Here is a 42918-nt window from a genome sequence, read left to right as displayed (position 1 = left end):
GGCGGCGCCGCGGGGCGCGCACCCGGCCGCGGACCCGGTGGGGCACCCGGTTGCGCACCCGGCTGCGCCGCGCCGACCGGACCCTCGCCCCCTATCTCTACATCGCCCCGTTCTTCCTGCTCTTCCTGGGCTTCGGCCTCTTCCCCCTCGGCTACACCCTCTTCGTCTCCCTGCACGACTGGAGCCTGCTGGCCGGCGAGGGCAACCGCTGGGTCGGCCTCGCCAACTACTGCGAACTGCTAGGCGACTCCTACTTCTGGAACGCCCTGCTCAACACGGTGTCCATCTGGCTGCTCTCCACCGTGCCGCAACTGCTCCTCGCCCTCGCCCTCGCGCACACCCTGAACATCCGGATGCGGGCCCGCACCACCTTCCGCATGGGCGTACTGCTGCCCAACGTCGCCTCGGTGGCCGCCGTGGCGATCATCTTCACCCAGCTTTTCGGCCGTGACTTCGGCATGGTCAACTGGGCCCTCGACCTGATCGGCATCGGCCCCGTCGACTGGCAGGGCGGCCGGGTCAGCTCCCATGTCGCCGTCTCCGCCATGGTCATCTGGCGCTGGACCGGCTACAACGCGCTGATCTACCTCGCCGCCATGCAGACCGTCCCCCGCGAACGCTACGAGGCCGCCCGCACCGACGGCGCGAACGGCTTCCAGCTCTTCCGGCACATCACCGTCCCCGCGCTCCGCCCGGTGATCATCTTCACGGTGATCATCTCCACCATCCAGGGCCTCCAGCTCTTCGCCGAACCCCTGCTGTTCGACCCCACCCCCGGCGGGGTCACCGGCGGCTCCGACCGCCAGTTCCAGACCCTCACCGTCTACCTCTACGAACAGGGCTTCCGCCAGTTCGACTTCGGCTACGCGTCCACCATCGCCTGGGTGATGTTCCTGGTGATCGTCCTCGCCTCCGCCGTCAACTATCTGATCACCCGGCGGATCCGGTCGAGCCGGTGAACCGGCCCGCGCACCGGGCGCCGCCCCCGCTCACCACCCCCGCGATCCGCCGCCGACCCGACGGGAGGGCCGGGATGACCACGACCACCAGCACCCCGGGCACCGCGAAACCGCCCCCGGCCCCCCGGCGCCGCCGCAGTGGTGGCGGACTGCGCCGCCTCAACCGCGCCGGACCCCTCACCTACGCGATCCTGGGCGCCGTCGTCCTGGGCTCCGCGTTCCCGCTGTACTGGACCCTCGTCGTCGCCTCCCACGACAACGAGGCCGTCGCGCAGACCCCGCCCCCGTTGGTCCCCGGCGGCCATCTCCTGGACAACATCGCCCGGGTCTTCGACACCGTCGAGTTCCAGAAGGCGCTGCTCAACTCGCTGATCGTGGCCGGGGCGATCACGCTGTCGGTGCTGCTGTTCAGCTCGCTCGCCGGGTTCGCCTTCGCCAAGCTCCGCTTCCGGGGGCGGCGGGGTCTGCTGCTGGTGGTGATCGGCACGATGATGGTGCCGACCCAGCTCGGCATCATCCCGCTCTACATCCTCATGGGCGAGCTGGGCTGGGCCGGGCGCCTGGAGGCCGTCGTGGTGCCGGGCATGGTCACCGCGTTCGGGGTGTTCTGGATGCGCCAGTTCATCCTGGACGCCGTCCCCGACGAACTCATCGACGCCGCCCTCCTGGACGGCTGCCACACCACCCGGGTCTACTGGCATGTCATCGTCCCCGCGACCCGCCCGGCCGCCGCCGTCCTCGGCGTCTTCACCTTCATGCAGGCGTGGAACGACTTCTTCTGGCCGCTGGTGGTCCTCGACCCCGACGACCCCACCGTCCAGGTCGCCCTGTCCACCCTGTCCGCGGGTTACTTCCAGGACTACTCACTGATCCTCGCCGGAACCGCCCTCGCCACCCTGCCCGTCCTGATCGTCTTCGCCCTGCTGGGCCGCCAGATCGTCGGCGGCATCATGGCCGGAGCGATCCGCGGCTGACGCGCACCCCGACCCCCGGCCGATCCGCGGCGCCGAGAAAGAAGCCGACATGACCCCCCAGTCCCCACCTCCCGAGGTGTTCACCCATGTCGTCGTCGGCGCCGGCAGCGCGGGCAGTGTGCTCGCCGCCCGGCTGAGCGAGGACCCCGCCGCCCGGGTGCTGCTGCTGGAGGCGGGCCCGCCCGACACCGCCCACGACCTGCATGTCCCGGCCGCGATGCCCCGGCTGCTGAAGGGCCCCTACGACTGGGACTACACCACCGAGCCCCAGCCGGGCGCCGCCGGCCGCAGCGTCACCTGGCCCAGCGGCCGGGTCCTCGGCGGCACCTCCTCCACCAACGCCATGATCTACGTCCGCGGCAGCCACGCCGACTTCGACGCCTGGCGCGACACCTTCGGCTGCCCCGGCTGGGGCTACGCCGACCTGCTCCCGTACTTCCGCCGCGCCGAGGGCTACCGCGGCCGACGCCCGCCCGGCGACCTCGGCACCCGGGGACCGCTCGCCGTGGAGGACCCGCGCCAGCGCCATCGCACCACCCGCGCCTGGGTCGCCGCGGCTCGCGCCCACGGCCTCGCCCCCGGCGCCGGTTTCAACGGCGGACGGCCCGACGGCGCCGGCTTCTACCAGCTCACCCAGCGCCGGGGCCGCCGCTGGTCCACCGCCGACGCCTATCTCCGCCCCGCCCTGACCCGCCCCAACCTCACCGTCCGCACCGGCGCCCTGGTCACCCGCGTCCTCCTCGACGCCGGAAGGGCGGTGGGCGTCGCCTACCGCTCCGGCGGCATCGAACGGCAGGCCGGGGCCACCGGCGAGGTCGTGCTGTGCGCCGGGGCGATCCGCTCCCCGCAGCTCCTCATGCTCTCCGGCATCGGCGACCCCGCCGCGCTGCGCGCCCTCGGCATCCCGGTGCTGGCCGAGTCCCCGGCGGTCGGCGCCGGGCTCCAGGACCATCCGCGCTGCACGATGGTCTGGCGGGCCCGCCCGGAGCGGGGCGACCCGCTGGCACCGGCCCGCGCCGAACTGCTCTGGCGGCTGCTCGGCCGGGGCAGACTGGCCTCCAACGGCGGCGAGAGCGGCGCCTTCCTGCACACCCGCGCGGGTCTGCCGGGCCCCGACCTCCAGTACCACGTCGTCCCGCCCGCGCTGCCCGGTCCCGGCGTCGAGCCGCTGGTCTCCGTCCTGGTCACCGCCGTCGAGGTGCGCAGCCGGGGCCGGGTGACGCTGCGCTCCGCCGACCCCGCCGACCCGCCCGCCCTGGACCCCGGCTATCTCAGCCACGAGGGCGATCTGGAGGTACTGGCCGCCGGGGTGCGGATCGCCCGGGAGATCGCCGCGCACCGCCCCTTCGCCGACCTCACCGAGGGTGAGCTGACCCCCGGTCCCGGCACGGCCGACGAGGGCGCGATCCGGGACTGGATCCGGCGTGACCTGGTCACCATGCACCACCCCACCAGCAGCTGCGCCATGGGCGGCGGCCCGGAGTCGGTGTGTGACCCGCAACTGCAGGTACGCGGGGTGACCGGGCTGCGGGTGGCCGACGCCTCCGTGTTCCCGGCCGTGCCGCGCGGCAACACCAACGCCCCGGTGATCGCGCTGGCCGAACGCGCCGCCGACCTCATCCGCGCCCCCGACCGCACGACCCGGGCCCCCGGGGACCCCGACCGCACCGCCCGGATCCCCGGGACCCCGGCCCCGACGACCTCAGCCAGGAGACCCCAGCGATGACGACCCCAGAGGCGACGGCCCCAGAGGCGACGACAGCGGAGACGAGGACCGCTGAGACGGTGACCCCGGAGACGACGACCCCAGAGATGACGACCCCAGAGGTGACGACAGCGGAGACGGCGACCGCTGAGACGGTGACCCCGGAGACGGCGACAGCGGAGACGACGACCGCAGCAACGACCATGGAGGCGGCCACCGGCGGCAGGAGCGTCCTGTTCGTGCTCACCAGCCATGGTGAGCTGGGCGGTACCGGCCGCCCCACCGGGTTCTGGCTGGCCGAGGCCGCCCACCCCTGGGAGGTGTTCACCGGCGCCGGGTACCGCGTCGATCTCGCCTCCCCGCTCGGCGGGCGCTCGCCCATCGACGGCGCCGACCCCACCGACCCGGTGCAGCGGGCGTTCCTCGACGAGGTCGACCTCGCCGCCGCCGTCCCGCTGGCCGGCGTCGACCCGGCGGGGTACGACGCCGTGCTGTACGTGGGCGGGCACGGCACCATGTGGGACTTCCCCGGGAATCCGGACATCGTGCGGATCGGGGACGCCGTGCACACGGCGGGCGGGGTGATCGCCGCCGTCTGCCACGGCCCCGTCGGACTGCTCGGGCTCAGCGCCCCGGACGGGACACCGCTGCTCGCGGGCCGCGCGGTCACCTGCTTCACCAATGACGAGGAGCGCGCCTCACAGCTGGCCGAGGTGATCCCGTTCTTCCTCCAGACCACCCTGACCGACCGGGGCGCCCGGCACAGCCACGCCGGTGTCTACGCCCCGCACGTGGTCGAGGACGGGCGGGTGGTCACCGGCCAGAACCCGTCCTCCGCGAAGGGCGTCGCCGAGGCGGTCGTGAGGCTCCTCAAGGGCTGAACGGGCACGGTCAGTAGCTGCGCCGGTGCAGCGCGTACGCCTCCATCAGGCGTCCCCGGGTCAGCTCCAGCCGGTGGGCGAGGATCTCGGCGACGTTCCGGATCAGGTTCATACCGAGTTCCGGGTCCTCCTCGCACAGCACCAGCACCGCCCCGGCCTCGAACTCGTACGCCCGGACCGGGCTGAACGCCTCCGCGCCGAAGTCCCACCGGTACGGCGGGAAGAGCCAGGACCAGCCGAGCAGATCGCCGGCGCCCAGACCGGCGACGGTCACCCGCTGCTGGGAGGTCACCTGCTGGGTGAGGGAGACGGCGCCCGAGCGCAGCACCCAGAAGCGGTCGGCGTTGCCGCCCGCCTCGAAGATCCTGGTGTCCTCGGCGAAGGACACCTCGTGCGCGAGGTCCATCAGCCGGCTGCGCTGGGGCGGGGGGAGGGCGGTCAGCAGCTTCGTCGCTTGGGTCATGGCGCGGGGCTCCTCGCCGGGGCGATCGGGTCGGGTGCTTTCCCTATGCCCATTTCAGCCGCTCCCGGCGCACGGGGCACCTCGACGGCCGCGAGCGCGCAGCAGAAAGCCCTGGCTGGACGGGGGAAGCCAGCCAGGGCAGTCCTTCGCGGCACAGGGGGGACGGTTCCGGTCGACCCCGAGACCACGTATGCGTGAACGATAAACCATCCCCCTGAGCAGCACGCAACGCGGACGCCCCCGAGGTGACCGGACTCACCCCGGCGCCCCGCCGTCCCGGGTGTCCCGGGTGGCTCCGGCGGCTCCGGTGTCCTTGCCGTCCCGGGCGGCCCCGGTGGCCCCGGTATCCCCTCCGCCCCCTCCGTCCCCTCCGCCCCCGGTGTCCACGGCCTCCTCCACCCGCTCCCGCACCTGCTCCGGAGTGAGATAGGCGTGCACATACTCGAAGTCGCTGAGCTTGGCCGGTTTGCGGCTCTGGAAGCCGGTCCGCACGAAATCGTCGCCCGCGACCGCGTTCAGCATCCAGTTGGTCAGCACCCGCGTCTTGGCCACATTGGTGCGCAGCGCCGACCAGTGATAGCCCCGGGCCACCGCCTGGGCCGCCGTGCCGTGCAGCTCGACCCCGAGCGGCTTGGACACCGCGTCCCGGCCCCCGAGATCCACCACCAACCCCAGATCCCGGTGCCGGTAGGGCCGTAGCGGCTCACCGCGCAGGGTGGCGATCACATTGTCGGCCGCCGTACGGCCCTGCCGCATGGCGTGCTGCGCGGTCGGCGGGCACACCGCCTCCCCGCCCTTGACCAGATCCGGCACCGCCGCCGCGTCCCCGAGCGCGAACACCCCGTCGTACCCCGGCAGATCCAGCCCCGCGTTCACCGCGAGCCGTCCGCGCACGGTCTCCGCGTCCAGCGTCGCGATCAGCGGGCTGGCCACCACCCCGGCCGTCCAGATCAGGGTGCGGGTGGACACCACCCGGCCGTCGGTGAAGGTGACCTCCTGGGGACCGGCCTTGGCGATGGAGACCCCGAGCGAGATCTCCACCCCGCGCCGCCGCAGCATCTCCTGCGCGCTGCGGCCCAGCTTCTCGCCCAGCTCCGGCATCAGCCGCGGCGCGATGTCGATCAGATGCCACTTGATCAGCTTGGGGTCGAGCCGGGGGTAGCGCTTGACGGCGTTGCTGGTCAGCAACTGGAGACAGGCCGCCGTCTCGGTGCCCGCGTAACCGCCGCCCACCACCACGAACTGGAGCCGCGAGGCCCGCTCGTCCGGGTCCTGGCTGGCGTCGGCCAGATCGAGCTGGGCGATCACATGGTCCCGGATGTAGGCGGCCTCGGCGAGCGTCTTCATCCCGAAGGCATGGTCCACCAGGCCCGGGATGTCGAAGGTGCGGGTGACACTGCCGGGGGCCAGCACGATGTAGTCGTACGGCTCGTCCGCGATCCGGTCGGTGATCGTGCGGATCACACACACCTTGGACCGCAGGTCCACACCGATCGCGCCGCCCGGGATGATGCGGGTGCGGTACTTGCTGCTGCGCCGCAGCGACACCGCGATCGACTGCGGGGTGAGCACCCCGGAGGCGACCTGGGGCAGCAGCGGCAGATAGAGCTGGTAGGAGAACGGGGTCACCAGGGTGAGGTCGGCCTCGTCGGGCCGGAGCCTGCGCTCCAGCCGGCGCACACAGCCGACACCGGCGAAGCCCGCGCCGACGACCAGGATCCTGGGTCGTGTCACGGTGTCCTTCCCTTCCGCGGGTACAGGGGGACTCCTTCTGCTTCTTTCCTCGTGTTCTTCTTTTTCTTCTTTCCTGTGCTTGGTGTTCACCGACCAGCATGCACGTACAAGGGGCGTTGTGCGCCGGGCGTGGCGCAACCGAGGGGGGCGCGCGGGCCGCCCGCCGCCCAAGACGGGGGCGTGCGCACTGTCTTGACGGGGACTTGGTCCGGTCCTATGGTCCGATCACATGTTCACCCTTGGGGCTGTCGTTCACTGACATGAACAGCCGCTGTCGGCGGTGCCGGTGGGCGACGGCCACCCCCCACGCCTCAAGGAGACAGGATGCCCACACGTACCCGGATGCTCGCGGTGGCCGCCGCGATCGGCGCGATCGGCGGCTCGTCCCTGCTGGTGGCGCCCCCGGCGGCGGCCGAGGTCGAACCCGGCGGCTGGACGTCGGTGTCACCCACCTTCACCGAACAGGAACGCGGCTGCGGCCAGATCGACGGCCTCACCTTCCGGCTCACCTGCTCCACCGCGAGCGGCGACCAGCGGGCTGAACGCCGCTATGCCACCTACACCGGCGGCACCCGCCAGTTCGAGGGCTACTTCCGTATCACCGGCCTCAGCGGCACCCGCATCAGCCTCAAGCAGACCTTCCACGAGTCCGCCGCCGGCCCCTTCTTCATGCTCGCCGCCGAACGCGGCGGACGGCTCTACGCCGTGCACGGCGGCGCCACCCTCTCGAACGCGGGCACGGTCGGCGCCCAGGTCCGCGTCAACACCGTCCATGTCGTCGGCAGCCAGCACCGCACCTACATCAACGGCTCCCTCCAGCACACCTACGCCAGCCCCGGCGGCAGCTTCTACGACAAGTTCGGCGCCTACCGCACCAACAGCGGCAACGGCCCCGCCACCGTGGAGTGGAGCGGCATCCGCTTCTGGCGGAAGTAACCCCGCCCCATGCGCCGTACGACGATCGCCGCGGTGCCGGTGGCGCTGCTCCTCGCGCTGCCGGCCTGCACCGCGTCCCCTGCGCCCACGACCGACGCCCGGGGGCCGTTGCGGGCCACCCTCACCACGCCCACCGACATCGACCTGAGCTGGCGCGACGACCGGCCCGGCGTCGCGGGCCATGTCCTGGAGTTCGCCACCGAGCCCGACGGCCCCTACACCGCCCTCGCCTATCTCTCCCCCCGGACCACCGGCTACCGCCACCCCGACCTGATGCCCCGCACCACCTTCCACTACCGGCTGGTCAGCTACCGGGGCCCCGCCTCCCGCCCGGTCACCGTCGACCTCCCCGACCGGGACACGGCGAGGGACGTCTCCGGGCAGGAGTGGCTCACCCCCCGCGACCGCCCCGACGCCGGCCCGGGCCGGCCGCGCTCCCTGCGGGCGGACGAGAACGGCACCGCCCCCACCGGCCTCACCGGCACCCCCCGGGACGCCGGCGGCATCGCCTTCACCTGGACCGACAACTCCCGCGACGAGGACGGTTTCCTGCTGGAGATCCGCCGCATCCCCGACGCCGCCTTCGAGCCCGTCGCCGTGCTGGACCCGGACACCGACGCCACCGGACTCATCACCCTGCCCGGCGAGAAACACGCCGACTACCGCGTCCGCGCCTTCGTCCTGGGCGAACGGTCGGACACCGTACGGCTGACGACGGGGGAGTGACAGAACCCCGCGGAGGGAGCGTCAGCGGAACACATTGTCGGTGTCGTCCCAGGCGAGCGGGTCCTCCCGGGACACCGTCCGCGGCGGGCGCGAGCGTGCCTGGTACATCGCCTCGATCTCCGCGGCGTAGTGCCGCACGATCGCGTCCCGGCGCAGCTTCATCGACGGCGTCAGCAGCCCGTCCTCCACCGCGAACGGCCGCGGCAGCACCCGGAACACCCGGATCGACTCCGCCCGCGACACCGCGCTGTTGGCCGCGGCCACCGCCCGGCCGACCTCCTCGCGCAGCGCGTTCTCCTCCCGCTCCTCCTGCGCCGGTCCCGTGCGCGGCCACAGCAGCGCGGTGCGCCAGTGCGCCAGGAAATCCGGGTCCAGCGTGATCAGCGCGCCCACGCAGGGCCGTCCGTCGCCGACCACCACCGCCTGATGGATCAGTGGATGCACCCGCATCCGGTGCTCCAGCGCCGACGGCGACACACTCGTCCCGCCGCTGGTGATGATGACGTCCTTCTTGCGGCCGGTGATGGTCAGATATCCGTCGGAGTCCACCTGCCCCAGATCGCCGGTCGCCAGCCAGCCGCCGCGCAGCACCGCCCGGGTCGTCGCCTCGTCGTTGACATACCCGTGGAACACCGACGGGCCGCGCACCAGGATCTCCCCGTCCGTCGCCACCGCCAGCTGCACCTCCGGCAGCGCCCGGCCGACCGTGCCCGACTTCTCCCGGCCCAGCGGCTGCATGGTGACCGCGCCACTGGTCTCGCTCAGCCCATAGGCATCGGCCAGATAGATGCCGATCCCCTCGTAGAACAGGGCGAGATCACGGTTGAGCGGGCTGCCGCCCGAGCCGCCCCGCAGTACCCGCCCGCCGAGCGCCGCCCGCAGCCGCCGGTACACCGTCCGCTCGTACAGGGCGTGCTGGAGCCGCAGATCCAGACCGGGACCCGACCCCCGGCCCAGCCGCTGCCGCTCGGCCGCCGCCGCGAACGCACGGGCCGTCTCCGCCGCCCGCTCGAACAGCGCGCCCCGCCCGGCCTCCTGGGCCACCCGCAGAAAACCCTTGTAGATCTTCTCCAGCACCGACGGCACCAGATACAGATAGGTCGGCCGGAACGACCGCAGCGCCGCGGACAGCGCCGCCTGGGTCAGCTCGGGCTCATGCCCCATCAGCACCCCGCCCCGGATGCACAGACACTGCACCATCAGCCCGTACACATGGGAGAACGGCAGGAACGCCAGCACCCGGCCCTGCTCACCGGGCAGCGCCCCCGTACCGCCCCAGCCGTCGAGCAGCGTGTCGCAGGGGTGGGCCAGACCCCGGTGGCTGACCGCGCACCCCAGCGGACGCCCGCTGGTGCCCGAGGTGTAGGTGATGACGGCGGTGGAGTCCGGGTGCACGATCCGGCGCAGCGAGTCCACCGTGGTGGCCGGAATCAGCGCGCCCCGCTGCACGATCTGCTCCAGCGCGCCCGTGTCCAGCTGCCACACATGCCGCAGCCCCGGCAGCCCCGCGCACACCGAGCCGACCGTCATCACCCCGTGCTCGTCCTCCACCAGCACCGCCGAGCAGAGCGCGTCCCGCAGGATCCACTCGATCTGGTCGCGCGAGGACGCCGGATGGACCGGCACGAGCTCGGCGCCCACCGCCCACAGGGCGTAGCAGAACACCGTCCACTCATAGCGGTTGCGGGACATCACCGCGACCCGCTGGCCCGGGGTGATCCCGCAGGCCACCAGCCCCTTCGCCAGCTCCAGCACCTGGTCGCGCAGCTCCACCGCCGTCACCTCCTCCCAGAGCTGCGCCGCCGGGTCGGGGCGGCGGGCGAGGACCGGGAGGGTGGGGTGGTCCTCGGCGGCGAGGAAGACGCTGTCGGCGAGGCCGGCGGTGAGGGGCGGTCCGGCCGACGGAGCGAGGGCCCTGTCGCGCATGCGCTGCTCCAGAGGTGTACGGGGGGTGACGGCGCCGACGGGATCGGTGATCACCGGTGGTCGGAATCTAGCCGGTTCCCCGCCCGGAGCGTGCGCGGATGCCGCAACTGAGAGTCGGTTGTGATCTGCCCGTACCCGGGTGCCGTCGAGGACCCCTCAGACCGGCCGCAGCCACACCGTCGCCAGCGGCGGAAGGGTCAGGCTGAGGCCACCCCCTTCAGCGGTCAGCGGCCCCGCGTTGGCCACCGCGCCACCGCCGTAACCGGCCGCGTCGGTGTTGAGGACCTCCGTCCACGCGGGTACGCCGTCGCGCACCGGCAGCCGGTAGCCGTGCCGCACCACCGGGGAGAAGTTGCTGACCGAGATCAGCGGAGTGCCGTCGCCCGCCCGGCGGACGAACGCGAAGACATTGTCCTCGGCGGCGTCCCCGAGCAGCCACTCGAACCCGGCCGGATCGGTGTCCCGCTCCCACAGCGAGGGCGCCGCACGGTACACGGAGTTGAGATCGCGCACCAGCTCCCGCACCCCCCGGTGATCGGCCTCGGCCCCGTACCCCCGCTCCAGCAGCCACCAGTCCGGGCCGGTGGCCTCCGCCCACTCGGCGCCCTGCGCGAACTCCTGCCCCATGAAAAGGAGTTGCTTGCCGGGATGGGCCCACATAAAGGCCAGATAGGCCCGATGGTCGGCCCGCTGCTGCCACCAGTCGCCCGGCATCTTCGACACCAAAGACCGCTTGCCGTGCACCACCTCGTCATGGGAGATCGGCAGCACATAGTTCTCGCTGTACGCGTACACCATCGAGAACGTCATCTCATGGTGGTGGTACGTGCGGTGCACCGGATCGTGGGCCATGTACTGGAGCGAGTCGTGCATCCAGCCCATGTTCCACTTCAGCCCGAAGCCAAGCCCGCCGCCGTCTGTGGGCCGGGTCACCCCGTCCCAGGCCGTGGACTCCTCGGCGATGGTGACCACACCGGGCACCCGCCGGTACACCGTCGCGTTCATCTCCTGGAGGAACGCCACCGCGTCCAGATCCTCCCGGCCGCCGAACACATTCGGCGTCCACTGACCCGAGTCCCGCGAATAGTCCAGGTAGAGCATCGAGGCGACGGCGTCCACCCGCAGCCCGTCCAGATGGAACTCCTCGCACCAGTACACGGCGTTGGCCACCAGGAAGTTGCGCACCTCGACCCGGCTGTAGTCGAACTCCAGCGTCCCCCAGTCGGGATGCTCCGCCCGCCGGGCGTCCCCCGGCTCGTACAGCGGCTCCCCGTCGAAGCGGGCCAGCGCCCAGTCGTCCTTGGGGAAGTGCGCCGGAACCCAGTCCAGGATCACCCCGATCCCGGCCCGGTGCAGCGCGTCGACAAGGAACTTGAAGTCGTCCGGCGTGCCCAGCCGCGAGGTCGGCGCGTAGAAACCGGTGACCTGGTAGCCCCAGGAGCCTCCGAAGGGATGCTCGGCGATCGGCATCAGCTCCACATGGGTGAACCCCAAGTCCCGTACATAGGCGGGGAGTTGCTCGGCCAGCTTGCGGTAGGTCAGCCCCGGACGCCAGGACGGCAGATGCACCTCGTACACCGAGAACGGCGCCTCGTGCACCGGCAGATCGTCCCGGTGGGCGAGCCAGTGCTCGTCGCCCCACTCGTAGTGCGAGGTGTGCACGATCGACGCCGTGTCCGGCGGCACCTCGCAGCGGCGGGCCATCGGGTCGGCCTTGAGGAACCGGTCCCCGGACCGCGCGGTGATCTCGAACTTGTAGCGCGCGCCCTCCCCGATGCCGGGCAGGAACAGCTCCCACACCCCGGACGCGCCCAGCGAGCGCATCGGATGGGCCGTGCCGTCCCAGAAGCTGAAGTCCCCGGCCACCCGGACACCCTGGGCGTTGGGCGCCCAGACGGTGAAGCGGGTGCCGGTGACGCCCTGGTGGGTCATCGGTTCGGCGCCGAGCGCCTTCCACAGCTGCTCGTGCCGCCCCTCGCGGATCAGATGCAGATCCAGCTCCCCGAGCGCGGGCAGGAACCGGTACGGGTCCTGGATCTCCCGCTCCTCCCCGTCGTACGCCACCACCAGCGAGTACGCCGGGGTCTCCGGCAGCGGCACCACCCCCGAGAACAGCCCCCCGCCCTCGGACGCCAGCGCGTACCGCCGCTCACCGATCCGCACACCCACCGCACGGGCGAACGGGCGCAGCGCCCGGAACATCACCCCGCCCGGCACCGGATGCGCGCCCAGCAGCGCATGCGGATCGTGATGGGCGCCGGACAGCAGCCGCTCCCGGTCCCCGGGGGAGAGGACGGGGGCGGCAGGGGCCGGGACGGGGGCGGCTTCGGTCTCTCCGGAGGCCCTCAGGGTCATCGCCCCCTTGGCTGCCTGGCCCGCCTTGGTCGCCTTAGGCGTCCCGGTCCCGTCGGCCGGTCCGGACGGCTCCGGCAGGGACGTGTCACGCAATGCCACGCTCTCAGTCTCCTCTCACGGCGAGCCGCTCGATGGCCGCCATCGGTACGGCCAGCCAGTCCGGGCGGTGCCGGGCCTCGTACAGCACTTCGTACACGGCACGGTCGGTCTCATAGGCACGCAGCAGCGCGTGCTGATGACGAGGGTCCCAGCCGGACCCGTCGGCGTACCCCGCGCAGAACGCCTCCCGGCAGCGGCGGGCCCACTCCGGCCGCCAGGGACGGCGCTGACGGGCCGCGTAGTCGAACGAACGCAGCATGCCCGCGATGTCCCGGACGGGGGAGTGCGGGCTGCGCCGCTCGGCCAGCGGACGGGACGGCTCGCCCTCGAAGTCGATGACGAACCACTCCCGGCCCGCCCGCAGCACCTGCCCCAGATGCAGATCACCGTGGATCCGCTGCGCGGGCGGCCCGGCCGCACAGCCCGCGAGGGCCCCGAACGCGGACCGCAGTCCCGGCACATGGGGCCGCAGCGCGGGCACACTGCGCGCGGCGGCGTCCAGCCGCTCGGCCATCGCCGCCGCCGTACGGCCGCTGTCACCCACCGTCGCGTCGGCCTCGCCCACCGGGAAGGCCGCCGCCAGCGCCAGATGCACCTCCGCCATCGCCCGACCCAGCTCCCCGGCCCGGTCGGCGAAGTCCTGCCCGGTGGCGAGCGCGTCCAGGGCGAGCGTCCAGCCGTCGGAGGCGTCCCGCAGATATGGCTGCACCACCCCGAGGGTGGCACCGAACGGCTGGACGGTACGGAACCACGCCGCCGGGGCCGGTACCCGGCGACAGCCCTGCCGGGCCAGCGCCCCGGACACCTCCAGATCGGGGTTGACCCCCGGCTGGATCCGCCGGAAGACCTTGAGGATGAACGCGTCCCCGTACACCAGCGAGGTGTTGGACTGCTCGGCGTCCAGCAGCCGGGGCGGCAGCGCGGGCGGGATCCGCACCGCCGGGTCCGCCTCGAACCGCAGCGGTCCGGCGGTGCCCGGCTGCCGCAGCCGCTCCAGCAGCAACTGCGCCGAACGCGGGTCCTGGAGGGCGTCGTACACCACCAGTCCGGCCAGCGGGCCGGTCCGGGCCCTGCCGATCAGGGCCCGGACCAACCGGGGTGACAGCTGCTCCTGGACGCCCAGCAGCAGCTGATAGCAGTCGCCGGGCGGCGGGGTGCCGCAGGGCGAGGGCACCCCGGCGTGCCCGGTGCCGTGGCCGCCGCCCGCGTGACCGGCGTGCACCAGCAGATGCAGACAGCCCGGGAACAGCTCGGTCATCGACAGCAGGCGCAGCTCGGTGACGGGCCGGTCCTTGCCCGCGAACCAGCGCTGGCGCGGCAGCCAGTCGCGCAGCAGCCCGTCGAGCGAGGCCATGGGCCCGGCGAGCCCGCTCGTCGTGGTGTGCGGAAAAGCGGTCTTCGCCATGGTGACGCGTCCTTTCGCCGGCGCACGCTCACACTCGACGGCCGATGCTCGGTGCCACCCGGGTGAGCCGGAACCAGTAGAAGCCGTGACCCCCCAGGGTGAGCAGATACGGCAGCTCACCGATGGCCGGGAAGCGCACCCCGCCGAAGAGTTCCACCGGATGGCGCCCCTCGAACGCCCGCAGATCCAGCTCGGTCGGCTGGGCGAACCGGGAGAAGTTGCCGACACACAGCACCAGATCGTCCTCGTACTCCCGCAGAAAGGCGAGCACGGCGGGGTTCGACGACGGGAGTTCGGTGTAGGTGCCGAGTCCGAAGGCGGGGTTCTGTTTGCGGATCTCGATCATCCGGCGGGTCCAGTGCAGCAGCGAGGAGGGCGACGACATGGACGCCTCGACATTGGTGACCTGGTAGCCGTAGACCGGGTCCATGATGGCCGGCAGGAACAGCCGCCCCGGGTCGGAGGGCGAGAATCCGGCGTTGCGGTCGGGGGTCCACTGCATGGGGGTGCGGACGGCGTCGCGGTCGCCGAGCCAGATGTTGTCACCCATGCCGATCTCGTCGCCGTAGTAGAGGATCGGGGAGCCGGGGAGGGAGAGGAGGAGGGCGGTGAAGAGTTCGATCTGATTGCGGTCGTTGTCGAGGAGGGGGGCGAGTCGGCGGCGGATGCCGATGTTCGCGCGCATACGCGGGTCCTTCGCGTATTCGGCGTACATGTAGTCGCGTTCCTCGTCGGTGACCATTTCGAGGGTCAGCTCGTCGTGGTTGCGCAGGAAGATGCCCCACTGGCAGTTCGAGGGGATCGCGGGGGTCTTGGCGAGGACTTCCGACACCGGGTAGCGGGATTCACGGCGGACGGCCATGAAGATGCGGGGCATGACGGGGAAGTGGAACGCCATATGGCATTCGTCGCCGCCCGCGCTGTAGTCGCCGAAGTAGTCGACCACGTCCTCCGGCCACTGATTGGCCTCGGCCAGCAGCACCGTGTCCGGGTACATCGCGTCGATCTCCCGGCGGACCCGCTTGAGGAAGGCGTGCGAGGCGGGGAGGTTCTCGCAGTTGGTGCCCTCCTCGGCGTAGAGATAGGGCACGGCGTCCAGCCGGAACCCGTCGATCCCGAGGTCGAGCCAGAACTTGAGGGCGGCGAGGATCTCCTTCTGCACGGCCGGGTTCTCGTAGTTGAGGTCGGGCTGGTGGGAGAAGAAGCGGTGGAAGAAGTACTGCTTGCGGACCGGGTCATAGGTCCAGTTCGAGGTCTCGGTGTCGACGAAGATGATCCGGGCGTCGGCGTACTGCTTGTCGTCGTCGGCCCACATGTAGTAATCGCCGTAGGGACCACTGGGGTCCTTGCGGGATTCCTGGAACCACGGGTGCTGGTCGCTGGTGTGGTTCATGACGAAGTCGATGATGACGCGCATCCCGCGCTGATGGGCGGCGTCGACGAATTCCACGAAGTCGGCGAGGTCACCGAATTCCGGGAGGACGGCGGTGTAGTCCGAGACGTCGTAGCCGCCGTCGCGGAGGGGGGATGTGAAGAAGGGGGGCAGCCAGAGGCAGTCGACGCCGAGCCATTGCAGATAGTCGAGTTTGGCGGTGAGGCCCTTGAGGTCGCCGATGCCGTCGCCGTTGCTGTCCTGGAAGGAGCGGACGAGAACCTCGTAGAAGACCGCGCGTTTGAACCACTCCGGGTCCCGGTCTTTCGCGGGGGTGTCCTCGAAGGTGTCCGGGACGGGCTCATTGACAGTCATGGAGCTGCTCAGCCTCCGTTTCGCGCTGCTGCGGACACTGCGTCGGCCGGGTGCACGCGCAGTACATGGGCCGGGGTCCGGCCGGGCTCCAGGCGCACATAGTTGGCGGTGCCCCACACATAGGTCTCGCCCGACAGTTCGTCGTGCACGGTCAGCGCCGTGGCGGCGGGCAGACCCAGGTGCTCCGGGTCCAGGAGGACGGTGGCCTCCTGGGTGTGGTGCGGGTCGAGATTGACCACGACGAGGATCCGGTCGTCGCCCGCGTGCTTGCTGTAGGCGAGGACGGACTCGTTGTCGGTCGGGTGGAAGCGCAGATCGCGCAGTTGCCTGAGGGCCGGGTGGTCGCGCCGGATCTGGTTGAGCCGGCTGATGAGGGGGGCGATGGTGCGGCCCTCGCGTTCGGCGGCGGCCCAGTCGCGGGGGCGGAGCTGGTATTTCTCCGAGTCGAGGTATTCCTCGCTGCCGTCGCGTACGGGGGTGTTCTCGCAGAGTTCGTAGCCGGAGTAGATGCCCCAGGTGGGGGAGAGGGTGGCGGCGAGGACGGCGCGGGTCTCGAAGGCGGGGCGGTGGCCGTGCTGGAGGTAGGCGTGGAGGATGTCGGGGGTGTTGGCGAAGAAGTTGGGCCGCATGTAGGCGGCGGCGTCCCCGGACAGTTCGGTCAGGTACTCGGTGAGTTCCTGTTTGCCGGTGCGCCAGGTGAAGTAGGTGTAGGACTGCTGGAAGCCGATCTGGCCGAGGGTGTGCATCATCGCGGGGCGGGTGAACGCCTCGGCGAGGAAGAGGACGTCGGGGTCGGTGGCGTTGATCTCCCCGATGACCCGTTCCCAGAACACCACGGGTTTGGTGTGGGGGTTGTCGACGCGGAAGATCCGGACGCCGGTGTTCATCCAGTGGCGCAGGACGCGGACGGTCTCGGTGACGAGTCCGTCGAGGTCGGTGTCGAAGGCGACGGGGTAGATGTCCTGGTACTTCTTGGGCGGGTTCTCGGCGTACGCGATGGTGCCGTCGGGCCGGTGGTGGAACCACTCGGGGTGCTTCTCCACCCAGGGATGGTCGGGCGAGCACTGCAACGCGAAGTCCAGCGCCACCTCCATGCCCAGCTCACGGGCGGTGTCCACGAACCGGGTGAAGTCCTCCAGGGTGCCGAGCTTGGGGTGGACGGCGTCGTGGCCGCCCTCGGGTGAGCCGATCGCCCAGGGCACCCCGACGTCCTCGGGTCCGGCGGAGAGGGTGTTGTTGGGGCCCTTGCGGTGGGTGGTGCCGATGGGGTGGATCGGCGGGAGGTAGACGACGTCGAAGCCCATCGCGGCGATGGCGGGGAGCCTGCGGGCGGCGGTCTCGAAGGTCCCGTGCGGCTCGTCCGCCGTCCCCTCCGAGCGGGGGAAGAACTCGTACCAGGACCCGAACAGCGCCCGCTCGCGCTCCACCAGCAGCGGCAGGGGAGCGGAGGCCGTCACCAGGTCCCGCAGCGGATACCGGGCGAGCACCGCCTCCACCTCCGGGGTCAACGCCCCGGCCAGCCGCTCCGATACGGGCCGGTCGTCGTCGCGCAGGGAGTGGGCGGCGCGCAGGACCGTCGCCCGGCGGGCCCGGCCGGGGATGCCGGCCGCCGCGCGCTCATGGAGTTCGGCGCCCTCCTCCAGGACGAGTCCGGCGTCGATACCGGCCGGCACCTTGATCCGCGCGGTCCTGCGCCAGGTCGAGATCGGGTCGCGCCATGCCTCGACGGCGTAGGTCCAGCGGCCCTCGGTGTCCGGGGTGATGTCGGCGCCCCAGCGGTCGGTGCCGGGGGCGAGTTCGCGCATCGGCGTCCAGGGACCGGGGCGGCCCTCGGGATCGACCAGGACGACATTCGCGGCGACCGCGTCATGGCCCTCGCCGAATACGGTGGCGGTGACCTGGAACGTCTCGTTCACCACTGCCTTCGCCGGGCGGCTGCCGCCCGCGACCGCCGGTCGGACGTCCCGAACCGGGATGCGCCCGATGGTCGGACTCACGCTCATGGTCCTCACCTCCGTCGTGCTCGAAGCCGGGCCATGGACGGCCCGGCTGCGGGGGGAACTGCGCTGCGGGAGGTGTCACCTGCCCGCGCTGGTGGGCAGGGCCGTGGGTGGGCCCCGCCGGGCGGCCCGGCCGATGTGCCGCCGCCCGTTCTGCTCCAGCAGATACGCGGTCAGGGTGGTGCGCAGATAGCGCTCGGCGGCGTCCGCGGCCTCGCGCGCGCACCGCTTGCCCATGAGCACGCACAACGTGTAGCCCGAGTCCTCGAAAACGGCCCGTACCGCGCGGTCGGCGGGTGCGGCCAGCATCATCCGTTCCCAGGCCCGGTACCGCCGCAACTGCCGGGTGACCTCGGCCTTGGCGGGTAGCAGCATGGCGCGGTTCACCTTCCGGGCGACGAAGGCACGCTCCCGACCCTCGGGCGCCGCTCGAAGCCTTCACTCATGGTGCACGCACGGCGACGCAGCGTCTTGTTGGAGCTTCAACAATCTCAGATGTGTAGCTATTTGTCTCAAATGTGCGCTCAGATGCGCGGGAGGCGCGCTCGTGTTGCACGAATGGCCTAGTGGCTCCACTGTGGGAGATGACTCAGGAGCGAACGGTGCTCACGCTTCGTGTTCGGGGCCGGGTCCGCGGGACCCGGAGACGCGCGGCCACCGCCGGTGAGGAGCCGACAACGATGAAGACCGCAGTTCCCTGCTACTACCACCTCGACGTGGAGGTCACCCCGGAGCGCGTCCGGCAGGTCCAGCGCATCCTGGCGGCCCATCTGCGCCACTGGGACCTCGACCCGCTCGTCGCCCCCGTGTGCGCCAACACCGGACTGCTGCTGGAGGCCATCGACGCCCACGCCACCGACAAGAACACCACCGTCGAACTGTGGTGGAACGGCCAGCATCTGATCACCGCCGTCGGTGAGCACGACGACGAGCTGCGCCCGGACCGGGAGTTGCGCGGCTGTCTGGAGCGGATCGCCGCGATGAGCGACGGCTGGGGCTGCTGCACCACCGGCACCGGCAGCAGGGTCATCTGGTTCTCCCAGCGCGCCCGCGACGGAGAGCGCCTGCCCCTGGTACCGACCGCCCCCGGCCCCCGGCTCAGCGCGGGCTGCCGGGTGCCCCGCGCCCTCCCCCTCACCGCGGTCGCCGCGTCCCGGGCGGGGGGCGTGCTGGCGAGCGTTCCGACGGGCGCCGCGACGGGCGTGCCGACGGGCGTCGCGATGGGCGTGCCGACGGGCGTCGCGACGGGCGCGCGGTGACCTGCCACCGAGGATCTGAGCCGGAGACCTGTGACCCCGAGAATCTGGGCCGGAGACCTGACCCCGAGGATTTGCCTCGAACACCCGCCCTGAACACCCGCCCCGAAGACCTGACCCCCCCGCTCAGGGACGCCGCTCGGACGTCACCGTGAACTGGGCCCCGTCGGGATCGCGCAGCACCGCGTCCTGGGGGCCCTCGGTGAGCACACTGCCGCCGTTCAGTCCGGCCGCGCGGACACAGGCCGCCACATCGGTGACGGCGAAGTGCACCTGCCAGTGCGGGCGGATGGTGGGATCGGGGGCGGCGCCCAGCGCGCCCGACCGGATCCGGGCCACCACCTCGCCGCCCCGCCGCAGCACCACCTCGTCGCCCTCGTAGTGCACCTCGCAGGAACCGGGCCGGTCCGAGGCCCACTCCAGGACCTCGCCGTAGAAGATCGCCGCGTCGAAGGCGTCCCGGGTGTGCAGCCGGATGAACGCCGGTGCCGAGCGGTGCCACACCTCCCAGTGCCCCACGAGTTCGCCCTCCCACACCCCGAAGGTCGCCCCGTCCCGGTCGGCGAGCAGCGCCGCGCGCCCCGGCGGCAGCGAGATCGGCCCCACGGCCGTCGTCCCGCCCCGCTCCTTGGCCCGCGCCACCGCCTGGTCCGCGCTGATCACCGCGAAGTACGGGGTCCACGCCACCGCCATCTGCCACATCGAGGCCACCGCCGCGACCCCCGCCACCGGCACCCCTTCCACCAGGGCGATCCGGAAGTGATCGCCGAGGGTGGCCGGCCGCCACCGCCAGCCCAGGACCGCGCTGTAGAACGCGGCCGTGGCGTCCAGGTCCCGGCTGGTCAGGCTCACCCAGCAGGGGGTGCCGAACACGGCCCGCGTCGTGACGACGTCCGGTGCGGGCCGGGCGGGTGTCGTGTGCTGGTTCATGGGCACGTCCGTCTCCTCGTGGCCGCCGGCCCTCGGCCGTCCGGTCCCCACCAGTCTCCAGCCGGAACGCCCCCGGGGCCTGCCGAGCGCCTCCGGCAACCCGCACCCACCCCTCTCATCGGCCCCGCCCTCTCACCCCCCGCCGTGTCGTCCGCCTGCCTCCCCGAATCGACTCCGGCCCGCCCGCACCCAGCCGCCCCGGCACTCCGCCCTCAATCCGGCTGCCGGGCACCTTGCCCCGGACCACCCTGCCCCGCGCTGTCCTCGGACCCAGCCGCGAGGCACCCCGCCCCCGAATCCCGTCGCCCGCACCCCGCCCCCGAATCCGCCGCCCTCACCCCCCACCCCTCACCCCCCACCCCCTCACCCCGTCTCCGCCAGCACCTCCGCCCGCAGGCGTGCGCAGCACCCGTTCAGCAGCCGGGACACATGCATCTGCGAGATGCCCAGTTGCTGGGCGATCCGCCGCTGGGTCATGCCCCGGTAGAACCGCAGATAGAGGATGGTCCGCTCCCGCTCGGGCAGCGCCCGCAGGCACGGGCGTACGGCGGCCAGGTCCACCACCGTGTCGTAGCGGGGGTCGGTCCCGCCCAGGGTGTCGGCGAGGCTGTGCCCGTCGCCGCCGGGCGGCTCGGCGTCCAGGGACAGCGCGGTGAAGCAGTCCAGCGCCTCCAGACCGGCGCGCACCTCGCCCTCGCCCAGCCCGGTGTGCGCGGCGATCTCGGCGACGGTGGGGAAGCGGCCCGGCGTGGACTGCGCCAGCTCGGCCGCCGCCCGCCGCACCCGGTTGCGCAGCTCCTGCACCCGGCGCGGTACGTGCAGGGTCCAAAGATGGTCCCGGAAGTGCCGCTTCACCTCGCCGGTGACCGTCGGCACCGCATACGCCTCGAAGGCGTGGCCGCGCCCCGGGTCGTAGTGGTCGACGGCCTTGACCAGGCCCAGCGCGGCGACCTGGCAGAGATCCTCCAGGGTCTCGCCGCGGCCCCGGAACCGGACGGCGATCCGCTCGGCCATCGGCAGCCACGCCCGGACCAGTTCGTCCCGCAGCTCCCGGCGCTCGGGCCCGTCCGGCATCCGGGTGAGCCGCTCGAACGCGTCGGCGGTGTCGGGGGCGTCATGGTGGGGGTGCTGGTTCCTGCCGGTGTCGCGCATGCGGCGCACCTCTCTTCGCCGGAGTCCCGGGCAGGCGTGGGACGGGCCCGGAGCCAGGGCGGCACTGAGAAGCCGATGCCCCGGCAAAATGCCACCGAAACGGGCAAAGCGCCCTTCATCTCCCTCGGGGGGCGACCGGAACTCTCCCAGGGGGAAACCGGAACCCCTCTTGACCTCCTCTTGAGGCACTATCTCCTTAGCAGAGCTAACGTTGAATCCATGGCAGACACCGTGGCAGACCCCGTAGCAGACCCCTTGGCCGAAAGCGTGGCTGAAAGCGCGGCAGACCCCGTGGCCGAGAGCGTGGCCGCCCCCGTGGCCGCCGACCCCGACACCTTCCCCGAGGAACTCGCTGACGCCCTGGTCGGCGTCCAGCGCCTGATCCGGCGCCGGGTCCGCGCCGAGCTGCCGGACGCCCGGCTGCGCGGCGCCGAGGTGGAACTGCTCCGCCTGGCGACCTCCCACCCCGGCGTCGGCATCTCGGAGGCCGCCAGAAAGCTGGGCCTCGCCGGGAACTCGGTGTCGACGCTGGTCAACCGGCTCGTACGGGACGGCTGGCTGGTCCGTGAGACCGATCCGGCCGATCGCCGCGCGGCCCGGCTGCTGCCGACCCCGGCCGCCGAGACCCGGCTCGCGGACTGGCGCCGACGCCGCGCCGATGTCGTACGCCGTCAGGTCGCCCGGCTGGAGGAACCCGACCGGGAAGCCCTGCGCGCCGCCCTTCCGGCGATGCGCCGGCTGACCGACACCCTGCGCGAGGAGGACGCGTGACCACCGACAGCGCTGTTTCCTGCACCGGTCTGACCTACGCCTTCGGTCACACCAAGGCCGTCGACGGGCTGGACCTGACCGTGCGCGAGGGCGAGGTCTTCGGTCTGCTCGGCCCCAACGGCGCCGGGAAGACCACGGCGATCCGCTGCATCACCACCCTGCTGCCGGTCCCGGCCGGGATGGTGCATGTCTTCGGCCGGGACGCCGCTCACGACAAGATGGGCGTCCGCCGACTGCTCGGCTATGTCCCGCAGCAGCTCTCCGCCGACGCCGGACTCACCGGTCGGGAGAACGTCACCCTGTTCGCCCGGGTCTACGACGTCCCCCGCCGCGAACGCGCCGAGCGGGTCCGTCAGGCCCTCACCGCCGTCGGCCTCGCCGATGCCGCCGACCGTCTCGCGAGCACCTACTCCGGCGGTATGGTCCGCCGGCTCGAACTCGCCCAGGCCCTGGTCAGCGCCCCCCGGCTGCTGATCCTGGACGAGCCCACCATCGGCCTCGACCCGATCGCCCGCACCGGCGTCTGGGAGCACATCGACGCCGTCCGCCGGGCCACCGGGATGACGGTCCTGGTCACCACCCACTACATGGACGAGGCCGACCAGTACTGCGACCGCGTCGGCCTGATGCACCACGGCAAGGTCCGCGCCCTCGGCACCCCCACCGAACTCCGCCGGGGCCTCGCCGAACGCCGGTCCACCACCGCCACCGGTCCGCTGCCGACGCTGGAGGATGTCTTCCGGGACGTCGCCGGCGGCGGGCTGGACGACGAGCCAGGAGGTTTCCGCGATGTCCGAAGCACCCGCCGCACCGCCGGCCGTGTCGGCTGACGCCCAGCAGACCACCGGTGGCACCGCAGACACCGGAGACATCGGTCTGCTCCTGAAGCCGCCCTCGCCGCGCGCGGGCTGGCGGCTGCTGCCCGCCCGGGTCGTCGCGATGTGCGCGGTCGAGCTGCAAAAACTCAGCCACGACCGTACCGAGCTGTACACCCGGGCCGTCCAGCCCGCCCTCTGGCTGCTGATCTTCGGCCAGACCTTCACCCGGATCCACGCCATCCCGACCGGCGGCGTCCCCTACACGGACTTCCTGGCCCCGGGGATCATCGCCCAGTCCGCGATGTTCATCGCCATCTTCTACGGCATCCAGATCATCTGGGAGCGCGACGCCGGGATCCTCAACAAGCTGCTGGTCACGCCGACCCCCCGGGCGGCGCTGATCACCGGCAAGGCGTTCGCCTCCGGCGTCAAGGCGCTGATCCAGGCCGTGGTCGTCATCATCATCGCCGCGCTGCTGGGTGTCGCCCTGACCTGGAACCCGCTCAAGCTCCTCGGGGTCGCCCTGATCGTCATCCTCGGCTCGGCGTTCTTCGCCTGTCTGTCGATGACCATCGCCGGGATCGTCCTCAACCGCGACCGGCTGATGGGCTTCGGGCAGGCGATCACCATGCCCCTGTTCTTCGCCTCCAACGCCCTCTACCCGGTCGACATCATGCCGGGCTGGCTCCAGGCCATCAGCAAGGTCAACCCGCTGAGCTACGAGGTCGACGCCCTGCGCGGGCTGCTGATCGGCACCCCCTCGCATCTCGCGCTCGACTTCGGAGTGCTGGCCGTGGCCGCCGCCGTGGGCATCGCCGCCGCCTCCTCGCTGCTCGGCCGGCTCGCCCGCTGAGCGGACCGCCGACGTGATGTGCAGCACGCGCGGACCGGAGCCGCCCCGGCCCGCGCGGAAGTTCTCCCTGGGCACGGCTTGATCACCGAACGCCCCGGAATTTTCCCTGATCACAGCGCATTCCACCCATTTGACAGCCCACCGGACCCACGGATAGGAAGCAGCTCTCGGAGCGAGGGGGGCAGAAGGTGTACGAGCCGAACGTGGTCGGGGACTGGCAGGAGTACGACGGGCATGCCGGCCTGCGTGTCCGCGTCCACCGGCTGCGCGCCCAGGAACCCCCGCGCGGACGCGACGACGCCGCCGAGGGACTCATCTACTTCAGTCTCCGGGTGACCGTCGAGAACCGTGGCCCCGGGCGCCTCGGCGTCCATCTGGAGGACGGCCAGCTCGACATCCGGATCGGCCCCGACGGCGAGAGCGCCTTCGTCGACTGGCGCAACTCCCAGTTCATCGAGGGCTACGACGTCTACCCGCTGCGCCGCGCCACCGCCGTGCTGTTCGCCGCCGGACCCGAGGCGGCGCTCGCCCATGTGGACGTCCAGGTGCAGCTGCGGATCGACGAGGAGTGGACCGACCGCCGGATGTGGTCCGGCGGCCTCGGTCTCCAGGAGGACGCCCCCAGCGCGCACCCCGCCCGCGAGGGCCTTGCCTGCCAGGTGAGCAACTTCCTGCGCGGCCAGGCCGAGGAGGGCACCGCCTGAGCGGGACGCCCCCGGGTCAGTGCGGGATCGCGTCGATGATCTCGCGGGCGCCCTGCCGCAGCAGCGCCACCGCCACCGACGTACCGAGCGTCGCCGGGTCCAGCCGCCCCGCCCATTCATGGGCGTTCAGCCGGGTCTTGCCGTCCGGGGTGAAGACACAGGCGCGCAGGGAGAGTTCCCCGCCGCGGTCGACCCGGGCGTAGCCGGCGATCGGGCTGTTGCAGTGCCCCTGGAGCACATGCAGGAACATCCGCTCCGCCGTGGCCTCCCGGTGGGTGTCCGGATCGCCGAGCGCGCTCACCGCGTCTATCACCTCGGTGTCGCCCTCACGGCACTGGAGCGCCAGCACCCCCGCGCCGATCGGCGGCATCATCGTCTCCGCCGAGAGCACCTCGCTGATCACCTCCGTCCGCCCGATCCGCTCCAGCCCGGCCACCGCGAGCAGCAGCGCGTCCGCCTCCCCGGCGGCGAGCTTCTCCAGCCGGCGGTTGGCGTTGCCGCGGAACGGCACGCAGTCCAGCCGCGGATGGGTGGCGGCGAGCTGGGCGACCCGGCGCACCGACGAGGTGCCGATCCGGGTCCCGGCGGGCAACTCGTCCAGCGTCAGCCCGCCCGGGTGGACCAGGGCGTCGCGGATGTCGTCGCGCTTGAGGAACGCGGCGAACACCGTGCCCGCGGGCAGCGGCCGGTCGGCGGGGACGTCCTTGACGCAGTGCACGGCGAGATCGGCCTGCCCGGCCACCAGCGCCGCGTCGACCTCCTTGGTGAAGGCGCCCTTGCCCTCCACCTTGGACAGCTCGCCCAGCCACTTGTCACCGGTGGTCTTCACCGGCACGACCTCGGTACGGATACCGGGATGGAGGGCGCGCAGTTCGGCGCGGACCCGTTCCACCTGGGCGAGTGCCATGGGCGAGTCGCGGGAGACGATGCGGATCAGTTCGGGGACCGGCATGGGGCCACGATAGTGCGTCGAGGGGCCGCACACGGCCAGGCGGCGGCGCGCGGCCCCCGGCCGCGGAGGGGGTCAGGCGTTCGGGTCGAACGCGATGCCCGCCGGTTTCGCCGAGGACAGATGCGAGGCGAAGCTGCTGTCCTTCAGCCCGAAGTTGGCGCTGCCGAAGGTGTACGAGGCGAGCGTGTCGCGGATGCCGGAGGGGTACCCGTTCCAGCCGACCAGCGCCGGGTACTGCCAGGCGCCCTTGTGGTTCTCCGGCGGCTCGTCGTTGGCGGTGGCGGCGCGGAAGCAGTGGGTGCTGATGCCGTCCTTGTGGTAGACGATCTTGGGGTGGGTGGCGTCGAAGCGGATCGCCGACGCGTTGTGCACGGTGAACGTGCCGTGGTTGGACGTCGAGACGTACTTCACCTGGTCGTCCTGCACCCACACCACGACATGCTCCCAGTCGTGGCGGTGACCGCCCAGGCTGACGCCGGGCAGGGCCTGGTCCTTCTCGAAGTACAGCGCGTAGACGATGCCGCACCAGCCGTTGTTGCACTTGTAGCGGGAGTAGCCGTTGGTGTTGTCCAGGTCCCAGGAGTCCCGGCACTGGCCGCCCAGCGCACCGGTCGGGTTGAGGCCCGGGTTGACCGTGCCGTCGGCGCCGATGGCGGGCGTGGGGTAGCAGCCGTCGGTGTCGTAGTCGTAGGCGGGCTGGAACGTCTGCTCGAACCCGTCGGCGCTGCCCGGCAGTCCGGCCGGGGGAGCGGCCTGCGCGGTGGCGGGATGGAGGAGGACCAGCGCGAAGGCACCGGCGAGAACGGCGGACCAGCGTCCGGCGCGCGGGGCGGACTTCTGCGTGGGCACGGCGGCTCCTTGGGGGATGCAGCCCAACGGCTGTGGGGGGAAGGGGGGTTCGCAGAGCGGTCTCAGAGTGCCGTTCACGCACCCTCCGCGCCAAGAGGCCACGGGCGTCCCACCGGTGAAACGCAGACCAACACTCACCCCGGACCGGTCCGGGAGTAGGGCTGGGCCGCGGGGGATCAGCCTGCCGGTCCGTCCCTGTCAGCCGGATTCGTCGGGGAGCGGCGCGCCGTCGCGTCGCGGTCGGCCGGGGTCTCCGGGGAAGCGGCGCGGTCTCGTCCCGGTCGGCCGGAGTCTCCGGGGAAGCGGCGCGGTCTCGTCCCGGTCGGCCGGAGTCTCCGGGGAGCAGCGCGGTCTCGCCCCGGTCGGCCGGAGCCCCGGGGAAGCGGCGCAGTCTCGCCCCGGTCGGCCGGAGTCCCCGGCGAACAGCGCAGCCCCGTCCCGGTCAGCCGGAGCCCTCAGCGAGCAGCGGCCGTCCCGTCCCGCCCCGCTCAGTCCGAACCCTCGGGGAGCAGCGCCGCCGAGTCCCCCGGTGCGATGTCCTGCCGCAGCCGCAGCCAGGACGGCTGGCGCAGCAGGCCGGACCGGGTGCGGGTGCTGTACCGGACCTCGCCGACCAGCCGGGGCAGCACCCAGTGGACCCCCGTGACCGGCGGCACCGGGTCGAAGGGCGCGGCCGGGGCGGCGTACTGCGCCAGCAGCGCGGCCAGTTCGGCGCGCTCGGCCTCGCTCCAGCCGGTGCCCACATTGCCGACGTACCGCAGCCGCCCGGCGCCGTCGAACTGGCCGGCCAGCAGGGAGCCCGGCAGGCCGGTGAGCCGTCCCTTGCCGGGCTGCCAGCCGCCGACCACCACATCGACGCCCCGTATGTTGCGGATCTTGATCCAGGCGCGGGAACGGACCCCGGGCTCGTACACCGAGTCCAGCCGTTTGCAGACCAGCCCTTCGAGCCCGTGCTCCCTGGTGGCTCGCAGCGCCTGTGCGCCGTGCCCGACCAGCGCGCCCGGCGTCGACCAGTAGGGCCCGGCCAGCTCCAGCGACTCCAGCAGCGCCCGCCGGGCCCGGTACGGCTCCCGGAGCAGCGGGTGCCCGGCCAGGTGCAGGACGTCGAACAGCGCCAGATGGACCGGCGTCGTCGCGGCCCGCCGTGCCGCCCGTCCCGGTGATCGAGCGAGCCCCATCCGTGACTGGAGGAGCTGGAAGTCGGCCCGCCCGTCCGCGTCCAGCGCGAGCACCTCGCCGTCCAGGACGGCCGGGGTGGTGCCCAGGGCCGTGCCGAGCCCGGCCAGTTCGGGATAGGCGGCGGTGATGTCCTCCCCGGAGCGGGCCCGCAGGACGGCGCTCCCGTCACCCGCGAGATACACCACCGCACGCTGCCCGTCCTGCTTGGTCTCGTACGCCCAGCGCGTGTCCTGGGCCACGGGCGGCAGCGCACCGGGCGTGGCGAGCATGGGCGCGATCAAGGGGAGGGCCACGCCCTCAGATGTGGACGGCCCACGGGGGTGTCACGCGCGGCCCGCGCGGGTTTCGCCCGAACGGCTGTGCAGTCGGCCCCGTCGGCCCCGTCCGTCCGCCACGGCCCCGATCTTGGCCTGTCACTTACTTGAGCGGGCCCGGCCCGCGTGGATTACTGGATCCAGGCAGGCAGCGAGATTGGGTGATCCGCATGTACCCCGACAGGTCGGCAGCTCCCCTTCCTCCGGCGGTGGGCCGGGCGGCGGACCCCGCGGGACCGGCCGGCCTCGCGCGCGGGGCGGGACAGCGGCTCCTGGTCGTGGCGCCCGAGCCGCAGCTCGCCGAACTCCTCACCACCACCCTCGGGCTGGCGGGCTACCGGGTGAGCGCGGCGGCCTCCGGTCTGGAGGCGCTGGACCGGGTCCGGGACCAGTCGTTCGACCTGGCCGTGGTCGATTTCCCGCTGCCCGACTCCGAGGAGCTCACCCGCCGGGTCCGCACGGCCCCCGGACCGCGCCCACCCGTGCTGCTGCTGACCCCCTACGACTCGCTGGGCGGGCTGCTCGCCGCGCCGGGCCACGGCTGGCGCGACTACGTCACCAAGCCGTTCCGGGTCGCCGAGGTGCTCGCCCGGATCCAGGTCCTGCTGCGCGGCACCGGCGCGAGCCGCCCCGGCGACGTGCTGCGCTACGCCGATCTGCTGCTGGACGACACCCTGTGCCGGGTCAGCCGGGGCACCCGCGTCCTCGACCTCACCCCCGCCGAGTACCGGCTGCTGCGGCATCTCCTCGTCCACACCCACCAGGTGCTGTCCAAGGAGCAGATCGGCCGCTGCGTCTGGGGCGACTACCGAGGGGACAACGCCATCGAGCAACTGGTCTCCCGGCTGCGCCGCAAGGTCGACCGGGACCCCCCGGCGCTGATCCACACCCGGCGGGGCTTCGGCTACTGGCTGGGCGGGGCGGAGCTGGGGGCCGGTTCCGCGCACTGAACCCGGCCCATGTGATGCCCGTCACGTCAGACTTCTGTCAGGTGACTGACCGGAAGGTGTCAGTCCGCCCTGTTTCCCTGAGGTGGCAGACATTCCCCCGCCGACATGGAGAGACATGGCCGACACCCTGACCGGCGACCCCCGTCCCGAATCCTCCCGGGCCCCCGACTACCCGATGCCCCGCGCCGCGGGCTGCCCCTACGACCCGGCGCCGGATCTGACGGACCGGCAGGAGAGCGGACGCCTGCTCCGGGTGCGCCTGTGGGACGGCAGCACCCCCTGGCTGGTGACCCGCCACGCCGACCAGCGCGCCCTGCTGCTAGACCCCCGGGTCAGCGCCGACATCGAGCGCCCCGGCTATCCCTTCCCGGCCCGGCGCCCGAGCCGGCCCGGCAACGGCACCAGCTTCATCCTGATGGACGATCCCGAACACGCCCGGCTGCGCCGGATGGTGACGGCGCCGTTCACCTTGCGCCGGGTCGAGGCCATGCGGCCCGGGGTGCAGCGGATCGTCGACGGGCTGATCGACGCCATGCTGGCGGGCCCCGACCACGCCGATCTGGTCGAGGCGTTCGCGCTGCCGCTGCCCTCGCTGGTGATCTGCGAACTGCTCGGGGTGCCCTACACCGACCATGAGTTCTTCCAGGAGAACAGCCGGAGCCTGCTCCGCGAGTCGGATTCGACGGACGAGCGGATGGCGGCGCTGGACCGGCTCGTCGCGTATCTGGACGACCGGCTCGCCGCCGCGGACCGGGAACCGGGCGAGGATGTGCTCTCGGAGCTGGCCGAGCGGGTCGCCGCCGGTGAACTCACCCGGATCGAGGCCGCCCGGATGGGCGTCCTGCTGCTGATCGCCGGTCATGAGACCACCGCCAACATGATCGCCCTGGGCACGGCCGCGCTGCTCGACCACCCCGAACAGCTCGCCCTGCTGCGCGACACCGAGGACCCGAAGCTGATCGCGGCGGCGGTGGAGGAACTGCTGCGCTATCTCAGCATCGTGCACAACGGCCGCCGCCGGGCCGTGCTCGCCGACTTCGAGTTCGCCGGGCACACCGTCCGGGCGGGCGAGGGCCTGATCTTCCCCAACGAACTCGCCAACCGCGACCCCGCCGCCTTCCCCGACCCCGACCGGCTGAACCTGGCCCGCGGCAGCCGCCGTCACCTCGCCTTCGGTTTCGGCGTCCACCAGTGCCTGGGCCAGCCGCTGGCCCGGATGGAACTCCAGGTCGCCTACGGCACTCTCTACCGCCGTATCCCGACCCTGCGCCTGGCCACCCCGCGCGCCGGACTCACCTTCAAGAACGACAGCGTGGTCTACGGCGTCCATGAACTCCCGGTCACCTGGTGACCGCCCCGACCCGCGAGGAGCGGACCGTGCGGGTGGAAGTGGACGGCTCCCGGTGTGTGTCCGCGGGCCAGTGCGTCCTGTCGGCCCCGGGCGTCTTCGACCAGCGCGAGGACGACGGCGTCTCCTACGTCCTGGACGCCACCCCGCCCGAGGCGGTCCACGACGACGTCCGCGAGGCGGAGAACCTGTGCCCGGCGGCGGCCATCACGGTCGTGGAGTGACCCCCGCGGCGCCCTGCGCCCCGCTCTCGCCCAGCAGCCGTACCAGCCCCTGCACCAGCGCCACCCGCCAGCACGCGTAGTCGTGGCCGCCGTTGAACTCGGAGCGGGTGACATGGTTCCCGGCGGTGCGCAGGGACGCGTACAGGGCGCGGGTGTGGGGGAGCGAGGGACCCTCCTGGAGACCGACGTCCAGCTGGACGCGGACCGGGAGCGGGGGGACGGCGGTGGTGCGGGGTTCCGGGGAGGGGGTGGCGGACTGGGCCAGCACGGTGCCGAAGCGGGCGGGGTGGCGCAGGGCGGCGTACAGCGCGGTGCTCGCGCCGAGGCGCTGACCGGCCACGACCGTGCGGGCCGGGTCGGGGGTCAGGGGCCAGCGGCGGGCGGCCCAGGGGAGCAGCTCGGTGGCCAGGAAGGTCACGAAGGCGTCCCGGTCGGCGAGTTCCCGGCGCCGGGTGGGCCGGTCGACCGCGTCCGGCGCCAGCACGGCCAGCGGGGGCAGCGCACCGGCCGCGATCAGGGCGTCCAGCGTGTGCGCCAGCCCGAGCCGCCCGAACCACATGTCGCCGTCGGTCAGCACCACCACTGGCAACGGCGGCGCCCCGGCCAGAGCCCCGCCGACCGGGAGGTACACCCAGGTGTCCCGGGCCCCGCCCAGCGGCACCGACGGCACCGGATGGCGCACGGCCCGGCCCGCGTCCGGGGCGGTGCGGTCCGGGATCCCGGGCGGCAGCGCCGGGGCCCCGGGCAGGGCGAAGACCGAGCTGTCGGCGCGCTGCCAGCGCCGGGGGATCGTACGGGGGTTGAGCGGGTCGGCCGCCGCGTGCACCGACAACGACCGCAGCCGCAGCTGGAGTTCCTCCGGGTCGGTCGGCGGCTCCTTGGTCGAGATGTCCGCCGCCAGCCGGTACGAGCCCCGGTGGTCGGCCCGCAGCCGCAGCCCCAGCTGCCAGACGTCCGTGCCGGGCACATGCTCCAGCAGGGCCCCGGCGAGTTGCTCGCCGTCGACCAGCGGGCCGCCGCACAGCAGCACCTGACGGGTGGCCCGGTGACCTCGCCACAGGAAGGTCACCACCCGTTCGTCCGGCGCGTCCGGTGCCGCCTCGACCAGTGGGGTGCCGAGCCGCTGCACCTCGCTCCAGAACTCCGCCGTGAGCGCCGCCCGGCCGGGGTCGTCGGTCACGGCGAGCCGGGCCACCAGCCGCGCCACCCGGGGGCCGGTCGTCCGCACCGGGCGGGGCGGGGTCGTCAGAACGGGCATCGCTCCTCTTCTCACTCGCGAGAAAAACGCCAAGTAAGTGAGGTAAGCCTAACCTAATTATCATTCGATCGGCATGGTTACCCGATCAGCGCGGTCATCCGATCGACGATTTACTTGCGTTACGCAACGATATGGTAAAGTCGATACATGCCCTCGACGCTGCCCACCACTCCCGCCTCCCCGGAGGTGACCGAGATCGAGCGCGCGCTCTCCCGGATCACCTACCTCAGCTCGCGCGCCCGGCAGCACGACAAGCTGATGGCCCTGGCCGGAGTCCCCCTGGACCGCGCCGCGACGGCCGTGCTGCGCCGGATGGCCGACGGCGAGCCGCCCCGCCCCGGCGAACTGGCCGCCCGCCTCGGCGTCGAGGCGTCCCATGTCACCCGCACGGTCCAGCAGTTGGAGCGCGCCGGTTATGTCACCCGGGTCCCCGACCCCGACGACCGCCGTGCCCAGCGCATCGAGCTGACCGAGCCCGGCCGCGAGGCCATCACCCGGATCCGCGAGGCCGGCGCCCGCGGCATGCAGCTGGCCCTCGCCGACTGGGAACCCGAGGAACTCCGCCGCCTCGCCACGCTCTTCCACCGCATGGTCGACGACTTCCTCGCCCATATGACGGACGAGGAGGAGGGCGAAGACCGGGGGGACAGGGGGGACCCCGCCCCGCACTGACCGCACGTCAGGCCGTTACGCCCCGTGCTCCTTCGTCCCGGCGTCCGGGCCGAGATGTGTCCCGGGCTTCTTCGCCCCGGCGTCAGGACCGACACTTGTCCCGGGCTCCTTCGCCCCGGCATCCGGGCCGATATACGCCCCAGGCTCCTTCGCCCCGGCGTCCGGGCCGACACGTGTCCCGGGCGCGTCAGAGCCGGAGCGTGCCCCCGGCTCCCGCAACCCCCGCACCAGCAGCCACGCCACCGCCGGCAGCGCCACCAGCGGGACCAGCGCCGTCCGCAGGGTCGTGGCGTCCGCGAGCGCGCCCAGCGCCGGGGCCGCCAGCCCGCCCGCACTGACCGCGAGCCCCAGGGTGACCCCGCTCGCGGTGCCCATGTGCCGGGGCAGACAGTCCTGGCCCAGCGTGATGTGCAGCGCGAACGGCACATAGAGCCCCGCCGACACCAGCGCCACGAAGACGAACACCGCGGGCCCCGGCACCAGCAGCAGCCCCGCCACCGCCACCACCGTCACCGCGTACGAGTGCCGCAGCACCGCCATCCGCCCGTACCGGTCGGCGAGCCTGCCGCCCACCACCGTCCCCATCGCCCCGCCCGCGTACAGCACGAACAGCGCCGCCGTCCCGGCCGCCGCACCCCCGCCGACCCTCTCCCGCACATACAGCGAGATGAAGGCGCTCAGCCCCACGAACACGATCGACCGGCAGACGATCGCCCCCGACAGCCGCAGAAACGCCGGCCAGTCGTCCCGCCCGCTCACCTCGCCCGCCGCCACCGCCACCGCCGGGGCCCGCCGGGTCACCAGATACAGGACGGTCCCCAGCAGCGCCGGGACCACCAGCAGCGGGGTCGCCCGGAGCGAGCCCGTCGCCACCACCGCCCACACCAGCAGCGGGGCCAGCGCGAACCCGACATTGCCGCCCAGCGAGAACCACCCCATCGCCGTCTGGCTGCCCCCCGACACCGCCCGCGCGGCCCGCGCCGCCTCCGGGTGATAGGCCGCCACCCCGATCCCGGAGACCGCCACCGCCACCAGCGTCGCCGCGTACGCGTCCCCCACCCCGCTCAGCGCCACCCCCGCCCCGGACACGAACACACTCACCGGCAGCAGCCACGGCATCGGCCGCCGGTCCGTCAGCACCCCGAACAGCGGCTGCACCAGCGACGACAGCAGCGAGGCGGCGAGCACGATCCCCGAGGCCGCCGCATAGGAGTAGGCGCGCTCGGCGACGAAGTACGGCACCAGCGCCGCCACCGCCCCCTGGTAGATGTCGACACAGGCATGGGCGACGGACATCAGGGCGATCGGCCGCCGCCGGGCGGAACCCCGGGACCGCGCACCGGCCACCGGGGTCGTCGTGGATTTCATCGGCATGGGGCGATCGTCCCGCCGGGCACCGCTGTCGGGCTTTCATTAAACTGCCGGATTGTGTCGAACATCCGCCATGACCCGAGGGCCCCCACCAGGGCCCAGATCCTGACGGCCGGCGCCCGTATCGACGCCCACCGCCACGACGAGCACCAGATCGTCTACGCCGGCTCCGGGGTGCTGGCCGTCACCACCGCGCACGGCACCTGGTTCGCGCCCGGCACCCGCGCCCTGTGGGTGCCCGCCGGGGCCGTCCACGCCCACCGCGCCCACGGCCACCTCGCCCTGCACACCGTCGGCCTGCCCGCCGACGACAACCCGCTCGGCCTCGCCACCCCCACCGTCCTGGTGGTGAGCCCCCTGCTGCGCGAGCTGATCCTCGCCTACACCCACGACCCCGAGGACACCGGACCCGAACGCACCCGGCTCCTCGCCGTCCTGCGCGACCAACTGCGCGCCTCACCGCAGCAGCCGCTGCGGCTGCCCACCGCCACCGACCCCCGGCTGGCCGCCGTCTGCGCCCTGGTGCACGAGGATCCCGCCGACCCCCGCACCCTGGCCGCCCTGGGCGCGGCCACCGGCACCGGCGAACGCACCCTGAGCAGGCTCTTCCGCACCGAGTTCGGGATGAGCTACCCCCAGTGGCGCACCCAGTCCCGGCTGTACCACGCCCTGCGGATGCTGGCCGAGGGCCTGCCCGTCACCACCGTCGCCCACCGCTGCGGCTGGTCCACCGCCAGCGCCTTCATCGATGTCTTCCGCCGCTCCTTCGGCCACACCCCCGGCGCCCATCAGCGCCACGGCCGCCCCACCCCCGGGAACGGACCCACGACCACGACCCCGGGTCCCGGCCCGGACACCGCGGTTACCCTCGCGTAGTATCCGCCGCGGATCCCCCTCACAGCCCCCGTACCGCGTTTCGGAGGAAGCCATGGCAGGACGAGTGGATGTCGGTGACCGGGTCGAGGACTTCGAGCTGCGGGACGAGACCGGCACCGCCCGGCGGCTGACCGCACTGCTCGCCGACGGCCCGGTCGTCCTGTTCTTCTACCCCGCCGCGCTCAGCCCCGGCTGCACCGCCGAGGCCTGCCACTTCCGGGATCTGGCCGCCGAGTTCACCGAGGCGGGCGCCCGTGCCGTCGGCGTCAGCGGCGATGCGGTCGACAAGCAGCAGCAGTTCGCCGACAAGCACGGCCTCGGGATGCCCCTGCTCTCCGACCCGGACGGCACGGTCCGCGCCCTCTTCGGTGTCAAGCGCGGAATCGCCCTCGTCCCGACCAAGCGGGCCACCTTCGTCATCGACCGGGACCGGACCGTCCTCGCGGTCGTCCGCAGCGAACTGCGCATGAACAGCCACGCCGACCAGGCCCTCGCCGCCCTGCGCGCCCGGCGGGCTTGATATATCAACGCTGGTTCCCGGCGCGGCCCTTGGGGATACTGGGCCGTATGCGGTTGCTGAGCAAAGCCTGCCTGGCCGTCACCCTCGTTCTGACGACGGCGGCCGGCTGTACCGACAGCGAGAACGACGCGGCCCCCTCCCCGTCGCCCTCCTCACCCCCCACCTCCTCCGGTACGCCCACGAGCGCGCCACCGAGCGCGAGTCCGAGCACGGAGCCACCCAACCCGGTCTCCATCCCGGCCCTCATCGCCCGTGAGCACACCGGCACCGATCTGCGCCTCGGCGACGTCCGCAGCAGAACCGACGCCTACACCCAGTACGCGGTCACCTACCGGGCCAACGGGCTGACCATCTCCGGGATCATGAACATCCCTACCGGCGACGGTCCCTTCCCGGCGCTCGTCCTCGCCCACGGCTATATCGACCCGGATGTGTACACCACCGGCCGGGGCCTCGCCCGGGAGCAGGACCTGCTCGCCCGCAACGGCTACATCGTGCTGCACACCGACTACCGCAACCACGCCGGTTCCGACGACGACCCCGACAACGAACGCAGTCTGCGCCTCGGCTACACCGAGGACGTCATCGGCGCGGCCCTCGCGATGCGCGGCTCCGGCCGCCCCGAGATCGACGGCGACCGCATCGGACTGCTCGGCCGCTCCCTGGGCGGCGGGGTCGTCTACAACACGCTGGCGGTGGCGCCGGGCGTGTTCGACGCGGCGGTGGCGTTCGCGCCGGTCAGCGCCCGCCCCGAGGAGAACATCGACTTCTACCAGGAGGGCCAGCCCGTCGTCGCGGAGATCGAGGAGGAGAACGGCACCCCCGAGGAGAACCCCGAGTTCTGGCGCGAGGCCAGCCCCCTCACCTATGTCGACCGGGTCACCGAGCCCCTCCTCGTCCACCACGGCACCGAGGACGTCAACGCCCTCATCGAATGGTCCCGGGAGGCCGTCTCGGTGTTCGAGGAGGCCGGCAAGGACGTGGAGCTGCTGACCTACGAGGGCGAGGCGCACACCTTCTACTCCCAGTGGCCCGACTCGATGGAGGCCACCATGGACTTCTTCGAGGAGCACCTCGCCTGACCCGGGTCCATGACGGCGGGGTGCCCGGGTCAGAACTCCTCCTGGAGGTCCGGGTCCCCGCCCAGCCGCCGGTGGGCCCGGTCGGCGACCGCCCGCAGCTCCCCGGCGTCCAGCGCGAAGCCGAACACGTCCAGGTTCTGCCGCTGCCGCCCGGCGTCGGCCGACTTGGGGATCGGGACCAGCCCCAGCTGCACCTGCCAGCGCAGCACGATCTGGCCCGGGGTGACCCCGTACTTCCCGGCCAGGGCCGTGATCGCCGGGTCCGCCAGCAGATCGGAACCCCGGCCCAGCGGGCTCCAGCTCTCGATCAGGATGCCCTTGGCGGCATGGTGGGCGCGCAGCGCGTCCTGCGGGAACAGCGGATGCAGCTCGACCTGGTTCACGGCGGGCAGCACGCCCGTCTCCCGCTCCAGCCGGTCGAGGTGCGCGGGGGTGAAGTTGGAGACGCCGATCGAGCGGACCAGCCCCTCCTCCCGCAGCTTGATCATGGCCCGCCAGGACTCCACGTACCGGTCCACCCGGGGCAGCGGCCAGTGGATCAGATACAGCCCGATCCGCTCCACCCCGAGCCGGGCGCGGGACTCCGCGAAGGAGGCGAGGGTCTCCTCGTAGCCGTGCTGCCGCCCGGGGACCTTGGTCGTCACCACGATGTCGGCGGCCGGGACCGGGGTACGGGCCAGGGCGCGGCCCACCCCGGTCTCGTTGCGGTAGTTCACCGCGGTGTCGATCAGCCGGTAGCCGAGGTCCAGCGCGGTGAGGACGGCCTCCTCGGCCTCCGCGTCGTTCATCGGCCAGGTGCCCAGGCCCAGCGCGGGCAGCCGGGTGCCGTCATTGAGGGGGTGTTCGGGGATGCTGACCACGGGATGACCTTCCCTTGACGCGTCTGGTCCCCCCAGCCTCAAGGACACCGGGCGGCGCGAACAACCGGAGCGCCGCGATCGGCCGGGGGCCCTGTCGCCCGCCGCCACCCCGGCTGCCACGATCTCCCCAGGGGCCCAGGGAAGCGACGATGACGACCGATGGAGTGCAGGCATGACGACCAAGCAGGGCGGGGGCATCGAGGTGCGGCCGGTCGCCGGGTACATCGGCGCCGAGATCACCGGTGTCGATCTGGCGGACGGGCTGGACGAGGCGCAGGTCGCGGCGGTGCGGGCGGCGGTGCTGCGCTGGAAGGTGGTGTTCTTCCGGGGGCAGCGGCTGGACCACGAGGGGCATGTGCGGTTCGCCCGGCGGTTCGGGGAGCCGGTGGTGCTGCGTAGGCGCGGCTCGGCCTCACCCGCCGGGCACCCCGAGATCGAGACCACCGCCGACCGGCTGGAACTGGGCGGCCGGTACGGCATGGAGCACGACGAATGGCTGCGGCGCCGCCGCCACATCCCGCTGCGCGGCTGGCACTGCGACCACGGCGCCCGGATCGACCCGCCGGCCGCGACGATCCTGCGCGCCGAGACCGTACCGCCCTACGGCGGTGACACCACCTGGTCCAATCTGGCCGCCGCCTACGCCGGACTGTCCGCCCCGGTCCGCGCGTTCGCCGACGGGCTGCGCGCCGAGCACCGGCTCGGCGTCGGCTACCAGTCCCGACCCGGCGACGACGCCTATGTCCGCCATCTCCTGGACCACCAGATCGCCACCGTCCACCCCCTGGTCCGGGTCCATCCGGAGACCGGCGAGCGGGTGCTGTTCGTCAACGGCTACTACGTCGAGCACCTCACGGACGTCTCCCGCGCCGAGAGCCGGCTGCTGCTGGAACTGCTCCTCGAACAGGCCACCCGCCCCGAGTACACCGTCCGCTTCCGCTGGGAGCCCGGCAGTGTGGCGTTCTGGGACAACCGGGCCACCATCCATCTCGCCCCCTCCGACAACGCCCACCTCGGCCAGCCCCGGACCATGCACCGGGTGATGCTCGCCGGGGACGTCCCGGTCGGTGTCGACGGCAGGCCGTCCGAGGCCCTGGTGGGCAGCGAACCCGGCCGCTGGTGAGCCCCCGTCAGCTCGCGGACCACCCCAGCGCGGGCCCCAGCCGCGTCGCGAGATCGGTGAGGATCTGCACATAGTCCTCGGGCGCGAAGTCGAACGGCAGCGCGAACGCCACCTCGTCGACCTCCCGGAACGCGGGGTGCGCGTGCAGCCGCTCGGCCAGCTCCTGCGAGGTGCCGACGAGGTCGGGGGCGAACAGCAGCCGCGCCGGTCCCTGCGGGCTCCTGGTCCGGGGGGTGCGCCGGGCCGCGTACTCCGCGTACCGGGCGCGCTGGGCGGGGGTCGCGGAGTCGGTGGGGATCACCACCAGGCCCTGCGAGACCCGGGCGGCCTCACCGGCGGGGTGCGCGGCGCGGAAGGCGCGGATCTGGGCGCGCTGGATCTCGCCGAAGTCCCAGGTCCCGGGGGCCCGCTCCGGGTCATCCGGGCCCTCGGCCTTGACGACGCTGCTGGTCAGGAAGTTCATGGTGTGCTCGCCGGCCCAGCGGGCGGAGGACAGGCTGCCGCCGCCGTACCAGAGCCGGGCGCCCAGTCCGGGGGAGTGCGGCTGGACGCGGTCCGAGAAGACCTCGAACCCCTCGATGCCGCTGAAGTCGCTCGCCCGCTCGCCCCGCACCAGGTCCAGCAGCCGCCGGACCCGCCCGTAGCCGAAGTCCTCGGCGTCGGCGGTGTCCGGGTAGAGGGCGTCCTTGACGCGGTCGAAGTGCGTCGGCGGCCCCACGCTCACCCCGGGGTTGAGCCGGCCGCCGGACAGGATGTCGACGGTGGCCAGGTCCTCGGCGAGCCGCAGCGGGTTCTCCCAGCCCAGCGGGATCACCGCGGTGCCGAGTTCGATCCGGTGGGTGCGCTGCGAGGCGGCGGCCAGGACGGCGACGGGGGAGGAGATGCCGTACTGGAGGTGGCGGTGCCGCACCCAGGCGCTGTCGAAGCCGAGCTGTTCGCCCAGCTCGATGATCTCCAGGGTCGTTTCGTGTCCGCGGCGCGGATCCGCCCCGTCGAACAACCCGATGGTCAGAAAGCCCAGTCTGCGCAGCGGGCGGGGGGTGGGCGGCACGGGTTCCTCCATCCGGCGGGGGTGGACAGCTGTCCGCTGGACGTCAACCGTGCGCGCGCCGGCGCTGTTCCCGGTTCCGCACTCACCAGGGCCGCGGGCCGGGCGGCTCCCCGAACATGCCGGCCGCAGGCTCCGGGGCCGTCGCCTCGGGGACCGCGGCGGTCGCCGGCTCGCGCCGGGCGGTGCCGGAGGACCGGTTCCACTCGCCGTCGCCCAGCACCAGCAGCGGATCGAACATCACCACGACCCCGGCCAGCAGCAGGAACACCACCGGGCCCATCAGCATCGGCAGCGCCAGCGACGAGGCCGAGGCACCGCTCCAGGAGGTGGCGAGGGTGCCGTGCACCTCGACGCTCACCGCGGCCATGCCGGTGTAGTGCATCCCGGAGACGGCGACACCCATCACCAGGCTGGCGCCGAGGCTGGCCAGGAACCCGCGGATGGTGACGGCCGCCCAGAGCGCGGCGGTCGCGGCGACGATCGCGATCACCAGGGACAGGCCCACCGTGACGACGTCGTAGTGGACCTGGCCGTTCATGTGCAGGGCGGCCATGCCCAGGTAGTGCATCGCGGCGACGCCCAGCCCGGTGATGACACCGGCGACCAGCAGGGTGCCCCGCCGCGCGCCGCGCTTCCCGACCAGGAACACCCCGATGCCGACCACGACCACCGCGACCAGCAGGCTGAGCAGGGTCAGACCGGTGTCGTAGCGGATCCAGGTCTCCTGGACCTGGAAGCCCATCATCGCGATGAAGTGCATCGTCCAGATGCCGCACCCGATCGACGCGGCCCCCAGCGCGAGCCACCCCGGACGCCACTTCCGCTCGTCCACCAGCGACCGCACGGTGCAGCGCAGTCCGAGCGCTCCGCCCAGACATGCCATGAGATACGCCGCTATCGGGGTGATCGCCCCATAGCGGAATCCATCGACTGTGCCTTCCATCGGCCCACTCCCCACAGATGTAAATGTTGTGTGGATTATCCATGGGAGAGGTGGGGTATGTGTGATTCGGGCGTGTGCTCACTCGGTTAACTTTGTCCGCACGGCCCGCCGGCAGATGCTCCCGGGGGCCGTACGGCGGCCGGGGGACGGTCAGTTGAACGGATCCAGCGTCAGCCGGGCCTGCTGCGGATTCCCGTCGTGCACCAGCGACTCATGCGCCCCGACATCGTCGAAGGCGAACGCGTACGCCTTGCCGTCGGCCATCCGCTCATGGATGACCCGGGCGTAGTGGTTGGTCACCCCGTCCCGGTAGAAGTTCGCCGACGAGGCGTCCGGCTGGTTCGGGTTGACCAGCAGCGTCGAGCGGTTGAAGCCCGCGCACAGGGTCCGGGAGATCGGGCCGCGCACCTGGTCGTTGGGGGCGTCCAGCAGTTTGTGGCAGCCGAAGACACTGTCGGCGTCGGGCTTGCGGAAGCTGGTCACCGTCGCCCCCGCGCTGTTGGTGAAGTTCATGACCTCGCCCGAGACCCGGCCGAAGTACTTGACGTCCGGCCGGTCCCCGAACGGCGTCACCGTCAGGGTCGTGGTGGCGTACCGCTGCCAGACGCGGTTGATGTAGTCGTCCAGCACCGTCCGGGACAGCCCGCCCGTCTCCATGCCGTACAGCGGGGCCAGCGCGCGCAGCACCGTGCCGTCCGGGCGGGTCTGCACCAGCCCCGACCAGCCGGGCTGGGCCCGCAGCGCCGCGAACACGCCGTTGTAGCCGCCCGCCTTGAGCTTCCCGGTGCTGGCCACCCCGCCGTCGGCCCGCTGCACGCCGACCGAGTAGGGCGCGGAGAACATGTCGACCTGGGTGCTGTTCAGCCAGATACCGGCGTCGTTGAGGGTGTACTCGGACCAGTTGAAGAGGATGTTGCGGTTGGGGTCGCTGGGGTTCTGCACGGCGGGCTGCACCAGTCCGCCGGTGGTCAGCCGGAAGTCGAGCTTCTGGCCGTAGGAGAAGTAGATCCGGCCGGACAGTTTGGGGATCCGGATCGTCTTGGACTGTCCGGCCGCCGGTCCCGGGATCGACGCGTCCGGCGCCGGGGTGGGCGGATTGCCGCCCGCCGGCCAGGCGTGGAAGGTGCCGGACGCGTCGGCCCAGCCCTGCCGGCCGTCGGGGGCGGTGCCGAGGACATAGACATGGACCGCGTCGGCGCGGCCCGAGTTGTTGGTGAGCGACAGCGGGATCGTGGCGGGAACGGCGGCCCGGCCGGGCGCGGCGGTCCGCGCTCCGGCCGGTCCGCCGAGCGAGACCAGCGTGGCGACCAGCGCGGTCGCCGCCGCGGCGGCCAGGATCCTGTGCCTGTTGACGGTGGGCACTCTCCACCTCCGTGCGGGTGTGGGGGATGCGGGTGGGGGGATTCGAGCGGGGGGATTGGTCCGGACCGGACATTGGTCCGGACCGGACCTGAGAGCGCTCTCAGACTCCCGCTGCGACGCGAGCATGTCAATGCAGTGCGGGGAAGGAGGTTTCCTCGGGCCCGCGTCGGACGTGGGCGGGCCCGGTTCCGGGGCGTGCTACGGATTCCGTCTGGAGAAGTCCGTCTACAGATTCCGCCCGAACAGAGCGAGCGTCGCGGCCCAGTGCCGTGCGTCGGCCGCCGCGTCGTACACCGAGGTGTCCTGCTGGGTGAACCCGTGATGGGCGCCCGTGTACACCTCGCAGGTGTGCCGTACGCCCGCCGCCGTCAGCGCGTTCTCCAGCCGCTCGATGGCCTCCGGCGGGTTGGACCGGTCGCCGTCGGCGTGTCCGAAGTGCAGCTCGGCGGTGATCCGGTCGGCCAGCAGATGCGGGCTGTCCGGGTCCGGCGACGCCAGGTTCCCGCCGTGGAAACCGGCCGCCGCCGCCACCCGGTCCGGATAGGTGCCCGCCGTGAACAGGGCCAACCGGGCGCCCAGACAGTAACCGACCACCCCCACCGGCCCGTCCATGACCGCCGGGTCCTCGGCGAGCCGGCCCAGACAGGCGTCCGTGTCCCGCATCGCCCGCTCCGGCGTCAGCGCCTCGATCATCGGCATGACCTGCTGGAACAGCTCCGGCCTGGCCCCCAGATCGATGAACTCCGGCAGCTCCACGACCGGCGCGGGCCCCTGACGGTAGAACACATTGGGCAACAGGACCGTGTACCCGGCCGCCGCCAGCCGGTCCGCCTTGGCGGTGAGCCCCGGCCGCAGCCCGAACCCGTCCATGAACATCAGTGCCCCCGGATACGGACCGCCGTCCGCCGGCCGGACCAGATAGGCGTCGGCGATACCGTCCGCGGTGGGGATGTCGACGAGGGCGCTGTGTACGGCGGTCATGGGGGGTGCCTCCTGTGCGATCGGCCGACGGCGGCGACGCCGGTCATCGTGTCATGGCAGATGCACCCGGGCGCGGCGAGACGGCCTTCGCCGTGTCACTCGAAGCGTGAGGTGTCGCCCGCGCCCCGGCGGACGATCTCCGCCTCGCCGTCCGAGAAGTCGATCACCGTGGTCGGCTCGGTGCCGCAGTCACCGGAGTCCACCACCCCGTCCAGCACATGGTCGAGCCGGTCCTTGATCTCCCAGCCCTGGGTCAGCGGCTCCTCCTCGTCGGGCAGCAGCAGCGTGCTCGACAGCAGCGGCTCGCCCAGCGCGTGCAGCAGCGCCTGGGTCACCACATGGTCTGGGATACGCACCCCGACGGTCTTCTTCTTGGGGTGCTGGAGCATCCGCGGCACCTCCTTGGTGGCCGGGAGGATGAAGGTGTAGCTGCCGGGCGTGGACGCCTTGATCGCGCGGAAGACGTCGTTGTCCACCCGGACGAACTGACCGAGCTGCGCGAAGTCCTGGCACACCAGGGTGAAGTGGTGCCGGTCGTCCAGATGCCGGATGGAACGGATCCGGTCGATGCCGTCCCGGCTGCCGATCCGGCACCCGAGCGCGTAGCAG

General features: G+C 72.5%; 40 protein-coding genes (1 of these 40 only partly in view). 19 read left to right on the top strand and 21 right to left on the bottom strand.

Features of this window, described 5'->3' with window-relative positions; genetic code table 11:
* From ABZX40_RS20810 to ABZX40_RS20795, 4 genes are all read left to right on the top strand, one after another.
* A partial coding sequence (locus tag ABZX40_RS20810; protein WP_356162611.1) for a sugar ABC transporter permease occupies window positions 1-959 on the top strand: 959 nt, incomplete at its 5' end.
* Window positions 960-1033: 74 nt separating this feature from the next.
* On the top strand, window positions 1034-1933 hold the full coding sequence (locus ABZX40_RS20805) for a carbohydrate ABC transporter permease (RefSeq protein ID WP_355742982.1): 900 nt from the start codon (window positions 1034-1036) through the stop codon (window positions 1931-1933).
* A gap of 49 nt (window positions 1934-1982) precedes the next feature.
* Window positions 1983-3659: a GMC family oxidoreductase N-terminal domain-containing protein gene (locus tag ABZX40_RS20800; protein WP_355742985.1), complete on the top strand. Its 1677-nt coding sequence runs from the start codon at window positions 1983-1985 to the stop codon at window positions 3657-3659.
* An 86-nt stretch (window positions 3660-3745) separates the two neighbouring features.
* Window positions 3746-4519: a type 1 glutamine amidotransferase domain-containing protein gene (locus tag ABZX40_RS20795; protein ID WP_355742988.1), complete on the top strand. Its 774-nt coding sequence runs from the start codon at window positions 3746-3748 to the stop codon at window positions 4517-4519.
* Between the two features lie 10 nt (window positions 4520-4529).
* Here the strand turns inward: ABZX40_RS20795 and ABZX40_RS20790 are convergent, their stop codons facing one another.
* Both ABZX40_RS20790 and ABZX40_RS20785 read right to left on the bottom strand, forming a co-directional pair.
* The gene (locus ABZX40_RS20790; RefSeq protein ID WP_355742991.1) at window positions 4530-4982 is read right to left on the bottom strand and encodes a cyclic nucleotide-binding domain-containing protein; all 453 of its coding nucleotides are present in this window, start codon (window positions 4980-4982) and stop codon (window positions 4530-4532) included.
* 255 nt (window positions 4983-5237) lie between these two features.
* Window positions 5238-6716: an NAD(P)/FAD-dependent oxidoreductase gene (locus ABZX40_RS20785; RefSeq protein WP_355742994.1), complete on the bottom strand. Its 1479-nt coding sequence runs from the start codon at window positions 6714-6716 to the stop codon at window positions 5238-5240.
* Between the two features lie 324 nt (window positions 6717-7040).
* Here ABZX40_RS20785 and ABZX40_RS20780 point away from each other — a divergent pair, with 324 nt between their 5' ends.
* Window positions 7041-7652 carry a hypothetical protein gene (locus ABZX40_RS20780; protein ID WP_355742997.1) on the top strand — a complete coding sequence of 204 codons (612 nt, stop codon included), beginning with the start codon at window positions 7041-7043 and terminating at the stop codon, window positions 7650-7652.
* Between the two features lie 9 nt (window positions 7653-7661).
* On the top strand, window positions 7662-8378 hold the full coding sequence (locus tag ABZX40_RS20775) for a fibronectin type III domain-containing protein (protein ID WP_355743000.1): 717 nt from the start codon (window positions 7662-7664) through the stop codon (window positions 8376-8378).
* 21 nt (window positions 8379-8399) lie between these two features.
* Here ABZX40_RS20775 and ABZX40_RS20770 read toward each other — a convergent pair whose 3' ends face one another.
* From ABZX40_RS20770 to ABZX40_RS20745, 6 genes are all read right to left on the bottom strand, one after another.
* Window positions 8400-10304: an AMP-dependent synthetase/ligase gene (locus tag ABZX40_RS20770; RefSeq protein ID WP_355743003.1), complete on the bottom strand. Its 1905-nt coding sequence runs from the start codon at window positions 10302-10304 to the stop codon at window positions 8400-8402.
* 156 nt (window positions 10305-10460) lie between these two features.
* Window positions 10461-12758, bottom strand: a complete 2298-nt coding sequence (gene glgB / locus ABZX40_RS20765) for a 1,4-alpha-glucan branching enzyme (RefSeq protein WP_355743006.1) — start codon at window positions 12756-12758, stop codon at window positions 10461-10463.
* A 4-nt stretch (window positions 12759-12762) separates the two neighbouring features.
* Complete coding sequence (locus ABZX40_RS20760; protein ID WP_355743009.1) at window positions 12763-14163, bottom strand: maltokinase; 1401 nt, start codon at window positions 14161-14163, stop codon at window positions 12763-12765.
* A gap of 28 nt (window positions 14164-14191) precedes the next feature.
* Window positions 14192-15910, bottom strand: coding sequence for a maltose alpha-D-glucosyltransferase (gene treS, locus ABZX40_RS20755; protein ID WP_355743012.1), 1719 nt, complete (start codon window positions 15908-15910; stop codon window positions 14192-14194).
* 8 nt (window positions 15911-15918) lie between these two features.
* Window positions 15919-17913 (bottom strand): alpha-1,4-glucan--maltose-1-phosphate maltosyltransferase, encoded by a 1995-nt coding sequence (locus tag ABZX40_RS20750; protein WP_355743015.1) that lies wholly within the window; start codon window positions 17911-17913, stop codon window positions 15919-15921.
* Between the two features lie 75 nt (window positions 17914-17988).
* A complete protein-coding gene (locus ABZX40_RS20745; RefSeq protein WP_355743018.1) occupies window positions 17989-18285 on the bottom strand; it encodes a DUF5133 domain-containing protein in 297 nt (98 codons plus the stop codon).
* 305 nt (window positions 18286-18590) lie between these two features.
* Between ABZX40_RS20745 and ABZX40_RS20740 the strand changes: the two genes are divergently transcribed.
* Window positions 18591-19169, top strand: a complete 579-nt coding sequence (locus tag ABZX40_RS20740) for a pep a2 (RefSeq protein WP_355743021.1) — start codon at window positions 18591-18593, stop codon at window positions 19167-19169.
* A gap of 123 nt (window positions 19170-19292) precedes the next feature.
* Here the strand turns inward: ABZX40_RS20740 and ABZX40_RS20735 are convergent, their stop codons facing one another.
* Together ABZX40_RS20735 and ABZX40_RS20730 are read right to left on the bottom strand one after the other, a co-directional pair.
* Complete coding sequence (locus tag ABZX40_RS20735) at window positions 19293-20096, bottom strand: VOC family protein (RefSeq protein ID WP_355743023.1); 804 nt, start codon at window positions 20094-20096, stop codon at window positions 19293-19295.
* Between the two features lie 363 nt (window positions 20097-20459).
* Complete coding sequence (locus tag ABZX40_RS20730) at window positions 20460-21248, bottom strand: SigB/SigF/SigG family RNA polymerase sigma factor (RefSeq protein ID WP_355743026.1); 789 nt, start codon at window positions 21246-21248, stop codon at window positions 20460-20462.
* A gap of 219 nt (window positions 21249-21467) precedes the next feature.
* Between ABZX40_RS20730 and ABZX40_RS20725 the strand changes: the two genes are divergently transcribed.
* From ABZX40_RS20725 to ABZX40_RS20710, 4 genes are all read left to right on the top strand, one after another.
* Complete coding sequence (locus ABZX40_RS20725; RefSeq protein ID WP_355743028.1) at window positions 21468-22019, top strand: MarR family winged helix-turn-helix transcriptional regulator; 552 nt, start codon at window positions 21468-21470, stop codon at window positions 22017-22019.
* Entirely contained in the window at window positions 22016-22849 is an 834-nt protein-coding gene (locus ABZX40_RS20720; RefSeq protein WP_355743031.1) for an ATP-binding cassette domain-containing protein, read from the top strand. Before ABZX40_RS20725 ends, ABZX40_RS20720 begins: the two co-directional genes overlap by 4 nt.
* Entirely contained in the window at window positions 22809-23690 is an 882-nt protein-coding gene (locus tag ABZX40_RS20715) for an ABC transporter permease (RefSeq protein WP_355743034.1), read from the top strand. The genes ABZX40_RS20720 and ABZX40_RS20715 overlap by 41 nt, the downstream gene beginning before the upstream one ends.
* A gap of 188 nt (window positions 23691-23878) precedes the next feature.
* Window positions 23879-24394: a hypothetical protein gene (locus ABZX40_RS20710; RefSeq protein WP_355743037.1), complete on the top strand. Its 516-nt coding sequence runs from the start codon at window positions 23879-23881 to the stop codon at window positions 24392-24394.
* A gap of 16 nt (window positions 24395-24410) precedes the next feature.
* Here ABZX40_RS20710 and hemC read toward each other — a convergent pair whose 3' ends face one another.
* From hemC to ligD, 3 genes are all read right to left on the bottom strand, one after another.
* A complete protein-coding gene (gene hemC, locus ABZX40_RS20705; protein WP_355743040.1) occupies window positions 24411-25346 on the bottom strand; it encodes a hydroxymethylbilane synthase in 936 nt (311 codons plus the stop codon).
* Between the two features lie 72 nt (window positions 25347-25418).
* Window positions 25419-26195 carry an NPP1 family protein gene (locus tag ABZX40_RS20700; protein ID WP_355743043.1) on the bottom strand — a complete coding sequence of 259 codons (777 nt, stop codon included), beginning with the start codon at window positions 26193-26195 and terminating at the stop codon, window positions 25419-25421.
* Between the two features lie 488 nt (window positions 26196-26683).
* Window positions 26684-27667, bottom strand: coding sequence for a non-homologous end-joining DNA ligase (gene ligD, locus ABZX40_RS20695; protein WP_355743046.1), 984 nt, complete (start codon window positions 27665-27667; stop codon window positions 26684-26686).
* Between the two features lie 191 nt (window positions 27668-27858).
* Here ligD and ABZX40_RS20690 point away from each other — a divergent pair, with 191 nt between their 5' ends.
* From ABZX40_RS20690 to ABZX40_RS20680, 3 genes are all read left to right on the top strand, one after another.
* Window positions 27859-28638: a response regulator transcription factor gene (locus tag ABZX40_RS20690; RefSeq protein ID WP_355743049.1), complete on the top strand. Its 780-nt coding sequence runs from the start codon at window positions 27859-27861 to the stop codon at window positions 28636-28638.
* Between the two features lie 115 nt (window positions 28639-28753).
* Window positions 28754-29989, top strand: coding sequence for a cytochrome P450 (locus tag ABZX40_RS20685; RefSeq protein WP_355743051.1), 1236 nt, complete (start codon window positions 28754-28756; stop codon window positions 29987-29989).
* A gap of 26 nt (window positions 29990-30015) precedes the next feature.
* Window positions 30016-30210 carry a ferredoxin gene (locus tag ABZX40_RS20680; RefSeq protein ID WP_355743101.1) on the top strand — a complete coding sequence of 65 codons (195 nt, stop codon included), beginning with the start codon at window positions 30016-30018 and terminating at the stop codon, window positions 30208-30210.
* Here the strand turns inward: ABZX40_RS20680 and ABZX40_RS20675 are convergent.
* On the bottom strand, window positions 30194-31468 hold the full coding sequence (locus tag ABZX40_RS20675) for an alpha/beta hydrolase-fold protein (protein ID WP_355743054.1): 1275 nt from the start codon (window positions 31466-31468) through the stop codon (window positions 30194-30196). The two genes, ABZX40_RS20680 and ABZX40_RS20675, sit on opposite strands and share 17 nt — an antisense overlap.
* Window positions 31469-31615: 147 nt before the next feature.
* Between ABZX40_RS20675 and ABZX40_RS20670 the strand changes: the two genes are divergently transcribed.
* Window positions 31616-32140, top strand: a complete 525-nt coding sequence (locus tag ABZX40_RS20670; RefSeq protein WP_355743057.1) for a MarR family transcriptional regulator — start codon at window positions 31616-31618, stop codon at window positions 32138-32140.
* A gap of 15 nt (window positions 32141-32155) precedes the next feature.
* Here ABZX40_RS20670 and ABZX40_RS20665 read toward each other — a convergent pair whose 3' ends face one another.
* Entirely contained in the window at window positions 32156-33436 is a 1281-nt protein-coding gene (locus ABZX40_RS20665; protein ID WP_355743104.1) for an MFS transporter, read from the bottom strand.
* A gap of 132 nt (window positions 33437-33568) precedes the next feature.
* On the opposite strand from ABZX40_RS20665, the gene ABZX40_RS20660 reads away from it, so the two are divergent.
* The 3 genes from ABZX40_RS20660 to ABZX40_RS20650 are packed head-to-tail and all read left to right on the top strand — an operon-like array spanning window position 33569 to window position 35989.
* On the top strand, window positions 33569-34387 hold the full coding sequence (locus ABZX40_RS20660; RefSeq protein ID WP_355743060.1) for a helix-turn-helix transcriptional regulator: 819 nt from the start codon (window positions 33569-33571) through the stop codon (window positions 34385-34387).
* 52 nt (window positions 34388-34439) lie between these two features.
* Entirely contained in the window at window positions 34440-34907 is a 468-nt protein-coding gene (locus ABZX40_RS20655; protein ID WP_355743062.1) for a peroxiredoxin, read from the top strand.
* Window positions 34908-34954: 47 nt separating this feature from the next.
* On the top strand, window positions 34955-35989 hold the full coding sequence (locus tag ABZX40_RS20650) for a prolyl oligopeptidase family serine peptidase (RefSeq protein WP_355743065.1): 1035 nt from the start codon (window positions 34955-34957) through the stop codon (window positions 35987-35989).
* Between the two features lie 29 nt (window positions 35990-36018).
* On the opposite strand, the gene ABZX40_RS20645 is transcribed toward ABZX40_RS20650, so the two are convergent.
* Entirely contained in the window at window positions 36019-36849 is an 831-nt protein-coding gene (locus tag ABZX40_RS20645) for an aldo/keto reductase (RefSeq protein WP_355743068.1), read from the bottom strand.
* Between the two features lie 172 nt (window positions 36850-37021).
* Between ABZX40_RS20645 and ABZX40_RS20640 the strand changes: the two genes are divergently transcribed.
* Entirely contained in the window at window positions 37022-37972 is a 951-nt protein-coding gene (locus tag ABZX40_RS20640) for a TauD/TfdA family dioxygenase (protein ID WP_355743071.1), read from the top strand.
* Window positions 37973-37979: 7 nt separating this feature from the next.
* Here the strand turns inward: ABZX40_RS20640 and ABZX40_RS20635 are convergent, their stop codons facing one another.
* From ABZX40_RS20635 to ABZX40_RS20615, 5 genes are all read right to left on the bottom strand, one after another.
* On the bottom strand, window positions 37980-39023 hold the full coding sequence (locus ABZX40_RS20635; protein ID WP_355743074.1) for an LLM class flavin-dependent oxidoreductase: 1044 nt from the start codon (window positions 39021-39023) through the stop codon (window positions 37980-37982).
* An 82-nt stretch (window positions 39024-39105) separates the two neighbouring features.
* Window positions 39106-39966, bottom strand: a complete 861-nt coding sequence (locus tag ABZX40_RS20630) for an MHYT domain-containing protein (RefSeq protein WP_355743077.1) — start codon at window positions 39964-39966, stop codon at window positions 39106-39108.
* A gap of 150 nt (window positions 39967-40116) precedes the next feature.
* On the bottom strand, window positions 40117-41328 hold the full coding sequence (locus tag ABZX40_RS20625) for a glycoside hydrolase family 64 protein (RefSeq protein ID WP_356008929.1): 1212 nt from the start codon (window positions 41326-41328) through the stop codon (window positions 40117-40119).
* Between the two features lie 225 nt (window positions 41329-41553).
* Window positions 41554-42309, bottom strand: coding sequence for a dienelactone hydrolase family protein (locus ABZX40_RS20620; RefSeq protein ID WP_355733906.1), 756 nt, complete (start codon window positions 42307-42309; stop codon window positions 41554-41556).
* A gap of 95 nt (window positions 42310-42404) precedes the next feature.
* A protein-coding gene (locus ABZX40_RS20615) for an L-threonylcarbamoyladenylate synthase (RefSeq protein WP_355733904.1) crosses the window boundary here: on the bottom strand, window positions 42405-42918 show its 3' portion. 107 nt of this gene lie beyond the right edge of the window; the window shows 514 of its 621 coding nt (coding positions 108-621); its start codon lies beyond the right edge, outside the window — the gene reads right to left on this strand; it ends in the stop codon at window positions 42405-42407.

Source organism: Streptomyces sp. NPDC004610, assembly GCF_040609715.1.
In the GTDB taxonomy this organism is placed as follows: Bacteria; Actinomycetota; Actinomycetes; order Streptomycetales; family Streptomycetaceae; genus Streptomyces.
The sequence above is the reverse complement of the archived record's forward strand: the minus strand, read 5'-3'. Positions and strand labels throughout refer to the sequence as shown.

Excerpts from the sequence above, each read along its gene's own strand:
- ABZX40_RS20750 (WP_355743015.1), bottom strand. The coding sequence starts at position 17,913 with ATGAGCGTGAGTCCGACCATCGGGCGCATCCCGGTTCGGGACGTCCGA.
- ABZX40_RS20715 (WP_355743034.1), top strand. The coding sequence starts at position 22,809 with ATGTCCGAAGCACCCGCCGCACCGCCGGCCGTGTCGGCTGACGCCCAG.
- ABZX40_RS20725 (WP_355743028.1), top strand. The coding sequence starts at position 21,468 with ATGGCAGACACCGTGGCAGACCCCGTAGCAGACCCCTTGGCCGAAAGC.
- ABZX40_RS20795 (WP_355742988.1), top strand. The coding sequence starts at position 3,746 with ATGACGACCCCAGAGGTGACGACAGCGGAGACGGCGACCGCTGAGACG.
- ABZX40_RS20740 (WP_355743021.1), top strand. The coding sequence starts at position 18,591 with ATGAAGACCGCAGTTCCCTGCTACTACCACCTCGACGTGGAGGTCACC.
- ABZX40_RS20640 (WP_355743071.1), top strand. The coding sequence starts at position 37,022 with ATGACGACCAAGCAGGGCGGGGGCATCGAGGTGCGGCCGGTCGCCGGG.
- ABZX40_RS20655 (WP_355743062.1), top strand. The coding sequence starts at position 34,440 with ATGGCAGGACGAGTGGATGTCGGTGACCGGGTCGAGGACTTCGAGCTG.
- ABZX40_RS20780 (WP_355742997.1), top strand. The coding sequence starts at position 7,041 with ATGCCCACACGTACCCGGATGCTCGCGGTGGCCGCCGCGATCGGCGCG.
- ABZX40_RS20790 (WP_355742991.1), bottom strand. The coding sequence starts at position 4,982 with ATGACCCAAGCGACGAAGCTGCTGACCGCCCTCCCCCCGCCCCAGCGC.
- ABZX40_RS20630 (WP_355743077.1), bottom strand. The coding sequence starts at position 39,966 with ATGGAAGGCACAGTCGATGGATTCCGCTATGGGGCGATCACCCCGATA.
- ABZX40_RS20735 (WP_355743023.1), bottom strand. The coding sequence starts at position 20,096 with ATGAACCAGCACACGACACCCGCCCGGCCCGCACCGGACGTCGTCACG.
- hemC (WP_355743040.1), bottom strand. The coding sequence starts at position 25,346 with ATGCCGGTCCCCGAACTGATCCGCATCGTCTCCCGCGACTCGCCCATG.
- ABZX40_RS20730 (WP_355743026.1), bottom strand. The coding sequence starts at position 21,248 with ATGCGCGACACCGGCAGGAACCAGCACCCCCACCATGACGCCCCCGAC.
- ABZX40_RS20760 (WP_355743009.1), bottom strand. The coding sequence starts at position 14,163 with ATGGCGAAGACCGCTTTTCCGCACACCACGACGAGCGGGCTCGCCGGG.
- treS (WP_355743012.1), bottom strand. The coding sequence starts at position 15,910 with ATGACTGTCAATGAGCCCGTCCCGGACACCTTCGAGGACACCCCCGCG.
- ABZX40_RS20670 (WP_355743057.1), top strand. The coding sequence starts at position 31,616 with ATGCCCTCGACGCTGCCCACCACTCCCGCCTCCCCGGAGGTGACCGAG.
- ABZX40_RS20800 (WP_355742985.1), top strand. The coding sequence starts at position 1,983 with ATGACCCCCCAGTCCCCACCTCCCGAGGTGTTCACCCATGTCGTCGTC.
- ABZX40_RS20685 (WP_355743051.1), top strand. The coding sequence starts at position 28,754 with ATGGCCGACACCCTGACCGGCGACCCCCGTCCCGAATCCTCCCGGGCC.
- ABZX40_RS20665 (WP_355743104.1), bottom strand. The coding sequence starts at position 33,436 with ATGTCCGTCGCCCATGCCTGTGTCGACATCTACCAGGGGGCGGTGGCG.
- ABZX40_RS20675 (WP_355743054.1), bottom strand. The coding sequence starts at position 31,468 with ATGCCCGTTCTGACGACCCCGCCCCGCCCGGTGCGGACGACCGGCCCC.
- ABZX40_RS20620 (WP_355733906.1), bottom strand. The coding sequence starts at position 42,309 with ATGACCGCCGTACACAGCGCCCTCGTCGACATCCCCACCGCGGACGGT.
- ABZX40_RS20745 (WP_355743018.1), bottom strand. The coding sequence starts at position 18,285 with ATGCTGCTACCCGCCAAGGCCGAGGTCACCCGGCAGTTGCGGCGGTAC.
- ABZX40_RS20770 (WP_355743003.1), bottom strand. The coding sequence starts at position 10,304 with ATGCGCGACAGGGCCCTCGCTCCGTCGGCCGGACCGCCCCTCACCGCC.
- ABZX40_RS20805 (WP_355742982.1), top strand. The coding sequence starts at position 1,034 with ATGACCACGACCACCAGCACCCCGGGCACCGCGAAACCGCCCCCGGCC.
- ABZX40_RS20775 (WP_355743000.1), top strand. The coding sequence starts at position 7,662 with ATGCGCCGTACGACGATCGCCGCGGTGCCGGTGGCGCTGCTCCTCGCG.
- ABZX40_RS20650 (WP_355743065.1), top strand. The coding sequence starts at position 34,955 with ATGCGGTTGCTGAGCAAAGCCTGCCTGGCCGTCACCCTCGTTCTGACG.
- ABZX40_RS20690 (WP_355743049.1), top strand. The coding sequence starts at position 27,859 with ATGTACCCCGACAGGTCGGCAGCTCCCCTTCCTCCGGCGGTGGGCCGG.